Below are 57,671 nucleotides of genomic sequence, written 5' to 3' on the forward strand. Positions count from 1 at the left end.
AGTAATACTGGTTTCTGCCACGTTCGTCGCGAGAACAACCCGCCGGCCGGAATGGGCATTAAACACTCGGTTTTGCTCCGCCAGTCCGAGCCGGGCGTAGAGCGGTAAGACGTCGAGATGGGGAAAATCAGCACGCCGCAGTGCATGTGCGGCCTCTCGGATTTCCCCCTCCCCGGAAAGAAATACTAAAATGTCACCACCGCGAGGGTTCTCGGTCAGTATTTCCTCGACGGTGTCCGTAATTTCACGGAACAGATCCGAATCCGTGTCGACCGGCGGTCGATAGCGCATTTCAACCGGAAAGGTTCGACCGGAAACTTCCACAATCGGTGCATCGTCAAAATGTGCAGAGAAGCGCTCCAGATCAATGGTCGCGGACGTGACGATGACTTTTAAATCGGGCCGTTGGGGCAGAATTCGCTTTAAATACCCAAGCAGAAAATCAATGTTAAGGCTGCGCTCATGAGCCTCATCAATAATCAGGGTATCGTAACGATTCAGATAACGGTCGTGGGCGATTTCAGCCAGCAGGATGCCGTCGGTCATCAACTTTACGAGGGTGTTTTCACCACTCTGATCACTGAAACGCACCTGATAGCCAACCAGATCGCCAAGCGTTGTATGTAGCTCCTCGGCGATACGGCTGGCCACTGTTCGGGCGGCAATTCGGCGCGGCTGTGTATGGCCGATTAAGCCCGTTTGACCACGGCCAATATCCAGGCAGATTTTCGGCAGCTGTGTGGTTTTACCCGATCCGGTTTCACCGGCGAGTATCACCACCTGATTTTCTTGGATCAATTTGGCGATATCGGCTCGCTTGCCAACGATGGGTAACTGCTCAGGATACTCGATCGCGGGACACAGACGAGCGCGGGCACTGACCCGCTCCCTGGATGTGTCGACCCGCTGTTGCAAATGAGCGATATCGTCTTCAGTGATGGTTGAACGTTTTTGCAGTCGCTGAATGGCTTGTTGCAGCGGGTAGCGGTCTCTGGCCATGACGTCTGACAGATTCGCCGCCAGAGCCGTGAGTTGCTGGTGTGACAAAAGTGATCCCGGTATCGTTTACAATAAACCGGAGATTATACGCGATTGCGGCGCAGCACCGAAAAAGAAAGCGCAAAGGCCTAACATCTGGTCGCTATGCCGATTTGTTTTCCTCGTCATCTTCTTCGTCGTCATCAGACAAAAATTCATCCATCGAGAACTCTTCTGCGACCGTCTCTTCGCCACCGCTCGCGTCTGCATCGCCGTCCGTCGAAGCTTCATCAAAGAGTTCGCTGTTGTCGTCCGCGACATCATCCAAAGGCTGATCCAAGGCCTCGCCAACATCGTCATCGAGGTCATCGGCCGCCCCCATATCTGACGTGGCCTGCTCCATTTCGGCCAGAATGTCATCGAAGTCCGAGGATTCTGTGTCAGGTAACGCTTCTTCATCCTCCAAGTCCATACCGTCATCCATGGGAATATCACTGGCATCAAGCTCAATCGGACGAATTTCCTCTTCCAAATCATCATCGACGTCGCTCAGTGGCATATCTTCCACCGCTGCAGGCTCAGGCTCTAGATCGTCGTCTTCGTCGATGGGCGCCATCATCGGTTCTTCGGGCTCTTCAGGTTCAGGCGCTGGCTCGGCTGGCGCTGGCTCTTCTGTGGCACTGGCCTCTTCTTCGAGCTCCTCTTCCTCTTTGGTTTTGCCCATGAGCATTCGATAGGCGAACCATGCCAGAGCAACTAAAAACAGATTGCCGACCGCCAAACCGATATAGAGCGGCATGGACGACGAGCCACTCTCCTCCTCCTCTTCCATCGGCAGCGCATCTTCCTCACCCAGAGCGTCTTCTGCCTCAGCCTGCGGTTCGGGTGCTGGTTGGATTGGAGCGTCTTCAACCGGCGGACTGGATTCCTCCACGGGGCCAAAGGGATTCCCGCCCGAGGGAAAGGTAAATTCCTGCGTGCCCGGATCAAAACTGAAGGGAGCACCACTTCGATCCGTGCCGCTGATGCGTACCCGCACCTGATACTTGCCTTCCTGTTCTGGCTTATACAGCAGCTGCCAATCGTCGGTGGGTGACAGCGGCATAGGTTGAATACTGCTGCGCCCACTAGGATCGCGAATGCGCGCGACCGCTTGGACCTGTGACGGATCGATGGTTGCGCTGAATGATCGAACACTGATCAAAAATTGCTCTGAACCCTCCACATTTTGACTGTTCACATCCACCACAAACGGCTTTCTAACGGTAAGGTGATGAGTGAACTGGCGTCGAAAACTTTTGCCATCCACGTCGACCCGTACCGTGAACTTGCCCTCTTCCGAGAACATGTTGAGTTCCTGAGTGTAAATGCCGTCCGCCGGAGGACCGCCGGCGCTCAATTGATCCGTCCACTCCTGTCCGGAAGTCTCGCTTCCCACCCGCGATTCGATATCGAGCAACCGCAGAAAATCCCGCTGGGTTAACGTCCGCTCCTGTTCCTGAAACAACAGCGAAAGCGTTGCGGTATCATCGATGAACAGATTGGTGGGCAGAGGCTTCACCAGCAATTTTAGATTGCTGACAACGGTCACCCGACTGTCTGGCGCAATATCGGCCACAACCCGCCACTCCCCTTCGAGAGGTTGCTGCAGGGTAATCAGATCATAGTCGTCGGTTTGATGCCATTCGAGATCTTCATCAAAGTTTCCGAAGGCGTACTCTTTACCATCCGGCGCGATCAATCGGGTGGGCTGGGCTCCAGGTTGACGGAAGATCAGCGCTGAAAACTCCTCTATGCTGGAATCAACCAGAAATTCATTGCCCTCCAGCGGCACTTGTTCTGACGGCGCGGCCTGATCAAACACCTTGAGAAAAACACTCATCAAGTCATCGGCGGATTGCGCCATCTCTGACATCCCGCCGGTCGCCAATGCCAGCTTATCCATCAGGGCCGTGTCGGCATTTTCTGACAGCGAAATGGTATGGAGCGTGTAAGGCGCGGAAGCAATATCCGGCAGGAGTTCATCGACAATACGCCGCCACTCAGCCTCGTTGGCTTTAGGATCTTTTGAGATATCGACCATACCATCGGTCAACATAATGACGCTGGTTTGGTAGTTGGTATCGGGCAGATTGAGATCGTAGAGAGTCTTTTCCAGCGCCTGGCCGATGTTTGTGTACATGTCGCGGGAATCAATCTGTTCGGCGCTGGCTGAGGCACGACGCTTCCAGCTGTCCGTTACAGCTTCGTGGGGAACCAGCTCCGAAACGCCTTCACCAAAGGTCCAGATTCCAGCCTTACTGCCATCGGGTAAGAGTTTTACCAAAAGCCCAACCGCGGGTTGACGCAGATTGCCCGGATCATTTTTCTTCATGCTGCCGGAGACATCGATCACCAATCGAATGTCCGCTGGCCGCGGCTGATCAATGCCGGTTCGCCCCCAGGCACCGGCAGCACACACCAGTAGCCAGCCCGACAAGATTACGGCAATCCTTGTTACGCAATACCCACGTTTCACCATGTCCAGATTGTTTCCGCCTTAACTCCGATGCGTTCAACCCGCCTTTGGGCCTGATTACACTTATGAATAATAGGTATCGGCACCGCTGCCAGTTTCTGAAGGTATCAGGTGGCAAAACCACCGGAACAAACGTAAGACAAGAGCCAGTTACCGGGTCTTTTATAGGTATAGCAGTAGACCTGTGCATCGCAATCGAAAGCCGGCAGGTTGATGTCGTTAGTGTGGCGCGTAACTCTTTCCAGATCGTTAAGAAATCACCCCTGTCGGCCTGTGAATCTGCTACTCTCCGTGCGGTGGTGCACACAGCACGTCAGTTTTTATGGATAACAGTGAGTCAGGATGTTCTCTCTTAAGCAATGGCGCTACAGCGCCACATGTCTTCTATTTATCGTCACACTTTCATCAGCCCATGAAAGCACGCTGGCAGAAGAAAACGTTTCTGAGCTAGACGAAAAGGAATTCAGCGCCACACAGCCACTGTCGCGTTTAGCTCAACACCCCCTACGATCTGCATCGGCAACGGCCGTCAGCCTCAATGACGCCCTACTCAGCTCCGAGCTGCAAGCAGTGATACGTGCCATTCCCGTTGGCGTTTCTCAAAGCGTCAGTAAAGGCGAGCTGCTCGTCAGCCTCGACTGCGCCGACTACTCCCTGGCACGCCAGCTCGCGGAAACCCGCGTTGTCGCCGCCCAGGCAAGATTAAAACTAGCGCGCAGTCAGCGCTCCCGCAGTGAGCAGCTGTTGGCGAAACAGCTGACAGCCCAGGAAGCGGCAGAACTCACACAAACGGAAGCAATTGCCAGAGAAGCTGAGCTGCAGGAGGTTCAACTCAATTTGCAGCAGGCAGAATTGAACGTCAGTCGCTGTGAAATCCGAGCCCCCTTCGATGGTATTGTCACCAGTCGGGAAGCGGCCGTCGGCCAACTGGCCGCCATTGGGACTCCCCTACTAACACTTGTGGAGACAGATGCCATTGAGCTGTCTGCCCGTATCGAGCCCGATGATCTGTTGCGACTGCAGGACGCGAACGACATTCAATTCGACAGTGGTCGGCAGCACCCTGTCGAACTTATGCGCCGCGGTGGTGTGGTTGATCCACGCACCCGCAATCTGGAAATTCGACTCAGCTTTACTGAGGGGCGCCCTCTGCCCGGGAGTGCCGGCCGCCTGTTATGGCGCGACCCTCGCGCTTTTATTCCGTCTCAATATCTGGTGCGTCGAAATGGCGAAATCGGCGTATTTATCGAGTCTGCGGGAAAGGCGGAATTTCACGCCATTGCCGATGCCGCACCGGGTAGACCAGCGGCAACCGATTTACCACCGGAGACCAACATCGTGGTTGATCGCCTGGGTAGCCTTAACGATGGCGATACACTCTGATGGGATTTTTACGGACGTTTCTCGGCAATCATGTGCTTGCCAACATCACCTTTGTCTTGATTCTCGTTATGGGTTGGCTGGCATATAGCGGTATGCCACGCTCCCGTGACCCGGATATCAATTTCAACTGGATTAACATCACAACGACCCTGCCTGGTGCGTCTTCCATCGAAATTGAAAAACGGATTACCGATCCGCTCGAAGACACCATCAGCCAGACGGTAAAGGATTTGCGTTTTGTATCCAGCACCAGTCGCGACAATATTTCCTCTATTTTGGTGCGCTTCAATCAATTGAGTGACGAAGATTTTCGCGAGCGTGTTGCGGATTTACGGCGGGAAGTTCAAAACACCTACACAGATCAACTGCCCATCGAAGCCGACGATCCTCGCGTCACGGAAATTACCACCTCATCCGGCTATCCAACGGCCATGCTGGCATTGACTGGCGCCGCCACCGACAACGAATTTCGTCGTTATGCGGTTCTGCTGCAAAAAGAATTGGCACGCCTGCCCGGTGTCGACGAGGCACAACTGCAAGGCGTTGAAGACCCGGAACTGCACATCGCTTTCTATCCCGACCGCTTGGAGGGGCTCGGCGTTAATCCCGATGATCTCGCCGACACCGTGCGCGATTACTTTCGCGATGTGTCCATGGGCGATATCGAAACCGCTGACGGGCGCTGGCTGGTGCGACTTGAAGGTACCGCGGGTAGCCTCGACGAGCTGGAAGCCTTTCCCATTGTCGGAGCCAATGGTGTGGTTGAGCTCGGCAGCCTTGCAGACATTTATCGCGCGGCGGCGGAACCCACCCTGCTGAATCGGTTTCAGGGGCAACCGGCAGCGATGATCAGCATCACCAAACAGGAAGCGGTAAACACCCTCGACCTGCTCGATCAGATCAATGCCTACGTCGCCGACCAAAACAACATCATTGCCGAGCGTGGCTACCAGCTTACGCTGGTGGATGATCAGACCGTCAGCACCCGTGAAGCCATCAATCGTATGCAGCAGAATGCTCTTATTGGGCTGCTGTTGGTGGTCGTGGTCACTTACTTGTTCCTCGGTGGTCGCATCGCCCTGCTGACCACTATAGGCATTCCCTTCACGCTCGCCGGCACCTTCCTCGCCTTGGATGCTTTGGGTATGTCGATCAACAATGTTGTTCTGTTGGGGGTTGTCATCGCCCTGGGCATGCTGGTGGACGATGCCGTCGTCGTCGTGGAAACCATCTACTATCGGCTGCAGAGAGGCGCCGCAGCAATGGATGCCGCGATTGATGCCCTGCGGGAAGTCGCCGCACCGGTGCTGACATCGGTATTGACCACCATCGCGGTGTTTTTCCCTCTCATGCTACTGCCGGGTATTCTCGGTGAGTATATGCGGGTCATTCCGCTGGTGGTCTGCAGTGCGCTGGCGATCAGTCTGGCGGAAGCCTTTTGGATGCTGCCTGCCCATGTATCGGCTCTGGGGGTCGATTTTTCGCGGGAGTCCTGGCGCCAGCGACGGCGGCGACTGGCGACTCAGTCAATCCGGCACCGTTACAGCCTGCTGTTGATCTGGGTACTGCGGCGCCCACGGCGATCCCTTACCGGAGTGTTGATCATGGGGGTTCTGGCCGTTGCGATGCTCGCAGGCGGATTTGTAAAAATCAATTTCTTCGCCGCCGACCCTCTGCGCGTGTTTTACGTCAATGTGGAAATGCCGGCCGGCGCCAACCTGCAACAAACGCTGGAACATACATTAGACGCTGAAGTATTGGTGAAACAGGCACTAAAACCCAACGAAGCCCGTTCTCTTATGGTTTATAGCGGGCAGATGTTCACCGCCACAGAACCACTGTTTGGCGACAACGTGGGCCAAGTTTTTGTCAGCCTGAACCCTCGGGGCGCCGATGATCGATCCACTGAGGATGTCATCGCCGCCGTTGAAAAGGTGGTCGGAAACGCTTTGGGCGATGCCAAGCTCTCGGTGTTTATGCTTGAGGACGGCCCCCCAATGGGCCAGCCGCTCGCAGTGAAAGTTCGCGGATCACACTTTGCCGATATCCAGGAAGTGGTTGACCGTCTGACGAAATATATGCGCGAAGACGGCAATTACAGCAACATCAATGTCGATTTTCATCCCGGTAGCCCTGAATTAAAAGTCTCGCTGAATGGCGACGCCATCAAGCGCGCAGGGCTGACGCCCGTCGAGGTCACCAACGCCTTGCAGAGCTACGTCGACGGTATTTTGATTAATCAATATCAATATTTGGGTGAAGAGGTCGATGTACGGTTGCTGGCCGCCGATGGAGACTCCTTAGACAGCTTACTGTCACGTTCTCTGGTTACCGAAGACGGTCAGCCCATACAGCTGACCGAGTTGGTGAACACCGAATATGGCTACGGCTATCAAAATATTCGCCACTACAACTTTCTGCGCTCAGTCGCCATCGGGGCTGATATCAATGAAGAAGAGTTGGACACCATCAGTGCGAACGCCAACGTAGAAGCCTACTGGCAAACCATTCACAGTGATCACCCCACTGTTAGTCTGGACTTCTCCGGAGAACTCGATGATATTTTGGAGGCTGTGAACGGTATCTTTGTGCTGTTTATAATGGGCCTTGGGCTCGTTTACATGATTTTGGGCACGCAGTTTAAAAGCTACGGGCAACCGCTCATGATTCTGGTCTCGATTCCCCTGGCATTTATCGGTGTGGTCTATGGTTTGGCGCTTACCCGCAACCCGCTCAGCCTAATGACAATGTACGGTGTTGTTGCTCTGGCGGGTATTGCCGTGAACTCGGCCATTGTGTTGATTTCCGCCGCCAACAGCCGTATCGACAGTGGTATGAGCCCTTTGCACGCAACCATTTTTGCCGCGCGGCGCCGGGTGGTGCCGATTTTGATTACCTCCACAACCACCATTGCCGGACTGTTTTCACTGGCAGCAGGCGTCGGCGGTAAATCGCTGCTGTGGGGGCCGGTCGCCACAGCCATTGTCAGCGGGCTGATCTTTTCCACCCTGCTGATTCTGATTGTTATTCCCCTGCTGTTTTACGCATCCCTAACCGTGCACCCCTGGCGGCGGATTCGGAACACCTTGCGTAAAACACCTACGACCGCATAGTCTCAAGGGGCCGCAGGATTTTACGTGGGAAAAACCACCAAAAAGTCGGAGCTTCCCCTAAGAAGCACCGGCCGCCTTTGCTGAACTGGCGGCTTTTTTGGATGTCGTTTTATTGCGCTTTTTTTTGCGAGGGCGAAAGATCAGCTGCAAGATGCCCACCACAATAATGGTCCCGGAGATCGCCATTAACAGACTCGGCGCAACTCGCTCAAGCGCTTCGGGGCCTTCAAAAACACCTTCCATAGACGCCATGAGAAACGCTGGAGCCAACTGGGGATAGCCATCCCCAATATTAAACGGCATCAGCAACACCACCGTGCCTATGGCCCACAGTTGGATTCTTAAAAAACGCCAGGGCAAGAAGGCCAGTAGTCGCCACCAGACGATGACCAGTCCGAGCGCACCGGCCGTGTAGAGCAGCCACATTTTAAGCGTTGTATCCATCATTCAATCCTTTTCGTCACGCTCAAACACCGAAGTGCCTGTCACGTTATATTTTAATCCAGCGAATAATATAGTCCTGAAGCTCGTCTTCTGCGATGCTCTCTTCATTAACCACGCGACCAGCAACGCTAATGCCTGCACGACGAACCGTCATAGGATCACCGGTTATCAACGGATGCCAGTCCGGCAGGTCCTGCCCTCGAGCCAGACGGCGATAGGCACAAGACGTTGGTAACCAGGGCAGTTGCCCAGCGGATTCCGGTGTTAATACGATGCAATCAGGGACTTCCTCACAGCGGTGTTCATAGTCGCGGCAATGACCTGTATCCGTGTCCAATAATCGACACGCGGCGCAGGTGTAATAAAGCTCCCCGGTGTCCTCATCTTCCAATTTGTTGAGGCAACAGCGTCCGCAACCATCACAGAGGGATTCCCACTCCTCTTGAGACATCTGCTGTAGGGTTTTCGTGCGCCAGAACGGCAATTCAGCCACGTTAATTGACTCCGACCCGGCTATTTATTGCCGTGGATTTTGTCATTGCGCTGGTGTATCGACAGCATTTCCGGATCTTTCGTTGCCGGCAATTGCAGGTAGTAGCCCTGCTCTTCAAGCATAGACAGCACCTTGGTGATATCGGCGCGGGCTAATTTTCTTTCCGGCGTGAGTACAAGACTCATACAGTGGATGGGTTTGCCAAACCTGGCAAGCAACGGCTCGGGAAGATGCTCCAAACCGTCTTCTTTCTTTACGTAGAGATACATATCACTGTCGCGAGGACTGCGGAAAATATCACACAGAAGTTTCATGACGCGGGGTTTCCGTTTTTTGAAATACGTTAGCGCTGACCGCGCCAGTCTGCGAGTGCAGCTTCCAATGATTCACCAACAGCAGACTGTCGCCAGCCGTCGAAGCAGGGTTGCTGTTGCTGGCCAACAACAGCCGTCCGGATGATTTGCTCCAAATCAGCCTTGCGCACCAAAAGGCTTTCCGGCATACCGAGCATCTCTGCACGGTTTTCAATGACGGCTTTAAGACGTTTCTGTAACTGTCGCTCCGCTTTCGAAAAAGGTCCGGGCAAACGATGGGGCTGCTCAGCATCCGGTAAATTGCTGGCGTTGTTGATAATCTCCAGCAGAGTCTCGCCATAGCGTCTCTGCATCGCCGATGTTAAATCGCCAATTCTCGCCAACTCTCGCGACGCTTGTGGTAAACGCTGCGCTATATCAAACAGGGCTCGCTCGGGTACGACTTTATTGCGCGGCATGTCACGCAGGCGCGCCTGCCGCTCTCGCCAGAGAGATAAATCCCGCAGCACTGCCAACGACTGACGATTGAGCTTCCAGCCGCCTTTGATTCTCAGCCATTGATCTTCGGGCCCGGCGTCTTTGTATTGCTGCAAGCGCCGCGCACACTCCTCCTCTAACCAGGGCAAGCGCCCTGAATTAACAAGTCGCTCCGTCAGTTGCTCGTAAACAGTCCACAGATAGGTCACGTCCTGAGCGGCATATTCAATTTGGGCGTCACTCAAAGGTCTGGCTAACCAGTCTGAACGGGTCTCGCCTTTTGGCAGACTGACGCTTAACAAGGCTTCGACCAGTGCACTGTAGCCAAGAGAGTGGCCATAACCACAGAATGCGGCCGCAATTTGAGTATCGAACAGCGGATCGGGAATATCACCAAGAAATCGGCTGAAGACTTCGAGATCTTCTGAGCAGGAGTGCAGCACTTTTAAGGTTTGCGGAGCACGTAACAGTGCCCGTAAAGGTTCAACGTCTGAGATTGCCAGCGGATCAATCAACCAGACGCCGTCACCGTCGCCCACCTGAATCAAGGCCGTCTGAGGGTAAAACGTTGTGGTGCGCATGAACTCTGTGTCCAACGCAACCGCAGGTAGCTTTTGCCACAGGGCTGAAAGCTCAGCCAACTGAGCATCACTATCAACCCATATAGGGTCTTTAAAAGAATTGTTCAAAACCGTTGCCGTGAGCTCAGTGCGTGGGCGAGCGTGCCGCCATCAATAAATTCTAATTCTCCGCCGAGGGGAACACCGTGGGCAATACGGCTCACAGGAATGTCAAAGTCCTTGGCAAGATCAGCGATATAGTGGGCAGTGGCCTCCCCCTCTACCGTCGAATTGGTCGCCAGAATCAGCTCCTGAATACGCCCTTCCCCGAGACGGGTTTCCAGCAAATCCAGTCCTAACTCCGCCGGGCCGATACCATCAAGGGGCGACAAATGCCCCATGAGCACAAAATATTTGCCGGTATAAGTACCCGAAGATTCAATCGCCAGCACATCACCCGGCGCTTCGACAATACACAAGAGGCTATCGTCGCGGCGGGGATTGGCGCAGAGACTGCATTCATCCTGCTCGGTCAAAATGCGACAGCGACGACAATTGCCAACACCAGCGACGGCTTTCTCCAGACTTTCGGACAGGCGCTGGCCCCCTTCCCGGTCTCGCTCCAACAGATGCAACGCCATACGCTGGGCGGATTTCTGCCCAACCCCAGGCAGGCAGCGTAAGGCGGCAATCAATTCATCGACTAGGGGACTGAACATGGCATCAATTCTTTGCTAACGGTTCTTCCAATCAATTAAAACGGCATTTTGAAGCCTGGGGGCATTTGGATGCCGGAGGCAAAGCTACCCATTTTTTCTTTGGTTGCAGCCTCAACCCGGCGCACCGCATCATTGACAGCCGCAGTCAACAAATCTTCCAGGATCTGTTTATCTTCCGTCATCAAAGACGCATCGAGATGGACATTGCGAACATCGTGGCGGCCGTTCATCACCACTTGCACCAACCCCGCACCGGACTCACCCGTCACCTCTACATTGGCCATCTCTTCCTGCATTTTTTGCATATCGGCCTGAACTTTCTGGGCCTGTTTCATTAAATCATCAAGACCGTTCATATTTACTGCCTCTCAATCATTGGGTTTACCAACTTGGATGGATTCCGGGTCAAGCTCGCCGGAAAAATTCTGCAACAATCCCTGCACCAATGGATCCTCATCCAGTGCCTGTCGAGCCGCAGCCAGCTGCTCTCGCCGCAACCTGGCCATTCGAGCCGCCGGCGTTTCAGCCTGCACTTCACCCACATCAATCACAACATCAAGTTGCGTATTAAAGTACGCACTCAAGGCGTCGGCAAGTCGCTGCTGCTGCGAGGCATCGTACAAACTGGAATTGTTGGCATCGAGCATCATATGGATACGTTCTGCGGCAGCCGATAGCACAGTACAGCTGGATGCCGTCGCCTGCAAAATACCGCTCAACCCCAACGCTTTATACAGACCATGCCAATTGTCCGCGGTCAACTCACCGGGAGATCCCGGCGGCGGTATCTCCGTTGCCGACGGTTTCGTTTGCCCTGACTCACGAACCGCGTTGGCGTCACTGGCGCCGGGTTTCGGCGTGGGCGACTCGATCTGACGTGCGGAGCGCAACCCCAAGGCAGCCATCTGATCGGGATCCAATCCCGTGCCCTGACCACCGTGATGAAACGCCGGGTCTATCGGATCCGCCGCCAATCCGGTCAAATCGGGGCCTGCGGCAAGCTCGCTCGCTGTGGGTTCCGCGGTCGCTGCCGGCCGCGGATCCGGCTCAGGCTTTTTTACCGGGGGAGGCTCCATCGGGGTATCAGACTCCGCCGCAGCGGCTGACGCATCATCAGACAGGGACTGTGTTGGCACGGAATGGACACCTTGCGGACGGAACGCCAGCATCCTCAGCAGGACCATCTCAAACCCGGATCGGGGATCGAACGCCAACGGCAGATCGCGTCGCCCCAACAAAGCGACTTGATAGAAAAGCTGCAGATCTTCTGCGCTGACTCGCTTGGCCAACGCGATAACGGCATCGCGATCACCACCACTGTTGTCGACGGCATCGGGCAGTACCTGGGCAATGGATGCGCGATGCAAAAAGGAGAGTAACTCACCCAACACCCCAGCGTAATCCGGTCCAAATGCCGCTAACTGGCCAACATTGTTGAGGAGCGCTGACGCGTCGCCGGCGGCCAAATTATCGGCTAATTCGGCGATGAGGCTCTGATCAATACTGCCAAGCATCGCCTGTACGTTTTCACCGCTGAGATCACCTCCACCAAAACCAATGGCCTGATCGGTCAAACTCAGGGCATCACGCATACTGCCGGCCGCAGCTCGCCCCAATTGCCAGAGCGCGGCGTCATCAAAGCCAACGCCCTCTTCCGTCAGCACGTGGCGCAAATGCTCCACCACCCTTTCGGGCTCCATATTTTTTAAATGGAATTGCAGACAGCGGGATAAAATGGTGACCGGCAGCTTTTTAGGATCGGTGGTAGCCAGCAAAAATTTGACGTGCGGCGGCGGCTCTTCCAGAGTTTTCAGCAGCGCATTGAAGCTGTGATTGGACAGCATGTGCACTTCATCGATCAAATAGACTTTGAAGCGGCCCCGGGTTGGCGCGTATTGAACGTTATCGAGCAATTCACGAGTGTCTTCGACTTTTGTACGTGAAGCGGCATCAACTTCAATCAGATCGACAAAGCGACCGTCGGCGATCTCCCGACAACTGCTGCACTCACCACAGGGTTCCGATCCCACCCCCTGCTCACAATTCAGACATTTGGCGAGAATTCGAGCAATCGTCGTTTTCCCGACACCTCGAGTTCCGGTAAAGAGATAAGCATGATGCAGACGATTTTGTTCAAGCGCATTAGCCAGCGCCTGTAACACATGTTGCTGACCGACCAGCTCTTTGAAATTTTTGGGGCGCCACTTGCGGGCAAGTACCTGATAGCTCATCCCGTTGTTCTGTCCAATGTCTCACCAATTAATGAAGTAAGGTGATAGCAATTATAAGCTGTGCAAATTAGTCGACGCGCACTATACCATCTGGTCATACGAATTACGCCTCGATCGATCCAGATCCGATGGCTGGCAACCGCACGATTATAGTCAGTGACAGAGAGACTGACGAGACGCCGATATACGGCCTTAAGCAGAGAGGTGTTGGCGGCGTTTTGCTGAAGGGAGGCAGCTCCAGTCAGCCACACTCCGGCACATGATGTCGCTGCTACCGTTGCTCCCTTCCGGGCCTGGCGGGGTTCACAGTTAATCATTGCGGAGGGACCGAAAGGAGCCACCATTGCAAAGAGCGGGCGATTATTCCGGTTTTGCTGTGGTTTTGCAACCGCGACAAAAAAGAAATCTCATTAAATCAACGCCCTCTGCCAATTTTGAACTTGCGGCCAAGCAGCGCCCTTGGCTAATCTCTACCAAACAGTTGCCCACAATAACAATTTTACAAACAGTGACCCATCGGGTCTCTGACACTCTGACATCCCCGAGCCAGCAACGAATGTTCAAGCCGGTTTCATCTTCGCGAGCTATAACGAATGGGAGCAGCCCCAATGTGCCAATCGCGATGCACTTTCAAAACGACAATCAGGTAGAACCATGAAAATTACCGTGAACGAAACAGAACACCAGTTTGACGGAGACCCGGAAATGCCCGTGTTGTGGTATCTCCGCGACGAACTCAAGTTAACCGGCACCAAGTACGGGTGCGGTAAAGCCCAGTGTGGCGCGTGTACCGTGCACATGGACGGACAACCCATTTTTGCCTGCCTGACCCCCATGGCGGCGTTAGACGGAAAAACTGTCACCACCATTGAAGGCCTGCACCCGGAACAGCAACACCCGGTACAGGTCGCCTGGAAATCCCACAATGTTCCTCAATGTGGCTATTGCCAGAGCGGTCAGATGATGCGAGCCGCCGCACTACTGGCAGACAATCCCGCCCCCAGCGATGAAGACATCAGCAGCGGTATGGCGCCCAATATTTGTCGCTGTGGCACCTATCCGCGAATCCGGGCGGCCATCAAATCAGCGGCGAGGAAAAACACATGAGTGAATCGACACCGAACCTCAAAGGCACAGTCTCAGGCGCGTTCAACCGCCGCCGCTTTCTGAAACTAAGCGGTACTGCAGGAGGCCTGTTGCTGAGCCTGCAGCTGCTGCCAGCGAGTCGCAGCGTCGCGGCCACCAGTGAACGCATTGCCCCCACACTGTTTGTCGCCCTCGATGCGAGTGGCAGAGTGCAACTCACCTGCCACCGTTCTGAAATGGGTCAACAAGTGCGCACCGCGATGATCCAGATAATTGCCGACGAACTCGAAGCCGACTGGAACCAGATTGACATCATTCAGGCGACGGGTGACGTCAAATACGGCGACCAGAACACCGATGGCTCACGCAGCGTAAGAACCAACTTCACACGTCTGCGCCAAAGTGGCGCTGCCGTTCGACAACTGTTGCGCCAGGCAGCGGCCGAACGCTGGGAAGTGGCAGTCGATGACTGTGTTGCCTTTAACCATCAGGTGACTCATCAACCCACCGGACGTACCGCTGGCTACGGTGAGCTGGTTGCTATCGCAGCGAACTTAACCCTGCCAGACCCAGAATCCGTTGCCCTTAAAGATCCACGCGAGTGGCGTTACATCAAACAACCGGTACAAAGCGTCGACATCGACAAGGTGCTGGAGGGGACCACCACCTTCGGTCACGATGTGCAAATGGACAATATGCTGGTGGCGGCCATTGCCCGCCCTCCGGTCGTCTTCGGCCGGCTCAAATCCATGGATGACAGCAAGGCTCGAAAAGTAAGTGGCGTTGTCGACATCATCACGCTCGACAGCCCCGCCCCCCCCGTCATGTTTAAACCCCTGGGCGGTGTCGCTGTGCTGGCGACAAACACTTGGGCAGCCTTCAAAGCTCGCGATCTTTTGGAATTGACGTGGGAAGACGGAGATAACGGCAGCTACAATTCGGCAGAGTTTTTGGAAGACTTGCGCGCGACTGTGCGACAACCCGGTAATGTCGTTCGCCATAACGGCGATGCCACCGCCACGTTAAAATCCGCCAACAAAACACTGACTGCCGAATACACCATTCCCCACCTTGCACACGCTGCCATGGAAACACCGGCCGCAACCGCCGTGGTTTCCGACGATAGCGTCGAGATCTGGGCCTGTACTCAAAATCCCCAAGCGGCCAGATCCAGTGTCGCTGGCGCCATGCAATTACCTGAAGAAAAAGTCACCATCAACGTGACCCTGCTCGGCGGAGGCTTTGGTCGCAAATCCAAACAGGATTTTGCGGTCGAGGCAGCGCTGCTGGCGAAGGCAGCCAAACGCCCAGTTAAAGTGGTATGGAGTCGCGAAGATGATATTCGTCACGGCTACTATCACACCGTCAGCGCACATCATATCGAAGCCGCCATTGACGACTCCGGCATGCCCACCGCCTGGCTACAGCGAGTGGCATTCCCACCGATTTTTTCCACCTTTATACCAGGTCAAACCACCCCCGGTCCGTTTGAAATTGGTCCAGGCTTTATCGATAACCCCTTCGCCATTGACAACATGCAGTTTGAGCATGGCGAAGCCCCAGCCCATGTCCGAATTGGTTGGATGCGCTCGGTCAACAATATTCATCACGCCTTCGCCATTCAGTCTTTCGCCCACGAATTGGCGGTCGCCGCCGAGAAAGACCCGGCTGAGTATCTGCTGGCACTGATCGGCCCGGATCGTACGCTTGATTTAAAGGCATTAAACGTCACTCTGCAGGAACATGGCGCGACGGAAGAGAATTACCCGGCCGACACCGCCCGACTGCGCGCGGTGGTTGATGAAGTCATCAAGCGCTCGGATTGGAAGCGAAAGCGTGCTGCCGGCCGTTTTCTAGGCATCGCGGCACACCGGTCGTTTCTCAGTTACGTTGCCACGGTGGTTGAGGTGGAAATGCAAGCCGGTGGCCTCTGGCGCGTTCCGGAAGTTTACGTCGTCATTGACGCCGGAACCGTAGTGAATCCGGAACATGTCCGCGCTCAATGTGAAGGCGGTAGCATCTTCGGGTTAAGCTGTGCACTCGGAGAAATTTCTGTCGTCGACGGTAAAGTGATGCAGAGCAACTATCATGACTATCCCGTCGCACGCATGAATCAGGCGCCAGAAATCATCGATGTGCTTGTCATGGATAACCTGGAGCCGCCAGCGGGTGTCGGTGAACCACCCACACCACCTTTTGCACCGGCGCTGGCAAATGCGATTTACGAGGCGACCGGTAAACGCTTCCGAGATCTACCTCTACCCTTGACCATCAGTTAGGCGCGCTGATCGCCATCATTGAACGCTCAGGCGCTGTCGCAAAACGTCAAGTGCCTGAGCGGTAAATGGTCCACAATCCACCAGGACACAATCAGCTTGCAAAGCGACGGATATTTCCGCCAGCTCGGCGTGAAATTCTTCTCCGGTGATCGTCATTCTCTTCAACAGCGGCATCCCCCACACCACAGGCAGATGTGCAGTGCGAGACAGGCTGATCAGTTCGCGCTGAACCTCAAACAGGTGGTCGCTAAACATGTCACGGGTGATGCTCTCCCGTACCAACATGATACCGACAGCAGGCAACTGCATCGCCACCAGCAACACCTCGTCGATTTTTCGCACGTCCACTTGAGGATCAATTTTCAGCAGAACGCCTGGAGTCCGTCCCTTCAAGCTCAGCAACTGATCGACCATGTCTTGCATACCGTCTCGATCAATGGGGCAGTTAACGGCCAACAGCTCGATGCGTTCCATTAGCGCATCCAAAACCGGAATTAACCGTGCGTCAATCGCCGGGCGCTTTAGACGACGCGTTGGAAAACTGATGCGCTGGCCTCCTCGCAACTTAGCACCGTCTCTTGGCGTCTGTTGAATGCGAATCTGCAAATTGCCGTTGTTACAGGATTCCACTTTTCCAACCACATGAATTTCATCAAACCAGACTTCATCCCCCACGCCAATCTGGGCGAGTAACTCCGGTTGATTACAACCAATCATCGCCAAGCCATCGGGCTGCTCCTCCGGCGTTACCACCAGTTGTCGATTCGCCGCCAACAACAAACTGTCACCCGCATGCAGGGGAATATTCCCAGGTCTCGCCGGAATGCCTTCCAAGACAAATTCTCCCATCTGAGTCTCGCCCCTGACGACGCGAAATAACGTATCTTCCGAAATATAAGACGTTTTGTATGACTCTAACAGACAGCCTTGCTCGGACTTTTCAACAATATCAAAACGCCGATTGGCAGCACGACAATCTCGGAACAGCAGACTGTCACCGACTTGCAATTGCTCAAACCAGGAGTGAGAAACCTGCAAGGACACGCGCTCACGTTGTGAGGAATGTACTCTTGCCCGCACATCCCCCGCTGACAGCATGACCTTAGCGGGCACCTGCACATAGCCGTACATATCTCGACGAGGCTTGATCTTCACCACCAGCGCGGAGCGGTTAATCTCACCGGTACACAATGGATCAACATCCAAGTCCAAGCAGGTTCTAGGACGTAAAGCGGCATTGGCTGGATTATCCAACCACTCATTCAGGTTGGTTAACGACGCCTCCAAAGTGCCGGCGGTTAACTTCGCCCGCACAAGAGATCCGCTCTCGGTCTTATTGATTGCGATGGGTTCCGAGAGACTTGGCAAAGTTGTCATCAGATAACAACTCAAACGAGCATCCCTGGAGCCAAGCAGATTGTGCAAAAGCGCATTGTCAGAATCCATGACTTCCGGAGTTGAACGAGATTCTTTCGTCACCGTAATCGACTGAGGCAGTCCAAGTAACTGCTCAAGGCTGCCGAGAATGACATCCAACACGGCCAAAATATTGGTTTCCCCTCGCTTGGGGAGAGACAATCCAAAACGCCGCAGAGCATCTGGCAATTCTTTATCGGTGTGCAGATAACGCCTCAATAAAAGATGGCGCTGCAAATTGATTGCTCCGACTCTGTGTTCTGACGATATATCACCATTATCCGCCCCCAACTGGGCCATTTGTTCACGCAGTGAGCGTAAACCCTGATAGACAGGATTTTGGTCAAGTTGTGGGCCATCATTCAGCTGTTTTTCAAAAAACGGCAGGACGAGGGTTTTACGAGTATCGGTCGCCATGGGTGTTATGCCTTACCAGGAGAATTGCGACCCCTGACTATGCCCGATGCCCATGACCCTCTCGTGACAATCCACCTTGATGATCCGGGAATTAACCCATATTTAAGCCTTTTCTGGCAGAGTCCTCATAATCAAACGTTCATGTACCGCAAGCGGTGGCATTAAACGTTTTATGCGCCATTATTTTACAAATCCATCCTTTTGATTGATCCGATAACCAAATAGATTGGGTACAATAGGTGCAGAGTTGAAAGGAATCATCATGTCAGACGTTATTGAAAGAGCTACTACTTACTGCGACCTAAATATTGAGCCAGCTTATGAAGGCGGTGATCTGGTTGGATTCATTGTTCGCGAAATCCCTGACGATTATCCAGACACATACTATAAGGCACTTGCGAAAGCTCGGGATTTTGTAAAAGTACGCCGACTTCGACAAAAAGCCTACTAATCTCGATCTGCCCCCCTTAATTTCCCCCTGCTTTTTCTCTCGCCTGGCTCAAATTACCTTTTCTTTACGAAAAAAAGCCTGGCGCGCCAACGCAATTTCCAGTTTCTTGACTATTATCAAAAAAAGACACGCACGCTTGCTGTCGGTGCCAGTTTTGAGCCTATATCGTTACCCAATTTGAACGACAGTAGTGCCTCTACGCCACAGATATACCCACCAGTTTGTATCCATTAAAGCGCGCGACGAATGTTATGAGACGTTGAGCAACATGGAATAGCGGTTAGATGAGTAAGTCGGTACTCAACATTCTATTGGCAGATCACCACTCCGAAGATCGGGAACGGGTAAAGTCATTACTGACGGAAGACGCCCGTTATCAGTTTGTTATCGAAGAATGCTCCAGTGCCCAGCTCGCTCTGGAAAAAATGCGCTTCAAACCCTACGACTGTGTTCTGATTGATTACGATATGCCAGACCAGAATGGCCTCTGGATCATCTCTGAAATTCGCCTGGAAAATCTGACCCTGCCCGTGGTGATGCTGACCGGTAATGGCAACGAACGTTTAGCGGTCAAAGCCATCAAAGCTGGCGCCCAGGATTACATATCGAAAGTCGATTTGAATCGCCAGGAGCTGCTTGAATCCCTTGAATTCGCCATTCACAAAAAGAAGGAAGAGCTGGAATTTCTGGCTATGGCGACACGGGATCCGCTCACACACCTGCCGACACGGCGCAGCTTCCTGGACACCCTCGACTCAGCAATCGCCCGCACCAACCGCATGGGCCGACAACTGGCCCTTTTGTTTATCGATATCAATGACTTCAAATCCGTCAATCAACTTTACGGCTATCTATCTGGCGATCAGGTATTGATTGACGCGGCTCAACGCATTCAAAGCTGCCTGCGCGACTGTGACATGGTCGCCCGTCTTGGTGGCGATGAGTTCGTGGTGTTACTGGAAGAAGTTGGCAGCAATCTCAATGGCTGTGCCGCAGTTGCCAATCGGATTGTGCGAGCACTCGACCAAACCCCCTATGAGATAAATGCAGAAACCATTCAAATCGAAGCGGCCGTTGGTATCGCCTTATATCCCAGCAGTGCTTCCAGTCGAGAAGAGCTCATCCAGCTTGCCAGTAAAGCATTGAGCGACACAAAGAAGATCGACGGGCAGGACTACGGCTTCGCACAGCTTAGCTTATAAAGCTTCACTAGGCTTACAGCCTTCCCCCGCTTCAAACCTCGTTATTTTACGCGTCAAAACATTGAACGAACGCACACTGTTAAATGCCTGAGCAACAATTATCGTCAATAATAAAATTTTTAAGAATATTGATTTGCTTAGTTATTAAATTTTGAACTAAACTCGAACCTAGATGTCGAGGAGCGCGCCAATCAAGGCAGCGCGAGAGGTAAAAGGACGAAATCACTTATCCTCATACCCTACACCGGGTTCAGACTAAAGCCTGCGCCCCACTCCGCAGTAAAGACACGAACAAGACAGCGGTCGTTGCCACCCCCCTCCTCTGGCTAGCCGACCGTTCACATAACGTGACAGCGCTAAGAGAGACACTTTAATGGTTTACCCCTCTTTGCCCGACAGATAGATTCATGAGCTTTATAGAAACCCGCGACACTACCGTATCACCCAATATTGATGCCACACGCCTGCTGTCCCAGTTACTCGTTGAGAAATCACGACTCTGCCGCAGACTCGGCGACTTGGCAGCCTCCCCCTGGAAGGCGCCGAAAAACAACTACGCCACGAAAGATGCCATTGCACTGCGGCGAATCAATGCGGAAATAGAGCGCATCAAACAGGCCCAGCAGAATAACGATGGGCAGACTGCGCGCAACCAAGCCCTTATTCGCCGAGACAGCAATTGCACCTATGCCGGGTTTTGCCAGCAACTGCCCCAACGTCCCTGCAACGGTTGCTCGCAAAAATAACAGAACACAAAACCGTTACACTTACGCTCCGGGCTTTGCGGCAAATTGGTCGTTGCGTGTCGGGTACCGGACAGCCTCCTGCCGGCGAGACGGCGTGTCATCGAAATGTCACACGACTGCAACACGAGGCCTTGAAAATCGGTTGTGAGCGGCCGGCGTCGTAAGTCATATCACTGCCCCAAACTCAGGTGCACTCCGACTCCTCCCCTATCGAGCCGGAGAAATGGCCTGGCTGCCCATGTACTTACACAAGGCAGTATTTTCCCATGCAGCAACTCCTCAAAGAACTCGAAGCCATACTCGCAGACATGAACGAATATCGCCGGGAGCACGACGCCTGGCTGATAAACATCGCGGAGAATCAACAGGCCGCCGCTGACAATTTGCTGGACTATCTCGCGTTTCGACAGCTCGATCGCCGGGATCTGCAGAGTCGCCTAAACAGCTGTGGACTCAGCTCACTCGCTCGCTCTGAAATGTCTATACGGGAACAGATTTATCGGGTCGCCGCCGTCATCAAAGCGCTGCTGGGACAAGAGCCCACCACAACGGCTCGCTGGGCTGAATTTCTCCACACCAGGGATCAGCGTCTGCTCAGTGCCCGCGCCGAAGAACTGTTCGGGCCATTTGCTCATCGCCGCACCGCACGCATTATGGTGACAATGCCTTCGCAAGCCGCCTGGGACCGCGATCTGATTCAGCGCTTGATCCACTCGGGAATGGATATCGCCAGAATTAATTGCGCTCACGATGGCGCGGTAATCTGGCTGTCGATTGCCAGGAATGTTCGCGAAGTTGCCGCCGCAGAAGGCAAAAACTGTCAGATCCAATTTGATCTGGCTGGCCCCAAACTACGCACAGGCCCAATGCCGCCGGGACCTCACGTTATAAAAGTAAAGCCGGAAAAAAATCTTCGAGGCCAGGTAGAAACCCCTTGCGCCATGACGTTTTACTGCCCTACCGATGAAGATATCCCAACAGATGCCGGCCATATCCCGGTCCAGTGCGACAGTTTCATGGCGTTCGGTCATATAGATCGCCTCAATTGGCGTGACGCTCGCGGTAAAAAAAGGTCGGCTCGGGTCGTGGAGCAGAACGAGCATGAGCTACGGGTTGAACTCGATGCCACAAGTTACTTCGAGTCTGGCATGATCATCGAAGCTTACGGCGAAGTCGGTCGTATTGCCTTTCAGCTTGCCGATCTGCCCGCGATTGAAAACTACTTGGCACTTGCCAAAGATGATCTGCTCAAATTGGTTGCAGATGGGCGCATAGCATCACCCGCTATCGTCGATGAGCAGGAGATCATCATTGAACCGGCAACCTTGTCCTGCGCATCACCCGAGGTTATCTCTCGGCTTCAGGTTGGGGAAACCGTAAAGTTGGATGATGGTAAGTTCAGCGGCCAGATCATCGCAACCGAGACAGATTCGATCCTCTTGCAAATTACTCACGCACCACCAGGTGGCGGAAAGCTTAAGGCGGAAAAAGGTGTCAATTTCCCAAATTCAGACCTAGGGCTTGCGGGGTTTACACAAGAGGATTTCAATGACCTACAAGACGTCGCCGCAGCGGCAGATTTAATCGCCCTGAGCTTCGTCAATCAAGGCAGTGATATTCTTGCTCTACAAAACGCACTGGACGACTTGCACGCCAACCACATCGGGATCATTTTAAAAATTGAAACCCGCCAAGCTTATGATCACCTGGCAGAGCTGCTGTTAACCGCAATGCGCAGTCAAAAAGTCGGTGTGATGATTGCTCGTGGCGATTTAAGTGTTGAACTTGGCTGGCAGGATATTGCCCAGGCCCAAGAGGAGTTGCTGCGTCTCTGTGCAGCGGCTCATCTTCCCGTGATATGGGCAACCCAGGTACTTGAGACACTGGCCAAATCAGGCAACCCCACTCGCAGTGAAATCACCGATGCCGCGATGGCGCAACGGTCCGAATGCATCATGCTCAACAAAGGCCCCTTTATTGAAGATGCGGTCACGATGTTAAACGCGATCACCAAAGGTATGGATCATCGGCAGACAAAGTGGCAACCATTGTTGCCGCCACTTGCGCTCTCCCCCCTGCCTGCAACAGCACCACAGATAACATCGGACGGATAACGCCCGAAGTTAATGAACGATATCGTTGTCTTTGCCACAGGCAGCCTGGTTTTCAAGACAGATTCCCGCCAGACAGGTTGCAGAGGAGACCTGCCGTTCTACGGCTTTTTCCAGGCGTTTAAGCTCGGGCAGTAAAATCATCAGCAGCGCATCGGACAACTGCTTCAACCAGCCCGCCAGCTCTTTCACTGGCGCTGCCAGTGTTGCAACCCGGTGCGTTTGTGCCTTGCCCTGAGCGGCTTTTTGAGCGAGATTGACGACGGTCGCCGATGGCGAGATATCGCCACTTGACCCGGGTCGCAAATCCCAACCGTCGATACTGTAGAGTATGTCTTCACGCTGTTTCAGCAATTTGCGATGCGTGCACAGCAGCGCATTGGGAATCAGAGCTTCGGACAACTGACATTCCCGCTGGCACCCCTGCAGCTCGGCACTGGAAAATGCCCGCCCGTAAGACACAATAGCATCGCGCAATAAGGGCGCTCGCAACAGCGGATCACACTGACTGCTGAGCACATAGCCGGCACAAAATCGGACCTGTTGCAGACCTTTACAGGTCATTGCCTTAACTTCAAATAATTCCTTGGCGCGATTACCTTCGCGTACCTGATTTTCCCTGACCATATGCCGCCACACCCCATTGAGCCCACTTCGACAAATAGGCTTAAACCTTAAACCCCAACTGTTTACGAAGAGACGAACACTGCCCCCAGCCCCTCAAGGAAATTGTCGGACTTTACGAAAAAAATGTAAACGTTAACATTTTGGATTATCGGCGGTGAACCGGCCAATGTGACCGGCGGATTTGACGGTCATTTTTTAATCAATCGTGGAAAATCCCGCAGGGACGAAGGTCTGGAAACTTATTCGCATAGTTATCCACAGAATCTGTGGGTAACCGAGAATGCCTTTCCTGAAAAATCGATGGGTTGCTTGTAAAGCAGGGGCCTTAGCCACACCAGTGACACAGTGTATAGACGACTTTGTCAATATCCAGAGGCTTGCTGATCAACTGATTCATGCCGACCGCCCTCGCCTTACGCAAATCCCGGGTAGACTCCATCGCTGTTAACCCAATGATTGGAATCGATGCAATCGCCGCCGGCCCCTTGCGAATACGTCGGGTGGTTTCGAACCCATCCAGAATCGGCATATAGATGTCCATCAAAATAGCATCGACGTCCGAGGCTTTTTTGAGCAAACTCAATGCTTCAGTACCATTTCTCGCCACGCGAATTTCGGCACCCCGCTCGGTGAGAATACTAGCGACCATTTCAATATTGAGATCGAGATCGTCCACGATCAGAACATTTTTACCCGCCAAACTGGACGTATCGCTACCGGGTTCAGGCACATCATTTACGATAGCCGTCACCTCATTCAATCTGTGTTCTAACGTTTGCGGCCCCTCCATACGGCGCCACAGCAACAACAGACGCCTGCCACGATGTTTACCGGCGACCAACAATCGTCCCTGACAACTGAACAGGATCATTTCCCCCGCTGAATCATGAAACCACAGCATGCTGGAGAACACGGCGCCAGGATTGGATTCCTCCGCGAGAAGGTAATCATCAAGAGCGTGTTGAAACGCGGCAAAGTCCGCTTCGGAAACCTGGTTACGCCAGCCATTCCCGCGAAAGTCATCGGCAGTAAATCCCAAAGGAGTACGGAAACTGTCGCTTATCCAAACATGCTCAGGATAGTCAACATCCCAGAACCAGAGTCCCTCCAGGCTCGATTCCAATAGCCCCACCACACCTTCGGCACCCTCGCCCAACAATCGGATCAGTTCTTTTTGCAAACGATGAGGTTCAGCGGTGGTCGCGGTTTTATTGGGCGGCGCAGACATGAGTGGTTACTCGCAGAGTCTTGGCAAAATGTCAAAATGAACGTCTTCTTAGACCATAGTACAGAAAAGCCTGAACAGGCTGGTCTTTAGCCTCAAGAAAACACGCTAACCCGTTGATCAAATTTGCGTTTATGCCGTGGACTGCTAATTTTATTGTTGACCGGTAAGCAAACGCTTGGCCATGTTTCCTACATAGATGCTGGCACGGGGATTACCCCCATGTCGCGCGAACCATCAGCTGCTGAAGCACAGTGTTATGGCGGAAACAGAACCCAATGAACCGCAGCGCCGGCATCCAGTGGCATTCACGCTACAGGTGACAAGGAAAGGTCACTCATTGCAAAGCAATTGGGTCGACTCTGCAGAGGTTTAGGAGAAGTGAACACGTGAAGCCAAATATCTTCGCCCGAGGCGATCTGAAAATGGTGGTGTTATGACAATCCCCTCCTGTCTTAATGAAGCGGTTCTGCAGCAGCAGGTGGAGGGAAACGACGAATTAATGCGCGCCATTCTGCGCTCATTCTGCACCGGTTACGAAAACTTCCACAACGAATTCAGTGCCGTCATTGCCGAACAAAACACCCTTGTCGCCACACGCATGGCGCATCAACTGCGGGGTGCAGCCCTGAATATTGCCGCACTGAGCCTTGCCGAGAAAGCCACCGCCGTTGAAAAATCGGTAGGTCACGGGAATTTTAGTGGCTGTGAACAAATGCTGGAGTCACTGCAAACTCACCTGCAAGAACTGCAAGAATACAATCAGCTGGCGGCTTTGGAATCGGCTCAGAACTTGTCGTTCGATAACGAAAACTACGGCGATTTAAAGAAAACAATGTTGCGACGCCTTGACGAGCGTCGTTTCATTTCAAGAGATCTGCGCAATGAACTGATGGCCTGCCTACAGGGGCTTGGTCTTTATACAGACGCCGATAATTTAACGAAGGCATTGGACACCTTCGATTACGCCCGTGCCAAAGTTATTCTTACCGAATTGAAGGACTAAGTTGTGGACCACATCGATCCCGCAAGAGTGTTGGTTGTAGAAGACGATCCGGTATGTCTGCACCTTATCAGCGAGCTTCTCGATACAGAGGGTTATGACGTCACCATTGCGATGAACGGCGCCGATGGTATGGCTCTGGCGAAAATGTCGTTTGATCTCATTCTACTGGATGTATCACTGCCCGACTTCTCTGGTGTCGCTGTCTTACGAGCCATCAAAGAACTTCACAACAAACAGCATGTACCTGTGGTTGCCCTCACCAGCTCAGATCATCCTGAAGACATCAACGGCATGTTTCATGCTGGCGCCATCGATTACGTACTCAAACCGTTTAACGAACTGGTGATGAAAGCGAAAATTCGCACCTTCATCGACCTCAAACAAAAAACTGAAAAACTGAACCAAATGGCGGTTCAGGACCCGCTAACGGGCACCTACAACCGCCATGTGTTTACCGAACGCCTCACCATCGAGTGGCGCCGCATGGCGCGCTACCACAAACCACTCGCGCTGCTGATGATCGATCTCGACGATTTTAAACAGATCAACGATACCCACGGACACCCTGCGGGCGATGCCTGCCTGTCACGGGTTGCAGAGACACTGATGGGCTACGCTAGACGCGCTGGCGACATGGTCGTGCGCTTCGGTGGTGACGAATTTCTGATGCTGTTACCAGAGGTCGACCTGGACCATGCGATCGGCCTTGCGGAGATTATTCTGAAGACCGTGAATCGACACGGAACCAACCCGGATCCCAATCTTCCCAGCACCCCCATCGGCCTGTCGATTGGCTGCGCCAGCGTGATTCCGTCACTGGATATTGAACCGGAATCGCTACTGGCCGATGCGGACGAACAACTCTATAAAAGCAAAACCCTGGGCGGCAAAAATTGCGTCAGCCCCGGCTGGGAAAACAGCAACGCCACACCAGCAGCGGAGTAACTCTCAGCGGCCGCGTCTGTCAGCCGCGTCCATCGTCCAAATCATCGGTATCGACTTGCCCCGTCATTCGCCGACGGATAAAGGACCAGGACATCCCCAGTGCCAGAATCAATGAAATCAGCAAAAGCACTACCCAGGACATGGCATTGGCGGAATCCAGGCGCAGCCACCCGATATCGACAAACAACCAGATAATGCAAGCAAACAATGCCGACCCGAGTATGATGCCCAGCCAACCGAGAGACATAAATGTCGCTCGCACAAAGATGATCCAACCGATCAACAGCAAAATACCGACGATCGCCGCGACTGGTCCGAAGTTTCCCGCCCCCAAAACCCAACCGATAAATGAAAAATGCGTCGGGTTATAGGTTCCAAACACCAAGAGAATAGAGAATAGCCAGCGCAGCCCAAAGCTGCCGGACGAGAATGTTCCTGCCATGAAAAAGCTCCTTGTACTCAGGCTGCAAGGATAATAGTGGTGCCGCGCGAGAACAAGCGCTTCCAACCGCCAAGTCGACGACCTGTTCCGAGGTTATGTCATACCCAATCCGAATAATGCCGCTGCGCTAAAACCCTTTTGTTCTATAGGGAATTGACAATATAAATGCAGCTAGACTCACAGTAGACCCGACAATTTTTGGTAAAGCCACCCAATCGATCCTCTAGATTTTGCGGCAAAAACGACAAGCACCGACTCTTGTCGCACTTCCCTCCTCACGCTAGTGGCCTCCTACCGCCACGAGGAACACGAATGATAAAGGCCGATTTCTCAGACAAACTGCTGGAGATGCTGTCTGAAGACAGCGTCAACCTCGCGCAAAGAGAAGCCATCCGACTGTTCGATAAACTGATCTACATTGCCGAATTCAGCGTCGAAGGAACACTGCGGGACTGCAACCGTAACTTCGCCAGCTGGCTTAAAGTCTTGCCTGAAGATGGCATTCAGTTTGAAGATCTGGTGCAGGATTCCATCGCTCTGGATTTTACGGAAATTGTGTCCGAGGAGCTTACAGCGTTTTCATTTGTGCTGGGAGACACCCAGGATCAATTCATCTACTTACAGGCGCGCTCCTCTACCGTCAGAGACAAAAACGGCAAACCCACCGGCGTGGTGGTGGTCTGCCACGACGTGACATCTTCCGTATTTTTACAGGTGGAATTGCAGGAAAAGTACGGTGCAATTCTGAGTTCACAGTTGGTTGCCGAGTACAATCCCGATGGAACATTACTCAACGCCAACTCCCAGTTTCTGCAGCTGATGGGTTACCCGGAAGAACTGTTAATCGGCAAACATCACGCCATTTTGGTCGACCAAGACGATGCGGATTCCCCCGCCTATCGAAAGTTTTGGGAAAACCTCAACAACGATATGCCGGAATCCGGCGCATTTTTACGCTTTGATCGCAAAGGCAACAAGCGCTGGCTTCAGTCGACCTACACACCCATTAAGAATTTTTCAGGCAAGGTGCAAAAGATCGTTGAATTCTCAACGGACATCACCGAACGATTTCTTGAACAACTGGAAAATCGCAGCAAGATCGTTGCCATCGATGCAACCCAGTGCGTCGTCGAATTCTCGCCTGATGGAACCATTACCGGTGCCAATCCCGCCTTCTTAAACATCATGGGATATACCGCAAGCGATGTGATTGGCAAACAACATCAGATTTTGTGCTTGGCCGAAGACGTCGACAGCAAAGAATACCGGCGTTTTTGGACGCAACTGAGCGAGGGCAAATCCTTTCAGGGCGAATTTAGACGTCGCGACGCCAGTGGCAAAATACTTTGGCTATTTGCCACCTATACGCCGGTTAAGGATGAAAAGGGTCAAGTGGTGCAGATTATTAAACTTGCCACCGACATCACTGAGGACAAGCGCCGCCGCCACGAAATCGACGCTATTCTAACGGCAATCGACAGCAGTCAGGCCTTATTGGAAGTCGATGTCTCAGGCAAGATTCTCAATGCCAACGACAGTTTTGTGCAGGACATGGGTTATACCCTGCAGGAATTGCGCAGCCTCTATCATACTGCCTTGGTTGATCGCCGCACGGCCAACAGTCAAGAATTTATGGATATCTGGGAAACCGTGAAAAACGGTGACCATGTCACCCAAGAAGTCCGCTTGAAAGATAAAGACGGTAACGCTGTCTGGTTTCAGGGCACCTTTAGCCCGGTTTTCAGCGTGGCCGGGAAAGTCGATAAATTCATTTTCCTTTGCAAGAACATTACCGATGTTAAACGCACAGCCCAGGAACGAGAGCAGGCATTAAAAGCCATATCTGCATGCAATTGCATTATTGAAATTAGCGCTGACCACCAGATTAACAGCATCAACAATGTTGCCGAGAAGGTGCTCAGCATTACCGATGATGAAATTGCGGGTAAGGACGAGAGTCTGATTTTATTTGAAGATGAGATTTCCGAGTCGGAACACCAAAAGCTGTGGCGAAGAGTCAAACAAGGTGAACAGGTCATTACTGATCTGCACATGAAAGATGCCTATGGCCACGAAAAATGGATCAGGTCGACACTCTCACCCAACTATGACCTCAACGGGCGTTTTCTACAGGTGTTAATCGTCGGAAGCGATATTACCGAACAAAAAAATATGCAAATGGAAACCGGCGCCAAGCTGCAGGCTATTGAGCGCTCCCAGGCAACCATTGAATTTGATATTAAAGGCAATATCCTCGATGCCAATGCCAATTTTCTGGATCTTCTGGGTTACAAATTGGAAGAAATTGTCGGTAGCCATCATCGATTGTTTGTCTCAGAAAAGGATGCCAACGAGTCAGAGTACCTAATGTTTTGGGACCGCCTCGGTAGAGGCGAATTTCACAGCGGCGAATATAAGCGGGTGGGCAAAGGCGGCAAGGAAGTTTGGATTCAAGCTACCTACAACCCCGTTTTCGACGCCCGCGGTAAACCCGTCAAAGTCGTTAAATTTGCCTCAGATATCACGCAACAAAAACTCCACAACGCCGAATTTGAATCCAAGGTCGTTGCAATTAATCTCGGCCTGGCGGTCATTGAATTCGATCTCGACGGCAATGTCATCACCGCAAACCGAAACTTCCTCGCCACCATGGGCTATACCGAGAATGAAATCATTGGCGGACACCACAGCATGTTCTGTACCAATGAGCATGTTAAAAGCGAGGAATATCGGGATTTCTGGATTCGCTTAAATGAAGGTGAGTTTATCTCCGGCCGTTTTAACCGAGTCGGGAAATTTGGACGAGAGGTCTGGATTCAAGCCACCTACAACCCCATTCGAGACCTTAATGGCAGAGTGACAAAAATTGTTAAATTCGCTCAGGATATTACCAAGGAAGTGCAACTGGAGCAGCGTATTATCAACCGCAGCCAGTCAATGCAAGATGACTTGTTCAGCTTACTGAAATCAATCAAACAGGTTGGAACACTGTCAACTCAGGCGCTGGATGTCGCCAGTACCTCGTCACAATCTGCGACTCAAGGGCAGGATTCTGTCGCCAATATGCACGCCTCGATCAAAGCGATCTCCGGCACGAACAACCGCATATTTACCGTACTGGGAAAAATTACTGAAATTGCCAACCAGACCAATCTGCTGGCATTCAACGCTGCGGTAGAGGCCGCCCGGGCGGGAGAACAAGGCATCGGCTTTTCTGTTGTCGCATCAGAAGTTCGCAAGCTTGCAGAGAGATCCGCGCAATCGGTCGATGAGATAAACACATTGATCAACGAAATGCAGCAAAGTGTTGAAGACGGCTTGCAGCTGTCGCAGACAGCGTCATCGAGCTTTTCTTTGATCACCGAGTCAATCAATTCAAATTTGGCCATGATCCGCGAAGTGGTCGAAGTCGCCCGCGACCAGGAAGTCCGGGCAACGCAATTGGAGACGGTAGTCGCAGAACTCAAGTCGGCCGTTGACCACTCGTGAACGCCGCAACTCACACCACGCAGTTGGGTGTATTAAAGCGTAGAGAGCGCCTGTTTGCGGTGCACTATCGCCAAGTTAAAGAAGCGATTCCCGCCGGCGACATTCAATTTATCTGGAATGCAAACCCGGCCGTATTGGGTGGAATCAACTTGCGCGGACTTATCGTTCCCGTTATTGATCTGCTGCCCGGCAAGGAAGCACCCGATACCCAAGGCGACGCGGCCGTGTTGGTTATTGAGCAGGATGGCAAAATCCTGGGTATCTATGTAGAAAAAGTCGTTGGACTGTTTACGGCCGACGCCGAAACCATCACCGAATTCACACACCAGCAATCCGACAACATCGATAAGCTCCTTTCTGGCGGCGTTTGGCTGCAAGAACTCAATCAAATTATTTCCGTACTGGACCTGTCTATTTTGCTGGCCTGTGATCAACTCCCCCACGTCAGCAGCCTGCAAAGTGACGCACAACGTCGAGACATCGACGGAGGCGGACTGAGTTATCTGATTATCGGCATTGGCAAATATCTGCTCGCCATTGATGTGGATATGATCAATGGTATTGTGATTGACCCGGAACTGGAGACTGGCTATCGCTCCGGTGACTACTACCTTGGCGACATTCTTTACGAAGGTAATAAAATTCCCGCGGTAAATTTCGCCATATTCTCCGGACTCGCAGAGTCGGGAGGTGAGCCCCCGAAAAACGCCCTACTGGTTGCGTTTGAGGAGCGCCTTGTCGCCCTATATGTTCACACAGTGATCGACATCCAACTATTGCACGCCGAGGAAAAGCTGCCTCTACCGGCCCAGTCATTTCGACGGCCTGAACTGTTTAGCGGTATTCTTGGCAAGCAACCCAGCGTACAGTTTCAGGCCGCACACAGCTTGGACATTGCCAATAACGCGGTGTTATTTATTGACGGGCCGGCGCTGCTGCAAGACCCACAGCTGGCTGGCATATCAAAAATGTACCGCAAACAAGCTGAAACTTCGGCAATCGAATCAAATACGGAATCCGAGTCAGCAAATGAAGCGTCTAAAGTGGGCGAAACCGCCCTATTAATTCAAGCGGGGGGGCCGCTACTAATCCCCATCAATATGGTCGACGAAATTGTCAGCGATGTTCATCCGTTTATTCGCAGTTATCCGGGTGCTGGCTCCAGCGGTCTGATGCTACTCAAATCCGGGCCTCTGGGCCTCTTCGATTTATGTGATCTGGTAAACTCCGAGCCACTGTTTCAATCTGAACAGACCGCGATCATTGTCTGCCATTTTGAAAATTGCCGACTTGGCTTCATGATTGAAGAGCTGGTGGATGTTGTAAAATACTTCCCAGTCAGTAAAGAACAGGCGGCTGATCTCCAGTCACGCCCCACCTTCGCACCAATACTGAACATGCTGTCACTCTGTAAATATCAAGAGGCGGAACGCCGAAAGATTATCTATCGCCTGGATCTGTTTGAATTGACTCGGCAGTTGGTGTGTACCGATCGACCGTCTCTGGAAGATGAATTGGCCGCCACCCAGCAAATCGATACCCAGGTCAGCCACCGCGACTCTGATACGGCACTATAACGCCAATATCCTGCCTTTTTTCTGCTTATCGTCCATAATTGACGGAAAGAACGCCTCTTTTTGGCGTCAGCGACCGTATAAAGGCCCACCTCTTGATCGTGTGCTCTTTCCGCCGAAGCTTGCACTCACTCAGAGGACTCTCAACCATCAAAAAAATGAACCAGGGATACTAAGTGACAGCCGAAACCTTCCTGACTGCCTTAAACCACTGGCGTGATCAAGTTCTCGACTCTCTGACACGACCGGAAACCTATGCCGAAATTGGCCTGATACTTGTTATCTACGTTGTCGCCTATGTCTTAACCGGGCGAGTGCGACAGTTGTTGCCGTTTTTACGAAAACCACCGGCCAACCCAGCGGGTTATCCCGTCATAAACTTCTTGTATCGCTGTGGCAAACTGCTCTTCCCTCTGTTTGCCATTATGCTGTTGCGTTTCGCTATTGAATTCAGCCAGTGGGCCATGGATGACGACTGGGTGATTAAAACCGCTTTTGCGGTCGCCATTTTGCTGCTGTTTCACAATTTTGTGAAACTGGCCATCACCAATCGATTGGTCGCCAATTGGTTTCACTGGATCGGTACGCCACTGCTGTTTTTACATTTGATCGGCCTTCTCGACAACGTGATTGCCGTGTTGGACTCCATGGCGATTCAGATTGGCAACATTCGCCTGTCGGGGTATGGCATCACCCGCCTCATCATCTTTGGTTCACTGCTGTTCTGGCTCGGACGCGTCTCCAACTCAACCGGCCAAACCATTATTCGACGCCAGGAATCCCTGGATTTACGCACACGTGAAGTGCTCGCCAAACTTTTCGAGATTGGTATTTTTGTCCTGATCGGTCTCTTGATGCTGCAGGTGTTGGGGATCAACCTTACAGCGCTGGCGGTATTTGGCGGCGCCGTGGGGGTTGGACTCGGCTTCGGCCTACAGGCCATTGCCTCGAATTTTATCTCCGGCATTATTATTTTGCTGGATCGGTCTGTTGCGGTTGGGGATTATGTCGAACTCGACGATGGTCGCACGGGCATCGTCACCCAACTCAATATGCGTTCAACAACTCTGGAAACTTTCGACGGGAAAGACATCGTCGTTCCAAACGAAAAATTCATCAGTGAAACCTTCACCAATTGGACCCACAAAAACAAAAAACAGCGTTACCGGGTCGATTTTTCTGTCGCCTATAAAACCAACGTTCGAGAAATGGTCGAACTGGTGAAAGCCGCGGTGGCGGCTCATCCGCAGGTGTTAAGTGGCGAAACGGTTCCCGTCGAGGAGAGACCCGATTGCGAGATTGACAGCTTTGGCGATTCCGGCATCAATATGTTTGTGGAATTCTGGATGGAAGGCATCGACGACGGTAAAAATCGTGTCGGAGGCGACCTGCTGCTGATTATTCTCGAAACCCTGCAGGACAATGGTATCGAGATCCCCTTCCCCCAGCGGGAAGTCAGGATGTTGTCCGAAGAGGATGTCCCCCAGGAAGCCAAAATATAAGACAGGCAGCGCAAATGTAGGATTCGGGTATGACAGAGGCAGGATTAAACGCTCGCCATACCCGCGATCTCGAACAACGGCTCACTGGCCGATTAAAATCAACTTGCCGGTTTCCGGATCCCGATAAACCTGCCCGACTGGCTCGTATCCCTGTCCATTCTGCAACTGGCTTTGCAAGCTGTCAGGAACGCTCGGCAACTCTTTGCCGGAAGAGACCTCCTGGGGAGCTTGCGAAAAATGGCTTTGCAAATCGGAACTGAAAGCCACCAAAGCCGCAATTAGACCACAGGCAAACACCAACACCAGATCGACCAGATTCGCCAGTGGCCCCAACGGCTCTTCATCACTCTCGAGAAATTCACTGCGACGCCAACGATCCATCAACGCGTCTCCTCGTTCGGCAACGCATCAATCGCCGCATCGTACCAACGCCGTCGCAAGCGGCCGATAACAAATCCCACCATACCAGCCAACAATCCCACCACGGTGGTATCAAAGGCGACTGTCATCGCGGTGGTCAATATCTGCAACTCTCCCTGACCTAAAGCAGCCAATCCTGGCCCCAAGGGAATCAACGTTCCCATCAAACCAAACATAGGCGCAAGTCGGGTAATAAAGTCTGCCCGCTCAATACGTTGCTTGCCCACCGCCATCAAACGTTGACGATTTTGCAAACGTTGAATGCCTCCCCACCGCTCTCCGCAGGCAACACCAATTTCCCATACAGCCAGAATCAACAGCCCCACCAAAACCCAAATCACCGGCTCCAGCAGCACACTGGTAATCCGATGCAGCAGATCCGCAGAATAACTACTGAGCAGCATAGATTACCCTCTTATTCCTTACATGCGTTTTCATTGCTTCTCCATCATTCGCCCCGGCAGATCGTCAAGTGGCTCGGCGCCCACGCCAAAATCCGAAGGCCAATAACGCCACCAAAACACAGCCCAAAAACCAGAGCATCGGCTGGGAATCCGCGGCCGAGTTATCGTCTGAATTTTCTTCCGAACGGGTGTTTTTTTCCTCTGATGGCTCTGCAACAGACGTCTCTTGGGCTGAAGGCTCTTTTCCGGATGCCCCTTGCGCTGAAGGCTCTTTACCAGATACCGCTTCCGCTGATGGCTCTTTACCAGATACACCTTGAGCTGAAGGCTCTGCGGTCAAATCTGCCGGTTGGCTCTCGGGTTTTACGGCCTCTGCGTTGAGCTCCTGAATATGGCTTGGCGCATCGTCAACGGGAGACTCCGGCAAGCGCGCTTGAGCCAATACAGCCGCCAGTGCTGTTGCCGTCTCCGCATCCACATTGGCTTTGACCAATTCGTACATTGGATGATCCGCGTGGGTGTGGCCACTGCCCGGGATACCGGCCGTCAGTATGTTGTCCGCAAACTGTTGAGATAACTGCTGAACAGTTTCCTCGTCGGCGTCCCAGAACCCCTTGTCAATGGCAACCAACATAATCGCCAGCATATTGGTTTGTACCTGCTGCTGGTAATCCTCGCTCAGGAATTCATCCAGTCCAAGATCCAAAGAATCATCAACGTAGACCGACTTCACTTCTTCCCAGACGCGATCATTGATGATGTGCGGACTGGTCACCTGCCAGCCCCACAGGTACTCCATAAATTCGCTGCCCATGGTTCGTGCACCGGCATAACCCTCTTCCATCAGCGGTTTGATCCACTGGGGATTGAGGTAGCGACTGCGCAGTTCACGCAACAAGGCATCCGGTAATTGATCGATACGAAGATTGGCATTATCGGCGTGATTAATCACTGAGCTTTGAGGCTGCTTACCGGACACAGATTCGACGGCCATATTTAAGCCACCCAAATAATCAAAGGCGTCGTTGTTATCCATAAGACCATAGAGGTGGCTTGCACGGCCCAAGTAGGTATCCGTTACACCCGCGAGCTGTTCGCGAAATAACGCCTGACTCGGTTCACCCGACAGGCCACTGCCGAAGACATGTCCCATACGTTGAATAAACACATCGGACAGTTCGTCGCGCTGATCCCAACTGCTGGAGCGTTCTGCCATGCGATTTATACCCGCGCCGTAGCTGCCCGGAGCTATCCCGAATACCCGCAGACTGGACTCACGCCCCAGTTCTTCGGCATTCATTTCTGGCTGTTCGGCGAGACGTCGGCTGGCCTCTGCCACCCAGTTGGCAGCGACCCGGTTACTGTCCAAGGATTCCTCGCCTCCGAGACGCTCACCGTCTAAAGGTCGCAGAGCGGCTTCCAGTGGAACAAATAGCGCGGGATAATCGCGTTTGATGACATCCGCACTGGCGTCCAGTGCCAGTAAGCTGGCCTTATCCAGCAACACCAAATGAGAGCCGTAGAGATCGCGAAACAGGCCCGAGGTGTTAAAGAGCACGTCCAATCGCCGAGGTTGCGTGTCGTCCAGGGGCAGGCGCTCTAAACCCTTGATAATGCCACGGCTATTCCAGACCGGACGCACCCCCAACAGCCGCATGCCAAAGGCGATCATCGCGCCTTCGTCCCTAACCGCATCGGAAGCCCACAAAATCACCGCCTGTTTACCCCCATCCGTTTCTGTCTCAATATGTTTTTCAAGAACAGCTTCCGCCAGTTGACTGCCAATGTCGTAACCCACTCGCGTAGGCAGCAAGCTGCCATCCAGAGAATGAAAGTTGCGCCCGGTGGGCAGGGCTTCCGGCGTACGGATCGGATCGTTACCTTTGCCGGGGGCAACGAAGCGACCCTCCAGGCCAGCCAGCAAGGCCGTCATTTCCTGGGATGGCGACTGTGCCAGATGAGTTCGCCACAGGGCCAATTCATCCGCATCTGGATCACTGCCCTGGGCCATTGACGCCAGCATGGTCTGCAGCGCGGCCTCATCCCAATCGCGACCAAAGGTGTGTAGCCCCAACGGCATAAAGCTCTCTTGCAATTTAGTGAGATAGTGGCCGGTTTCATGGAGAAGAAATTCGTCATCAATGGCATCGAAGCCGACGCCGCGTACGGTCAGCTCCTCATCCATACTGGCCACCAGCTCATCGCGCAAATCCAGATCGTCAATGGCACGCCGCAGGGATTCGATGGCTCGCTCCCGCGTTGATGGATCGGTTGCTGCCTCAGCGCTTTCGATCAGCTGCCGCAGTTGCAGCAGGTTGTCGTAGATTTCCGTGGCGGCAAGCGGCGGCGTTAGGTGATCAACCATCACCGCCAAACCACGACGTTTGGCTGCGGTCCCCTCACCCACACCGTCGACGATGTAGGGATAAACCCCCGGAAGATCTCCCGCGACAATGCTCGGATAGTCTTCTTCGGAAAGGCCAACACTGCGCTTGGGAAGGAATTCGTAGGTGGAGTGTCGTCCCAGATGAACCACCGCATCGGCTTTGAAAATCGACTGAATATATTGATAGAAGGCCAGATACTGGTGCGGCGGCGGAAATGACAGGTTTGCGTGCAACAGCTCTTCGTTAATTTCCCAGCCACGAGGCGGTTGAGGACCGATAAACACGTTGCCGAACGTCAGCCCGGGAATCAGCAGTTTGTTATCCCAGACCATTACCCGCCCTGGAGGCGCGCCCCAGCCGCGAATACCTTCGATCTGCATCGCCAACAGCGCATCACTTAACGCCCGGGCGTGAGACCAATCTGCGGTCTCTCCCAATGCAACCTTGTGCAGCTCTTCTGTGTAACTGTGTTCCAACTGATCGAGAAGATCGAGCGCTCGCTCGCGTCCCTCATGGCGCAGGCCATCGACAGCGTGATGTAAATCCGCGATGGTATTTTCTGAAAAGTGTTGCAGATGTTCGACGCGGCTTTGGCGATCCTGCACCGACGTTACATCCGTCAATGAAGCCACCGCTGCCTCCAGCTTGACTTCGAGCGCACCGAGCGGCCCGTTTTCCATTTCCGCCTGAACGGCAGCGGGCAATTCGTCAAACCAAGCTTGATAGTCCGCGGCAGCAATACCGGTGCCTGACTCAGCCATATCTGCCAGTGCGGTCGAATCTTCCGGGAGATTTACGCCTTTTGCCTGCAAAAGTTCGAGCAACTCTGCAGACGTTTTCGGCAGCTCTCCTGTTTTATAGCCCGCTTTCTGCATCGCCTGTAAAATTTCCAGCAGGCTGTCGGGAACATTCAGATTATCGGCACCGATGTTGTGTCTACCGGGAGGATGATTGTAATAAACAATGGCGACCCGCTTGTCGGCATTGTCTTTCTTCTGCAGCGCTAGCCAGCGCTCGATACGCTTAACTTGACGTTGCACTTCTGCCGTTTGCGGCGTGCTGACATGCAATGCGGCTCCAGTTTCACGATCTATCTCATCTTCCGAACTGAGCGCCACCACTTGCGGTTGGCTGACGCCCTGCAATTCGGGCATGGCAACCCGGTAATGCACACTGTCTTTCGGCATGCCCTCCGTCGATAACTGATAGTCTGCCAGACTCCATTTATCCAAACGAATGCCCTTGATGATCGGAACGCCCAACTCTTCAAATTGCCCTTTCACCGCTTCGCGGCCGTCGCCACCACCGATGACAAAGTCCTGCAATGCAACCACCGCCGTCGGTCGCTCCTGCAATGTCGGCTCGCTCATAATTGACAGAATGCTGTCAATCGCTTTAACGCTCGGCGCCCCCCAGTCGGCCATGACGGAGACACAGGCACCGCTTAACTGTTGGCAGTAAGCTCGGTGCAGCGCCCATTCCCCACCGAGATCGCCGGTGTTGTGATCGACAATCCAGACAATCGACTCGGCGTCCTGTAACTCATTGAGCAAATCCGATTGAGAGAGCCAGGTTTCCTGACCATTGCTATGCAGCGCAAATCGCAATGGCGCCACGTCTTCCGGTGGTGCGACATTCTCTACGCCCGATAATACAGACAGCATGCGCTCGACATTGGCGACATTGCGGTTAAGCCAATAGGCGCGCAACCGCAGCCAATCGCGGTATTCCGGCCATTCAGCTACCACCGCAGCGAGTCTGTCTGGATTCCCGACATCGGAGGACTCACTGATGAGAGCTTCTGGCAAGCCATTCGGATACGACTTGCCTTGCGAATCCGTCGAGAGCCGATCCAATCGGTGATCGCTGTGCAAAACGACACGGTACTGTTTTTCGGGATAACGCATCTGCAGCAAACGCTCGATGGGCTCACCGAAGACGCCGAAAAACGCGACTGTGTCACTGGTATCCAGCAACTGCTGAAATTCACTCTGTGCCATCAGCTGCAACTGAGTCACACTGCGAATTTGAAACTGTATATCCGCTGAGCCATCTATGACGCGATGCGCACCGGCGACGATCGGAGCCAAAGACCGATCAGACACCACAACCAGCGTCTGGCGCGCGTCGGCAAAATGAGAAAAACATACGATAAAAGCGATGACTAGCCAGCGGCAGGCAGACGAAGGCCGAGCGCGACTGGCCCGGAGCAAATCAGGCAGCATGAGAGAAACTCTGTAAGTCTATGGGTCGTGCGCAGTTAACTGCACCTTAGAAAAAACCTGACACCCCGTCGGGTAATTTCATCAATGACAGGCCGGTCTCCGGGCTGACAGCGAGCTGTAAGAAATCCAAAATCGCTGACAACAGCAAGCGTTGGGGATAGTTACCGCATTTTTCTCTCGACCTTCCCATGCCATTTTTTGACACAGTGGTTGCGACCATCAGGGCGATAGCGCGTGAGAGACACTGATTTACCGTTGCGGGGGCAGCGCAGGAATCATCACATTAAGCGAAATCACCTGCTTCCCGTTTCATCTGCAAAACGTGAGGTCATGCAGACACCTGAAGCGCACGATAATACCCGCCAGATTGCCTGAGTCAAATACGCCAGCACTATTTGGCGCAAACAACCCATTTACAATGCTAATGATAATTCTTATCATTAGCATTGTCATACCCACAGACAGCCAAGCTCAGAGAGATGACCATACCAAATCAGCACCAGGCTACGTCGTTAAACGTACTAAGAACCATGGTTCGCAACGCCGAGGAACCGGACAACCCGCACCTGCTGGGAAAGTGGCTCTCAACGGAAAACGAGCGTGTTCGTAAAGCTGATCCTACCACCCGTCGGCAATCCCACATCCACCAATTTCAACTCATGCTGGATGTGGTTGCCGACGAATTATTGCCTTCCCAATGGCGCTGCCTTTGTCTGGACAACATACACAGGCCCTTATGTGCACTGCGACGCGCCACCGAAGGGGCTGACGCCGATTCACTGATACGAGAGCTTTTGCATGAACTTGCCGTGACCTGTAGCTATACCGGCCACAGCCTCAGGCAATAGAAACATCGACAGTGAGCGACTGATACGAACCTATTCCCCCAACAGACTCAGGCCGCAAGCGCCTTCTAGGAGTAAAACATGAGTGACATCCGCATCGAAAAAGACAGCATGGGCGAACTCGAAGTCCCGGCCGATGCTCTCTACGCTGCTCAGACACAACGCGCCATCAACAATTTTCCCATCAGCGGTGAGGCGATGCCCGCAGCCTTCCTGCGTGCACTGCTGCTGGCAAAACGTGCCGCCGCTACCGCGAATGCGCGCCTGGATATGATTCCCGGAGACATGGCGAGCGCCATCTGCAACGCCGTAGACACGCTTTTAGAGGGAGACTTTCGTCAGCATTTTCCCGTCGATGTGTACCAGACAGGCTCGGGCACCAGCACCAATATGAACGCCAACGAAGTGCTGGCAACGTTAGCGAGCCGCCAATACGACAGCCCTGTTGGCGCCAATGACCATGTCAACTGCGGCCAGAGCAGTAACGACATTATCCCATCGACAATTCACATCAGTGCCGCCCTGGAAATTCACGAACGATTGCTGCCAGCTCTGGAAACGCTGGAGAGTACGATTCGCACCAAGGCACACAGCGTGCAGGATCATATTAAGACCGGGCGTACCCATCTCATGGATGCCATGCCCGTGCGCATGAGTCAGAGCTTGAATGCGTGGGCTGATCAACTCGCGCAAAACGTCCGCACCCTACGACAGCAACTACCGGCACTGCAGTCACTCGCACAGGGTGGCACGGCAGTAGGCACAGGAATCAACGCCCACCCGGAGTTTGCCTATGAATTTTGTCGCGCACTCAGTGATGCCACCCACATTCAGTTCGTGCCAGCGGCAAACTTTTTTACCCATATTGGCTCCCAGGATATCGCAGTTTCTGTCTCCGGACAGCTGAAAACCACGGCGGTTTCCATCATGAAAATCGCCAACGATTTACGCTGGATGAACTCCGGGCCGCTGACGGGCCTTGGAGAAATCGAATTGCAGGCGCTGCAACCAGGCTCGTCCATCATGCCGGGGAAAGTGAATCCTGTTATTCCCGAAGCTGCGGCCATGGTCGCGGCACAAGTAATTGGTAACGACACCGCCATCACGGTTGCGGGCCAATCCGGCAATTTTGAGCTGAATGTCATGCTGCCACTGGTTGCCAAAAATCTGCTGAGCAGCATTGAACTGCTCACTAATATCTGCCCGCTGCTGGGCGAGAAAGCCATTGCCAGCTTTACCGTGAAAGAAGAAAAACTCCAGGAAGGACTGGCTCGCAATCCCATCCTGGTGACGGCGCTCAATCCCATTATTGGTTATTTGAAAGCGGCGGCAATTGCCAAGTCTGCCTATCAACAAGGACGCCCCATTATCGATGTCGCAGAGGAAGAAACCGACCTCAGCCGCGAAGAACTCGAACGCTTGCTGGATCCTAAAAAGCTGACGGAAGGCGGACTGCAAGGGTAATTCTCATTGGCTAACATTTGGGCCGACAACGCCCTTTAAGCAACACTACTGGTGGCCAATTGTCTTTCGGCTCTAGCCGACTGGCCACCAGATATTCTCTTCAGCGATAAACTAGCGTACCTATTCGACGTAGCGTTGATATGGCGCAAATAAATGCACATGATAATAATTTTTATTTGCGCATAACGGTTTGTTATCGGTATAGTAAGCCGTCTTAGGTCGGCGAAGCTTGGCGTAAAAATCATTATTAATGGTTAGCATGCCACTCGATATGCCGTATACGACCTTCTGACATTTTAACCCTGGCCAAGACGACACGCCTGTTAGAGCTTCGCCAGAGAAACCTATCCGCATGGACTGTGGTATCCGTTGTGCCTCTACTCGTCATCGATTGTATTGCGTCATTGCTTGCGCTCGTGAGCAGCGTTGTCTTTTATCTGGGCTGCCCCAATCAGCAGTGGCTACCGAAACGCCCTCTGCCATTTGCTCCCGCTGCGATAGTAAGCCTGATCATAGCCGCACTTAGTGGCTGGCTGTTTTCCTTTCACTTGTCGGCAATTTCCTCCGTGTTCGCCGTCATCACGTTGATAATGCTGTTACTTGGCCTGCTCCCCTTCGTCAGCCCACTGTCACAACCGGCCAACAACATCGCCAAAAAAAGTGGACTGGTAAAATCGGAGTCAGCAGGACGCTACCGTCCCCGCTGGTGGTTGCGCACCCTGGGCGCAGCACTGCTTACCTACCCGCTAGCGGTAGGACTCAGCGGACTGCTCGGGTGGTGGCTACCCGGCCCCATGACCGACGATGTGAAATCGCAATTTGTCATGTGGTTGATAACACCTCTTTGGCTGCTGCCAATCAGTCTTGCGTTTCTGACACCGAGAGTGATCTCTTTACTCACCAGCCTCGCAGCCCTAAATGGCGTGGTCTACGGGCTACTGTGGATGACCACCAGCGGAGCCTAAACCATGCGCATCGAGTACTACAAAACCTACAATCAAATCCATACCTGGACGGGCATTCTGTCGGGGCTTTTGCTGTACATTTGTTTTGTGACGGGCGCACTGACCATGCTCAAGGTCCCTCTCAATCAATGGGCGCTGCAGGAATCTGCCAGCCTGCCAGCCATCGCCGAGCAAGATTACGACCGCTTGATTCAAGAGGTATTGACCAACTACCCGGAATCTCACCACGAATTAACCGTCAACCTGCCAGGCTCCTGGCCACAAAGCGCGCCGGTAACCTGGATCGTTGAAGACCATGACACCCACGCCGCCACCGTGTGGCAGGCCAGTTTCGACGCCAGCGGTGATTTGATCGCCGAGCCAGCCTCGGTGTCAGCGATCGGGGAGTTTTTTGACCACCTTCACAGAACTGCAGGTATTCCAGGCGGCTCGGGTCACGACGCGATAGGCACCTACGTCATGGGCGTGGTCGCAGCACTTTATTTTATTGCCATGGTGTCTGGACTCATCATCTTTTTACCCACTTGGTTCAAAGATTTTTTGACCTTGCGACGCGGCAAGAATCGCAAACGATTCTGGCTGGACTTTCACAATATTCTCGGCATTTCAGCGCTACCGTTTCACATCGTCATCGCGATTACCACCGTCGCGTTTGCTTACCATGATATCTTTTATGACACGCTCGGCAATTGGGTCTATAAAGACACGCCGATGTTTGATCGCCCGGCTGCGACGGCGGAAGCCCGCCCCTTGAGCGACCTCGCCAGCATTGCTCAACTCGAACAGGGAATCCGAGACCGAGAGCCCGCGTTCGATCTCGCCCAGCTGCGTTACAGCAATCTCGATACACCGCGAGCCATGGTCATTTTTGGCGGCAATATGGACGGCCAATGGTCTCGTGCCGCCAACTACACCTACGCGGTTGGCGATCCCTACTCCGGCCAGCCCGGCTACACCGCCATGCTACCAAGCCAGCCCAGTGTGCTCGGCAAAATCGTCAATGGTTTTTTCGCCCTGCATTTTGGCGGCTTTGGTGGCGACACGGTACGCTGGATTTATGTTGGCCTGGGCATTACCGGTGCCCTCCTCTTTCTGACCGGCAACATACTCTGGCTCGAAACACGCCGCAAAAAGCAAAAGGCTGGCGGTGAACCCGTGACTCAAAAACGTTCCAGCCGAATTATGGCTCGCCTAACCACCGGAGTCGCGACCGGAACCTTGGCAGGCGTTGTACTGTCCCTGCTTGCGGTTAAGTGGCTGCCTCACGCGCAACTGGATATCAGTGTATGGCAGCAGTGGGCTTACTATTTCGGGTTTCTCGCCTGTATCGTCTGGGCATTTCTGCAACCACCACTCAAAGCCGCCAAACAACAACTGATCCTGGTCTGCATTGGATTGGTCAGCTTGGTGCTGTCGACCTTTTTGCGGGCAAACGATTACACACCAGAGTTGGTCAATGGCAGTTTTGCACTCATCAGTATTTTGGCCATGTTTGGGTTGATCGCCACCCTGAGACGACTGACCCGCAGCGGCCCAACACCTGCAGACAGCGTCTGGAGTTAACAACAATGTGCCTCTGTCGCACCCATTAAAACCGCTTTAGCCAATATTTTTTGATTTCAGCAACGGGAGTTTTTCGCATGAAATCTGTTCGTACACTTTCCGAGCGACGCCTCGCCGGGAAACGTTTTGCCATCAGCCTGCTGGCAGCAGCCATCACACCGATGGCTGCAAACGCTCAGGAACTGGCTCTAAATGACCGCAGCCAAGAAAATATTCTTGAAACGATTATTGTCGTCGGTGAAAAGGCGGACCGCTCACTCAAAGACAGCACCTCGTCTATCGCCGTCATCCCGGAAGAAGCCTTGGAAAACATGCAGTACGATTCGTTTACCAATGCCGTTTCAGACATTCCCAACGTCATTTCACTTTCCGGGGCTGTGCCAGATATTCGAGGGGTCACCGGGAATGGTTCCGCCGGTGGGTTTAACTCCATAAGCGGTGGCGCAAAAGCGCGCGTATCCATGTTAATTGATGGCGTCGCAGAACCCTTTGTTGCCGATCTCGGCGGAGATACCGGACTCTGGGACCTCGAACAAATCGAAGTCTACCGCGGTCCTCAATCCACCACCAATGGTCGTAACAGCATCGGTGGTGCCATCTATATGAAAACCAAGGATCCTACGGATACCTGGGAAGGTGCTGCACGAATAGGCTATCGCAACGAAGAAAGATACATCGATACGGCTTTTGCGGTTTCCGGCCCCCTCATTGACAACCTGCTGTCTTTTCGACTGAGTGCAGAAAACATCGATGGTCAGACCATTACCGACGACAATGGTTACGCAACCAATCCGCCAAACTATGATCCGAATAAACTCGATACAGAGCGATATCGCGGTAAACTAAAGTGGACCCCCACTGACAAGCTCACCGCATTGCTAACCTACTCATCTAACGATGAACAGGGAGATTCAGGCCGCATTTATTACGCCGCCACCAATCTCGACGACCACGACCGCATCTTCTACCGAGATACCCGAACCGAATCGGACACCGTCAGCGTAAAAGTCGATTATGCGTTTAGCGATAAAATCAACCTGGAAACCTTAGTTGCACACATGGACTATCAGTGGGGATTTGACACCTACGACCCCACACCTGAAGAGCATCAGAAGCTGGCGTTTGACGAAACCAACATCACCGTGGACTCAAAATTATCGATCGGCGACGACTCTGACACCTTTTATGGCTTTATCGGCCTCGCCTACTTTGAGCGTGACCATGATCTGCTCAGCACCGACTCCATTGAATACAGCGGCGATGACTCCAGTGATTCGGTCGCGACTTATGGTGAAGCCACCCTTCGTCTGAACCAACAATTTAATCTGATTCTCGGTGGCCGCTATGAACGCGAAACTCAGAACAGACACTTTATCTACGGCGCGATTGACTCGACTCTCGAAGAAGAACATTCGGAATTCTTACCCAAAATTGCCTTGCAATACGAGATGTCTCCGGAAACAACCCTGGCCCTAAGCTATCGCCAGGGCTATAACGCGCCTGGGGGCGCTCTGAACTCAACAGCCGGTGAATACTACTATTTCGATGAAGAATCCGTAGATACTTTCGAATTCAGCAGCCGCAGCAACCTCCTTGGTGACAAGCTGTACTTGTCCGCCAACGTCTTCTTCAACCAGTACGATGGATACCAGGCCGTGAGCTCCTCCCGATCCATTGTGAATATGGACGAGGTAGAAACCTACGGTCTGGAAATGGAACTCACGGCAAATCTCACCGAAGATTTACAAGTTAACGGCGGCCTGGGTCTCCTGCACACCGAAATCACCAATCCCGGCTCAGGCTACGCGGAAGTTGAAGGTAACGAGCTTAACTCCGCACCTGAGCTGTCTCTCAATCTGGGTGTGAAATATTGGTTTACCGATGGTTTGAATGTCGGTGTGTCAGCCAACTATGTCGATGACTACTATGGTGACTTTGAGAATACCGATGCCCGTACAGCAGGCGACTACACGCTGGTGAGATTGACCGCAAATTATGAAGTGGGTCATGTGTTGATTTCAGGGTTCGTCAACAATCTGCTGGACGAAGAAGCCCTTTTGTCAAATGAGCCGGTCAGCGCTCGCTATCCCAGCGGCTACGTCGCCATCACAGATCCTCGTAACATCGGGATCTCAGCGACCTACAACTTCTGATAACAACCTTGGGGCTCTTCTAAAAATACGCCTTTATTTTCCGGAGACGCCCTTAGAATTTTCTTCGCCTTGCGCCTGCTACCACCCCGGTAACAGGCGCGCGTGCTTTACCGGGGTAATGTTCGTACTAGGATTTAGCTTTTATCAGCAGAGGTGTTAACAGTCCCGGACGACTGGCAAGAACAATGGCTACAAACACACTGGAAAACGCCAGCGCCAATACCCACACTAAAATGGCCATCGACGGTCTATCGGCGAGAAAACAAAATATCATCGAGACCAACAAACCGAGACTCCCCGCCAAAGTCAGTCTACCAGACGCCTGACGCTCTAACGGCAGTGCTGTGACCTGCCGCCAGTGTGCTGGCTTAGCCAGAGCAAGCCAGCCCATACCGACTATAGCACTCACGAAAGCGATAACGAGTTGCACATTTTCAACCACGGGCGCCCTCCAGCTTAGGTCCGGTTTCGCGCCGCTTGATCACAGCGTCAACAAAGGTTCCCCGTTTTAGCAGTAGCGCCGATTTCGCGGCGATAGCGGCAGCCACCAACAGACTTAGATCCAAGCCTGCAACAGGCCAGTATCCGTCGATCAGCGTCTTTAATAAATGGTCACCAGTGGTCACCCAATTTAACAGCACAGCCGCCACTGCCAGCGTGGCAAATGCCCAGCACTGTTCTCGCCAAGCCGGCGAGATTCTACCGTCGAGTACCGCGCGGCTTCGCCAGAAGGCATGAGCCATCGCCAACAACCAACTCCACCAGAAGATGCGCTCTTCCCATTGGCCCCGCGCTGGTAGATCTATAGGCAGGAGTCGATTTGCGACCAAAATCGCGACGCTCGCCAGCAGCATGCCGGTAACGGTTGTGACCGCCAGCGCGTCGACAATACGAGCCCCCTGGCTTCCCTGTGTGGCATGCTGGCGTTTGCGTTTTTCGACAAAGAAAATAAAGCCCGTCGCCACACAGACACATCCTGCCAAACCACCAAAGACATACAACCAGCGCAACAACCAGTGTTTGAAATGCTGTAGATGCAAACCGGTCATAAACTCGTTGATGCTCGAAACCGCCGTCGGAGCAGGCTCCTCAAGTATGACCTCACCGGTTGTGCCGCTGAAATGCACCGCCTGACCAACGAGGGCCACCTGATCGTTGCCAGCGCGATAGATACTGACGTACGCATTCTGGTCACCAATGTGTTCGATGGTGAGAAAGCCGACTTCACCCGGCATATCCCGCGCCGCCCAGCGTCGCTTGGCTTCGGCAACCATCGCGTCGACAGACGCCATTTCCGCCGGGATGCCAGACTCTTCGTGCGGCAAACCCTTGGCTTCAGATTCCATCACTTCATGTTGGTCGTGAAGAGGTTTTAATTGAGTGGACGATACCGGGAAATAAATGCCGGCAAAAATGATCAACCCCGTCAGAGCAAAAAAGAAATGAAACGGCAAGGCAACCACACCCGTCAAATTATGCAGATCCAGAGCGGTACGCTGCCCGCGTTTTTGCGGCCGTAGAGTAAAGAATTCTTTAAAGATTTTGCGGTGTATGATCACGCCACTGACCAGGGCAACCAGCATAACCAGGGCTGACAGACCAACGATCCAGATGCCCAGATTTTTCCAGTGCAAATGCAGGCCGAAGTGCATGGGATAAAAAAAGTCGGTTCCTATACCCAACCGATCCTGGGGCAGCTCTTCGCCTGTCAGCGGGTTCACGGTTTCCCAACCGTGGACATGCATATGGTCGTCGGAGGCATCAATTGGCTTATTCGGAATCGCGAATTCACCACCAATGGCTAATACTGGGTCGCGGTGTGTGGTGTAGGCGTAGAGCGAGACCAGCGGCAAGGTATCCGGGTCGGGGATTTCGCCATGAACACGCCTCGCCGTTGCCACCATATCATCCGGATGCGGCCGCAGACGCTCAAATACCGGCGCCAGTACTTTGTCGAAGGATGGCATTGGCTGAGGCTCAAAGCGCGTTTCGGGAATCGCCCATCGATCAATTTCACGATCAAACACAGACAGTGCGCCAAAGAAGAACGCGACCATCAAGACAAACCCCAACACCAGACCAAACCACGTGTGAATCCAGGCCATGGCCTGACGAACATTGGTAAACATCAGACACCTACCATTGTCGATTGAAGGTAAGAAGATACGCTGATTGCTGCGGCGCCACCCAATAACAGAACTGCCCAGATAGCGACCAGGTTACGCCCGAGAAAAGACCAGAAAAATAAGCCGACAAACACCAGGAACACCGTGAGCTTTACCGCCATCAGCGCCTCCTCGAATTCAACACCGGCAGCAACCAATAACACGACACCGAGAGACACGAACCCCCAGCAAAAAATATAACTGCCCACCAACGCGGCGGCTGTACGTGCCAGCGCCTCCTGACGTCGACTTAGGGTCATGAGTACCTCATTTAAATAGATAGAGCGACCGGTGGCAATCGCCACGGTCTTCAACTGAATAGGCGCGACCCATTCAGAGTCGTCGGCAATGACAGCAATTCAACCCAGCCGATCAACCGACGCTCCTCCCCCGGAGCCCCGATCACATCAACCACACTTGGCTGAAAAACAGCGCACAACAGTCACAGAATTCAGCGTCAGTAAAGGCTGTCAGCATATTGTTAACGGGAACTAATGCTAATGAGAATGTATCTCTATTACAATCACTTTTACTGGAAAGGCGGGCACTGGAGACACTTCAAATAATTTGAATAGATTCTTCGCACCAAACACGTTCCCGACTTCCAACTTCGCCCGTATATTGTCTACAACAAATTTCGCCAGGCAAATGCGTCATTTGCCTGCGGCATTCATGGACTTTTTTTGACATTTACTTTTAAAAGGAAATACCAAGTGAAAAAAACGATTAGTGCAGTTATTTTGACCGGTTTGTTCAGTGTTCCCGCATTGGCCGCACCACAGGAATACACCATCGACCCGACTCACACCAATGTCATTGCCTCCTGGACCCACTTTGGCTTCTCCCACCCCAAAGCAGCCATTAATGGCGCCGAAGGCACCATCACGTTTGATCCTGCAGCGCCTCAAAACAGCAGCATCGAGATCTCTTTTGCGATAGATACCATTGATTCCTTCGTTCCAAAACTGACTGAAGAATTTGTTGGCGCGGATTATTTCAATGCCGCTAAATTTCCCGTCGCCACCTTTAAAAGCACCAAAATCGTTGCGGATGACGATGATGAATTTGAAGTAACCGGTGACCTGACCATCAAAGGCGTCACGAAAACCGTGACCTTCGATGCCGACCTGAACGCCATTGGTAAACACCCAATGACACAAAAAGAAGCCATTGGCTTCGATGCCGACCTGGAAATCAAGCGCTCTGATTTCGGTGTAGACATGTATGTACCGAATGTCAGTGACGAAGTGGACCTGGAGATCACCGTCGAAGCACAAGCCAAATAATCTTCGGCTTTATTAACTCGCGTTTCCCAAGCAGGCAGCCATTGCCGCTTGTTTGGGGAGCATAAGTCGACACCCTCGCAGCCTTAATCCGCGCAGCCCCCACTGTCATCCACTACGATAGTTTTGCCAAGTGGCGCAAATTTACAAGAACCCTGCCACCGACTCTCCCATACTGTATGCAGATCGATCAACTTGTGAGCCACCTATCTGCAATCGGTATAGAGAGAACCCAATGAATACCCAAGTAAATCTGCCCGCGCTGATCAACACCTGTGCCTGCCTGTGCTTTTTAATTGGGAGCCTATTGTGGCTGCCCCCCTTTGCAGACTATGCGGTATTGGGCGTTTGGTGTTTTGTTGCCGGCTCTGGTCTCATGTTGACCACCTGCCTGCATGATCTTCTGAACCCAAAAACACCAAGCCAAGAGTCACGTTGACGTAATCAGCGCGATTTAAAGCACCCACCTTGTCATCACATCCCTGTGTAGGCGAACCTAAAAGTCGTAAGTGAAGGTCACGGAACCGTTCAATGGCTCACCATAAATCGCCCCATAAGCGAGCCCCTTAACGTATTTCTCGTTAAAAATATTGTTGACGTTCACGCGTACGCTAGCTGCGTCGGTGAGGTCATAGGCCACGAAGATATCCGTCAGGAAATACGAATCCTGCACGGCCCAGCTACCCTCTGTATCGGACTGCCAGCGCGTGTTCATACCCAGCTTCAATTGCGGCAACATTGGCAAGCGGGTATCGAGTCGTAATTTCGCCGTCTCGCGAGGAATCCAGATATACGTATCGTTGTCAGCCTCGTCGGTCAATTCCAAATCCGTGTAACTGAACGCCACGTTCGTTGAATCAGATACAGCACCGACCACTTCCAACTCGTAACCTTCAGATTCGACATCCTGTGGTGCGTACCAATACTGACCCGATGCATTCAGCCCTGCATAGGTCGCCAAACCTTCCTGCTCAGCACTGAACCAGGCCAACGTCGCCAGCACTCGGTCATCCAGGAATTCCGCTTTAACACCAACTTCCTGGTTAACGCCTTTCATTGGGTCAAGGTAAACGCCAAAAAAGTCCGTTTGGTCCTGATTCTGGAAGATCTCGGAATAAGAAACATAACCGGTGAGGTCGTCGTTAATGTCGTAAGTTACGCCAAAGTACGGACTGGTTTCCTCCGTATCCGGGTACTCGGTTTGAGTGACCGTAGCACCGTAACGAGAACTGCCCGAACGCTCCAGTTTCACGGCATTTACCCCGGCAATAAACTTCAGACTGTCCGTTACACTGAAACGACCGGCCGCATAGGCGCGAGTCAAAGTCTGCTCGCCGCCACTGTTTGGCTCCCGAGAACCCCACTCTGGCTCAGGATACACATCGCTTCCATAGGGGAATGCCGGTAAAGCTTGAAGCAAGTAAATATCATCAAACCCGTAAACGTCTGTATCGAGCTCTTGCTCAGAACGACTCACCCCCAGGATCAGCTCATGGTTCTGGCCGAGAGCATCGAAAGAACCGCTCAGATTCGCATCCAAGAGTTCGTTATCCTGTTTCGAGTGACTGGCATAGGGCCAGCCAACCAAACCGGTATTGTCATCGTTGAGCACACCCGTCACGTTTGAATAGGCGTATAACAATCGCGTGTCTTCTTCCGAGCGACGAATGTTATAGGTGATTTTCGCCTCCCAATCTGCGTTAAGTTGATGGGCGTATTCGATAAAAGCTGACTGCGACTGAGTGTTCCAATAGGTCCACTCCTGGGATGTCGAAGATGACGAGTTGAATTCTGCGGAACGGCCATCCCCGTAGAGCAGCGTCAATGATCCCCACATTGGCGAATCCTGTGCGTCATCTCTGACGGTGAGCCCCATCGTAAGCACTCCGTTATCCCCGATTTGACCATCGATAACGCCGTAAACGGTACTGTCGCGATTTTCCAGATCGCGTAAGTAGGATTCTTCGTCTTTGTATGCCGCCACAAAGCGGCCTGCCCAGCTGCCGTCTTCAGTAAATACTTTGTTGTAGTCAACTGCGGCTCGATAAAAGTTGTCGGTTCCCAAACCGAAGACCACTTCACCGCTGTCTTCGTTCAGAGGACGCTTGCGTACATAATTAATGGTTCCAGAAGCATTTCCCACCCCGGTGAGGAGGCCGTTAGCGCCACGGATCAACTCTATTTTTTCGAACAAATAGGTATCTAGCTCACCAACCACAGTGCCATAATCATTGGTCATTCCAAGACCGTCGATTTGTGTCAGCTGAATTTCAAATCCACGGGAATTAAAAGTCGCGCGATTGGTTTCGTACTGATCAACGTTGATGCCGGTCGCCAGACTCAAGGCCTCGTTACTGCCAGTCAAATTGAAGTCGGCCAAACTTTCTTGGCTGAGTACGGTGATAGACTGAGGCGTTTCTTTGATGTCCAGTGGCAACTTGGTCGCTCCAGACGAGACCCGGTTGGCGCGCATACCAACGACGGTAACTGTTTCGATAGCGTCGTCGGTGGTATTCGAAGTTGTATCCTGGGCGGACACCCCTGCCGACCAGATCGCAGCACATATTGCACTGGCCAAAACCGTTTTAAAGGAAGCCTTTCCTACTGACAATGATGAGACACCACCCTTTGCCGCAACAATATTGTAAGGAAAACTTTTCATAGAATGAGAACCATAAGCATTAACGTTAAAATTTGGCGCGATTCTACGCGGTAACGGTTCTCATGTGAATCACATTGACTATAACAAAATGGCATGTCACGGCATCGTGAACATGCCAAAAAAGAAGGACGAAGGCAGCCGTCTTATCGACGACACTCAGACATTTCCACCTGCTGCTATGGCGCCATCCGGCGGCGTATCAGGTGTCTCATTGGGGGATGCTTTTTCCCGGCCAAACAAGCGCCGCAGGTCTTCCAACATGAGGTAAAGACATGGGACCAACAGCAGCGTTATGACCGTAGCGAAAAGGACCGAACAACCTAGAGACACTGCCATGGGAATCACAAATCCCGCCTGCAGACTTTTTTCCAGCATGATGGGCATAACGCCAGCAAAGGTTGTGATGGAGGTCAGGGTTATCGGACGGAAACGTGCGCAGCCGGCATCGACGACCGATCTCAACGTGCTGATGCCCAGCCGCCGCAACTGATTGATATAGTCTGTCATCACCAGGCTGTCATTAATGACGACACCTGCCGCCGCGATAATCCCAAAGGTCGACATCATGCTGAGATCCATTCCAAAAATAAAATGCCCCCAGATGGCTCCGGTTAAACTGAATGGGATTACCGACATGATGATGATCGGTTGAGCGTAACTTTTCAGCGGTACGGCCAGCAAAATATAAATCATCAACAAACCAGCCACGAAGAACATAATCTGCTCATTGGTTTGTTCGTTCTGCTCTTCCAGATCTTTACCCAAACTGCTGCTAATGCTGGGAAAATCTTTTTGCAATTCCGGCAGAAGTTCTTCACTCGCGATCCGCTCAACTTCCGAGGGCTCGACTATCTGCTCATCAATTGCGCCGTACACGTAAACACTTAACATACCGTCTTCGCGCCGAATGTAACTGACACCCGGTTTTTCGACAAGATTGGCGACGTCACCCAGTTTTACATCCTGACCACTGGGGGTTTTTATCAGCGTGTACTTTAAGGAGGTCACCGTCTTTCGGGTCAGCTCCGGGTAACGCACCATGACCTTGAGCTCTTCACCGTTGCGAATGACGCGCTGAGCTTCACCACCGTAAAAACTAAATCCCACCTGCGTGGCAATATCCGCCAAGGTCAAACCCAGATCGTAGGCAACCGGCAAGAGTTGCAGTTGAATTTCCTTACCGACGGGATCAATGGTCGAGCTGATCTCGTAAAGCCCAGACTGCTGCTTCAGCATATCCATAAATCGACGCCCGGCAGCATTTAATGTTTGCTGGTCGTGTCCAAGCAACAGAAAACCGAAATCGCCCTCTCCCTCTGGATCGGTATTCACGTCATCGACAATGACGATGGATTTCAAACCCGGAATTTCCGGCATACGTTCACGCCAGATTCGCGCCATATCAAACGCGTTAACATAGCGAAGATCTTCGTTGACCAGGGCCAGTAAAACTGTACCTTTGTCGCGGCCATCATTAAAGACCAGACGGTCACGAATCATCCCATGACCGTGCTCTTCGATCATCTCGGCCTCAACCTGCATCACCATATCTTCAATGTCTTTCAAGGCATCAACCACTGCCGTATCAGGCACATTTTCATTCATTGAGATACGAATTGAGGGGTAGTCGTGAGGCACAGACGGCATCGGCAGAAACCGCACCAGGTTCGCGGCCAGCAGAGCAAAAGTAACAATCAGCAAGCCTGTAAATATCGAAAAGACCAACCAGCGCTGTCTTAAACAGGCTTCCAAAAAATTACGATAGTGGAAATTAACAAAGTGAGAATAGCGGGCATTAAAGCGTGCACGCCATCCGTCAGGGCTCTCTTTGGGAAAGCGCGCCTTGGCCAAATGGGCGGGCAAAATCAGTTTGGATTCGACCAAACTGAACGCCAGACACAACATCACGACCACCGCGATTCCAACGAAAAACGGCGCATCCGGGCCGCTCGACATCGCAAAGGGTGCAAATACGGCAATGGTGGTGAGTACGCCAAAGGTGGCTGGCGTTGCCACCCGTTTCGCACCGATGACGACACTGTGGGGGCCATCCCCGTGCTTTTCGACCTCTGAAAACGCGCTTTCACCGATCACAATGGCATCGTCAACCACGATGCCCAACACCATAATAAAACCAAACAGAGAAACAATATTAATGGTGATATTAAAAAACGGCATTAACATCACCGCCCCGAGAAAACATACGGGCAAACCCACCATGACCCAAAACGCCAACTTGAATCGCAAAAACAGTGACAGCATCAATGCCACTAACAAGGCGCCGATGAAGAGGTTCTTCTTCATCATATCCAGGCGGCCATTCAAGTAGTAAGTCGTATCGACCAGCACGTTGATTTGTACCGCCTGAGGCAGGGTTTTATTGCGTGCTTCGATCCAGTTGTTCACCTGATCGGCGACTTTAATCAGATTCTGTTCTTTGGTGGCGTTGACCGAAAAATAAATCGCATTTTTTCCGGAATACTTAAAGTAGTGCTCTCCCTCCACGAAATCATCGCGTATGGTGGCGATATCCCCCAGCAGCAACTTGGCACCATCTCGACCCAGTTTTACCGGAATACGATTGAATTCCTCCCCACTGTAATACTGGTTTTGAACCCGTACAGAAATAATGCCGGATTCCGAACGCACCTGGCCTGCAGAAAGGTTCGCCGAGTAAGCCGCTACCGCGGCAGAGACTTCCGCTAGCGTGAGGTCGTACTGTCGCAGGACATCCGGGTCCACTTCGATGCTGATTTCATTTTCGGGATAATAGACCTCCACCAGGGCGATATCCGGCAGTTGTAAAAGTTCGTCTTCCAACTGCTGCGCCAGAGGCTTGAGTTGCTGGGTGGGCATGTCGCCAACCAGCGCCATTTCGACAGCCTCCTGCTGAAACTCCACTTCATAAACGGTGAGCGGCTCCATCTCTGCCGGAAAGGTCGCAATGCCATCGAGCCGTAATTTGACCTTATCCATTGTCGCGGGCAGATCCGCGTGGATATCAACATCCAGAGTGACACTACCGCCATCCCGAAAACCCCTCGACACCATTCGATCAATTTCAGAGACATCTTTTAATGCCTCTTCAATCTTAATCAGAATGCCCTCTTCTATTTCCTGGGGTGAGGCACCGGAATACACAGCTTCAATGCGGATTTTATTCAGCTCGATATTGGGAAACATCTGCCGCTGAATCGTGAAATACGCCACCAACCCGAGAATTAAAACAAACCACATCAATAGATTGGCAGCCACAGGGTTATAGGCAAAGTAGCCGATAATGCCGGAGCGTGGATTGGTTCCGGTTATGTTTTCTTCCGGAATCTCGATCGGTAAGGTATCGTCATTGGGGTTATTGTCAGCCATGGTGACACTACTCCCCGGATGACAGGCCAGCGTTCAACGCACGGCCCTCTTTCGGAGAAGATTCTGCCACACGCACCGCCATGCCATCCTGCGGATATTCCGGCAAGGTCGTGACAATTTTATCATCTTCAGACAGACCGCTTTGAATCAAAAAGCTGGTGCCCTCTTCCCGCAAGACTTCGACTTTCCTTGATTCCAATTTGGATTCACCGTTCACAATCCACACTTTGTGATTGTTTACCAAGTCCGCAGGAATGCGTATTACGTTATCGAACGACCGGCCCGGAAATGACACTTTGACATAGCTGCCGAACTTTAACGGCGCCACACCGTTCTCTGAATCGTAGGGATTGTCGATGCGAACCAACAGATGCGTCATGCGCGTCGCCTCATCGATCACACCGATATCGTGAGAGATATACCCGGAATGGGTCTTGCCCGATGGGCCTTGATCAGAAATTCGTACCGCCATGCCGTCCATATCAGCAGGTAAAAAGCGGCTGTCAAAACCGGGAATGGGCAGCTGTATTTTTGCGGACTCAATATTGTACAGCGTTGCAACGGATGTCCCGGCATTGAGAAACTGCCCCAGGCCGATATCAGAGCTCACTACCAGAGCGTCATAGGGAGCGAACACATCGCAATTGCTGAGATCACGGGATGCTATTTTTAAGGCGGCTTCCGCCGACTTAACACTGGCCTCCGCACTCATGACCTGAGGCTTGCGCAAAAACAAATCCGTGTACTGACGACCGGGTGTGCGGCTGGCTTCGTTAGCAGCCACTTGCGCCTGTGCTTTCTGCTCAATGAGTTCTGACTGAGCCTGATTCAGATTTGCCTCGGCTTGAAGATACGCCGCTTCATAGGCATCTTTTTCGATAGAAAAGAGCAGCTCACCACGATTGACGCGACCGCCTTCCAACAAGTTGGGATTCCAGCTCACCACTTCGCCGGCAACTTGTGCCGCGATAGGTGTTCTCTCGACGGGCTCAACAGAGGCGTACTCTGTTAGCAAAACTTGATGTCGCCGTGGCTCGGCTGACTGGATGGTTACCAAGGGTCGAGTGTCGACATCGACCGGATCAATGTGCTGCTTACCCAGCACATTGATCGCAAAAAAAATGACCCCACTGAAGACCAACACCGCAATGGGTAAGAATACTTTTACCGCCAACTTCATAACGTTATGCCTAACAACCTTGTTCTCTGGCTTGATGATCGATTAACTTTTGGAGATTAGACGTCAGTGCCCCAAAGCCGATTCCCTAAACAGTCGCCCCGTTTCGCCGCAAGTTTAAATGTTATTGTTTCACCCTTCCCGTAACGACGAATACGCAATAGATTACCTCAACAGAGCTTCAGAAAATATAACCTTTACGCCGCGTTAACGAGCGGCGCGCCAGCTTGCTGTTCCAAAAAAGAACAATTGTTATCGAGCATGCCAACTTGCTGATAACCCTCAGAACGCCACTGAAACAGTCTGTTCCACCCCCAACGTTATTGTCTATCGAGTTAACTACCGCTAACGTACCTCACGCAAAATTACGAATAACGTGGCGCCGATTTATTCGCAAGCACATCATTTTTTACACTAAAACCAGTGGTCAAATCCCATGGCAAAAGACAATAAAATCACACTGTTTGACCTGCAGCTGGAATCCGGCTGCACCATCAGCCCCTTTGTATGGCGAACGAAATATGCCCTGGCACACAAAGGCTTTGACATCGACATTGTTCCCGGCGGGTTTACCGGCATCAAAGAGCGTACCGGGGGGCGTTCCGAAAGATGCCCGGTAATCGTTGACGATGATAAATGGATTTTGGATAGCTGGGTCATCGCGGAATATCTGGATGAAACCTATCCCGACCGCCCCACGCTCTTCGAGGGCCCTACCCAGAAAAACCTGATGCAATTTCTCGATGACTGGCTCTGGAAAACCGCCATCGGTCCCTGGTTTCGCTGCTATATCCTCGACTACCATAATTTATCCCTGCCGCAAGACCGAGACTATGTGCGCTGG

At 52.6% G+C, this 57,671-nt stretch carries 43 protein-coding genes, 1 other RNA gene and 1 riboswitch (2 of these 45 cut by a window edge); of the genes, 21 read left to right on the forward strand and 23 right to left on the reverse strand.

Translation table 11 applies throughout. The features are described from left to right. A protein-coding gene (hrpA, locus tag ACXAFR_RS11765) for an ATP-dependent RNA helicase HrpA (RefSeq protein ID WP_475176997.1) crosses the window boundary here: on the reverse strand, positions 1 to 1,047 show its 5' end (the start). Its footprint begins 2,826 nt before the window's first position; only the first 1,047 of its 3,873 coding nucleotides appear in the window; its start codon is at positions 1,045 to 1,047; the stop codon falls past the left edge of the window. A gap of 94 nt (positions 1,048 to 1,141) precedes the next feature. Further along, a complete protein-coding gene (locus ACXAFR_RS11770; protein ID WP_475176998.1) occupies positions 1,142 to 3,457 on the reverse strand; it encodes a VWA domain-containing protein in 2,316 nt (771 codons plus the stop codon). 381 nt (positions 3,458 to 3,838) lie between these two features. On the opposite strand from ACXAFR_RS11770, the gene ACXAFR_RS11775 reads away from it, so the two are divergent. Beyond that, a complete protein-coding gene (locus tag ACXAFR_RS11775; RefSeq protein WP_475176999.1) occupies positions 3,839 to 4,879 on the forward strand; it encodes an efflux RND transporter periplasmic adaptor subunit in 1,041 nt (346 codons plus the stop codon). Next, complete coding sequence (locus ACXAFR_RS11780) at positions 4,879 to 7,992, forward strand: efflux RND transporter permease subunit (protein ID WP_475177000.1); 3,114 nt, start codon at positions 4,879 to 4,881, stop codon at positions 7,990 to 7,992. Before ACXAFR_RS11775 ends, ACXAFR_RS11780 begins: the two co-directional genes overlap by 1 nt. Before the next feature lie 57 nt (positions 7,993 to 8,049). On the opposite strand, the gene ACXAFR_RS11785 is transcribed toward ACXAFR_RS11780, so the two are convergent. The 8 genes from ACXAFR_RS11785 to ffs all read right to left on the reverse strand — a co-directional run bounded on the left by ACXAFR_RS11785 (position 8,050) and on the right by ffs (position 13,563). After that, complete coding sequence (locus tag ACXAFR_RS11785; protein ID WP_475177002.1) at positions 8,050 to 8,439, reverse strand: hypothetical protein; 390 nt, start codon at positions 8,437 to 8,439, stop codon at positions 8,050 to 8,052. 43 nt (positions 8,440 to 8,482) lie between these two features. Further along, entirely contained in the window at positions 8,483 to 8,929 is a 447-nt protein-coding gene (locus ACXAFR_RS11790) for a YcgN family cysteine cluster protein (protein ID WP_475177004.1), read from the reverse strand. 20 nt (positions 8,930 to 8,949) lie between these two features. Next, a complete protein-coding gene (locus ACXAFR_RS11795) occupies positions 8,950 to 9,243 on the reverse strand; it encodes a YcgL domain-containing protein (protein ID WP_475177008.1) in 294 nt (97 codons plus the stop codon). Positions 9,244 to 9,272: 29 nt separating this feature from the next. Then, on the reverse strand, positions 9,273 to 10,409 hold the full coding sequence (gene rnd, locus ACXAFR_RS11800) for a ribonuclease D (RefSeq protein ID WP_475177013.1): 1,137 nt from the start codon (positions 10,407 to 10,409) through the stop codon (positions 9,273 to 9,275). Beyond that, the gene (recR, locus tag ACXAFR_RS11805; protein WP_475177014.1) at positions 10,406 to 10,999 is read right to left on the reverse strand and encodes a recombination mediator RecR; all 594 of its coding nucleotides are present in this window, start codon (positions 10,997 to 10,999) and stop codon (positions 10,406 to 10,408) included. Before recR ends, rnd begins: the two co-directional genes overlap by 4 nt. A gap of 35 nt (positions 11,000 to 11,034) precedes the next feature. After that, positions 11,035 to 11,355 carry a YbaB/EbfC family nucleoid-associated protein gene (locus ACXAFR_RS11810; RefSeq protein ID WP_475177015.1) on the reverse strand — a complete coding sequence of 107 codons (321 nt, stop codon included), beginning with the start codon at positions 11,353 to 11,355 and terminating at the stop codon, positions 11,035 to 11,037. Positions 11,356 to 11,367: 12 nt separating this feature from the next. Further along, a complete protein-coding gene (dnaX, locus tag ACXAFR_RS11815) occupies positions 11,368 to 13,230 on the reverse strand; it encodes a DNA polymerase III subunit gamma/tau (protein WP_475177017.1) in 1,863 nt (620 codons plus the stop codon). Between the two features lie 236 nt (positions 13,231 to 13,466). After that, positions 13,467 to 13,563, reverse strand: an RNA gene (gene ffs, locus ACXAFR_RS11820) — signal recognition particle sRNA small type. A gap of 321 nt (positions 13,564 to 13,884) precedes the next feature. Here ffs and ACXAFR_RS11825 point away from each other — a divergent pair. Beyond that, a complete protein-coding gene (locus ACXAFR_RS11825) occupies positions 13,885 to 14,337 on the forward strand; it encodes a (2Fe-2S)-binding protein (protein ID WP_475177021.1) in 453 nt (150 codons plus the stop codon). After that, a complete protein-coding gene (locus ACXAFR_RS11830; RefSeq protein ID WP_475177023.1) occupies positions 14,334 to 16,595 on the forward strand; it encodes a xanthine dehydrogenase family protein molybdopterin-binding subunit in 2,262 nt (753 codons plus the stop codon). The genes ACXAFR_RS11825 and ACXAFR_RS11830 overlap by 4 nt, the downstream gene beginning before the upstream one ends. Positions 16,596 to 16,610: 15 nt before the next feature. Here ACXAFR_RS11830 and ACXAFR_RS11835 read toward each other — a convergent pair whose 3' ends face one another. Further along, entirely contained in the window at positions 16,611 to 18,428 is a 1,818-nt protein-coding gene (locus ACXAFR_RS11835; RefSeq protein WP_475177027.1) for a pyruvate kinase, read from the reverse strand. A 262-nt stretch (positions 18,429 to 18,690) separates the two neighbouring features. Between ACXAFR_RS11835 and ACXAFR_RS11840 the strand changes: the two genes are divergently transcribed. The 4 genes from ACXAFR_RS11840 (at position 18,691) to ACXAFR_RS11855 (ending at position 22,941) form a co-directional block, all read left to right on the forward strand. Beyond that, a complete protein-coding gene (locus ACXAFR_RS11840) occupies positions 18,691 to 18,879 on the forward strand; it encodes a hypothetical protein (protein ID WP_475177030.1) in 189 nt (62 codons plus the stop codon). Between the two features lie 284 nt (positions 18,880 to 19,163). Continuing rightward, positions 19,164 to 20,081 (forward strand): diguanylate cyclase domain-containing protein, encoded by a 918-nt coding sequence (locus tag ACXAFR_RS11845; RefSeq protein ID WP_475177032.1) that lies wholly within the window; start codon positions 19,164 to 19,166, stop codon positions 20,079 to 20,081. A 407-nt stretch (positions 20,082 to 20,488) separates the two neighbouring features. Further along, the gene (locus ACXAFR_RS11850) at positions 20,489 to 20,827 is read left to right on the forward strand and encodes a hypothetical protein (RefSeq protein WP_475177034.1); all 339 of its coding nucleotides are present in this window, start codon (positions 20,489 to 20,491) and stop codon (positions 20,825 to 20,827) included. A 266-nt stretch (positions 20,828 to 21,093) separates the two neighbouring features. After that, positions 21,094 to 22,941: a pyruvate kinase gene (locus ACXAFR_RS11855; RefSeq protein WP_475177037.1), complete on the forward strand. Its 1,848-nt coding sequence runs from the start codon at positions 21,094 to 21,096 to the stop codon at positions 22,939 to 22,941. A gap of 9 nt (positions 22,942 to 22,950) precedes the next feature. On the opposite strand, the gene ACXAFR_RS11860 is transcribed toward ACXAFR_RS11855, so the two are convergent. Together ACXAFR_RS11860 and ACXAFR_RS11865 are read right to left on the reverse strand one after the other, a co-directional pair. Further along, entirely contained in the window at positions 22,951 to 23,565 is a 615-nt protein-coding gene (locus tag ACXAFR_RS11860; RefSeq protein ID WP_475177039.1) for a hypothetical protein, read from the reverse strand. 325 nt (positions 23,566 to 23,890) lie between these two features. Then, entirely contained in the window at positions 23,891 to 24,793 is a 903-nt protein-coding gene (locus ACXAFR_RS11865; protein WP_475177041.1) for a response regulator, read from the reverse strand. A gap of 433 nt (positions 24,794 to 25,226) precedes the next feature. On the opposite strand from ACXAFR_RS11865, the gene ACXAFR_RS11870 reads away from it, so the two are divergent. Then, positions 25,227 to 25,796 (forward strand): Hpt domain-containing protein, encoded by a 570-nt coding sequence (locus tag ACXAFR_RS11870; RefSeq protein ID WP_475177044.1) that lies wholly within the window; start codon positions 25,227 to 25,229, stop codon positions 25,794 to 25,796. A gap of 3 nt (positions 25,797 to 25,799) precedes the next feature. After that, the gene (locus tag ACXAFR_RS11875) at positions 25,800 to 26,741 is read left to right on the forward strand and encodes a GGDEF domain-containing protein (RefSeq protein WP_475177046.1); all 942 of its coding nucleotides are present in this window, start codon (positions 25,800 to 25,802) and stop codon (positions 26,739 to 26,741) included. A gap of 19 nt (positions 26,742 to 26,760) precedes the next feature. Here the strand turns inward: ACXAFR_RS11875 and ACXAFR_RS11880 are convergent, their stop codons facing one another. Then, entirely contained in the window at positions 26,761 to 27,183 is a 423-nt protein-coding gene (locus tag ACXAFR_RS11880; protein WP_475177049.1) for a DUF6524 family protein, read from the reverse strand. A gap of 312 nt (positions 27,184 to 27,495) precedes the next feature. Here ACXAFR_RS11880 and ACXAFR_RS11885 point away from each other — a divergent pair, with 312 nt between their 5' ends. From ACXAFR_RS11885 to ACXAFR_RS11895, 3 genes are all read left to right on the forward strand, one after another. Next, on the forward strand, positions 27,496 to 30,672 hold the full coding sequence (locus ACXAFR_RS11885) for a PAS domain S-box protein (protein ID WP_475177051.1): 3,177 nt from the start codon (positions 27,496 to 27,498) through the stop codon (positions 30,670 to 30,672). Then, entirely contained in the window at positions 30,669 to 32,249 is a 1,581-nt protein-coding gene (locus ACXAFR_RS11890) for a chemotaxis protein CheW (RefSeq protein ID WP_475177054.1), read from the forward strand. Before ACXAFR_RS11885 ends, ACXAFR_RS11890 begins: the two co-directional genes overlap by 4 nt. Before the next feature lie 173 nt (positions 32,250 to 32,422). Then, positions 32,423 to 33,748 carry a mechanosensitive ion channel family protein gene (locus tag ACXAFR_RS11895; RefSeq protein WP_475177056.1) on the forward strand — a complete coding sequence of 442 codons (1,326 nt, stop codon included), beginning with the start codon at positions 32,423 to 32,425 and terminating at the stop codon, positions 33,746 to 33,748. Positions 33,749 to 33,829: 81 nt separating this feature from the next. On the opposite strand, the gene ACXAFR_RS11900 is transcribed toward ACXAFR_RS11895, so the two are convergent. From ACXAFR_RS11900 to ACXAFR_RS11910, 3 genes are all read right to left on the reverse strand, one after another. Further along, positions 33,830 to 34,129 (reverse strand): DUF2149 domain-containing protein, encoded by a 300-nt coding sequence (locus ACXAFR_RS11900; protein ID WP_475177059.1) that lies wholly within the window; start codon positions 34,127 to 34,129, stop codon positions 33,830 to 33,832. Then, the gene (locus ACXAFR_RS11905) at positions 34,129 to 34,572 is read right to left on the reverse strand and encodes a MotA/TolQ/ExbB proton channel family protein (protein WP_475177061.1); all 444 of its coding nucleotides are present in this window, start codon (positions 34,570 to 34,572) and stop codon (positions 34,129 to 34,131) included. Before ACXAFR_RS11905 ends, ACXAFR_RS11900 begins: the two co-directional genes overlap by 1 nt. Positions 34,573 to 34,636: 64 nt before the next feature. After that, positions 34,637 to 39,184, reverse strand: coding sequence for a cobaltochelatase subunit CobN (locus tag ACXAFR_RS11910; RefSeq protein WP_475177063.1), 4,548 nt, complete (start codon positions 39,182 to 39,184; stop codon positions 34,637 to 34,639). A 73-nt stretch (positions 39,185 to 39,257) separates the two neighbouring features. Beyond that, positions 39,258 to 39,543: riboswitch (cobalamin riboswitch) on the reverse strand. Positions 39,544 to 39,663: 120 nt separating this feature from the next. On the opposite strand from ACXAFR_RS11910, the gene ACXAFR_RS11915 reads away from it, so the two are divergent. The 5 genes from ACXAFR_RS11915 to ACXAFR_RS11935 all read left to right on the forward strand — a co-directional run bounded on the left by ACXAFR_RS11915 (position 39,664) and on the right by ACXAFR_RS11935 (position 46,174). Next, complete coding sequence (locus tag ACXAFR_RS11915; RefSeq protein ID WP_475177066.1) at positions 39,664 to 40,032, forward strand: hypothetical protein; 369 nt, start codon at positions 39,664 to 39,666, stop codon at positions 40,030 to 40,032. A gap of 78 nt (positions 40,033 to 40,110) precedes the next feature. Continuing rightward, positions 40,111 to 41,493 (forward strand): class II fumarate hydratase, encoded by a 1,383-nt coding sequence (locus ACXAFR_RS11920; RefSeq protein WP_475177068.1) that lies wholly within the window; start codon positions 40,111 to 40,113, stop codon positions 41,491 to 41,493. 371 nt (positions 41,494 to 41,864) lie between these two features. Further along, a complete protein-coding gene (locus ACXAFR_RS11925; RefSeq protein WP_475177070.1) occupies positions 41,865 to 42,458 on the forward strand; it encodes a hypothetical protein in 594 nt (197 codons plus the stop codon). A 3-nt stretch (positions 42,459 to 42,461) separates the two neighbouring features. Continuing rightward, positions 42,462 to 44,021, forward strand: a complete 1,560-nt coding sequence (locus ACXAFR_RS11930; RefSeq protein ID WP_475177075.1) for a PepSY-associated TM helix domain-containing protein — start codon at positions 42,462 to 42,464, stop codon at positions 44,019 to 44,021. A gap of 77 nt (positions 44,022 to 44,098) precedes the next feature. Continuing rightward, a complete protein-coding gene (locus ACXAFR_RS11935) occupies positions 44,099 to 46,174 on the forward strand; it encodes a TonB-dependent receptor (RefSeq protein ID WP_475177077.1) in 2,076 nt (691 codons plus the stop codon). 127 nt (positions 46,175 to 46,301) lie between these two features. Here ACXAFR_RS11935 and ACXAFR_RS11940 read toward each other — a convergent pair whose 3' ends face one another. The 3 genes from ACXAFR_RS11940 to ACXAFR_RS11950 are packed head-to-tail and all read right to left on the reverse strand — an operon-like array spanning position 46,302 to position 48,599. Then, positions 46,302 to 46,616: a DUF3325 domain-containing protein gene (locus tag ACXAFR_RS11940; RefSeq protein ID WP_475177083.1), complete on the reverse strand. Its 315-nt coding sequence runs from the start codon at positions 46,614 to 46,616 to the stop codon at positions 46,302 to 46,304. After that, entirely contained in the window at positions 46,609 to 48,303 is a 1,695-nt protein-coding gene (locus ACXAFR_RS11945) for a PepSY-associated TM helix domain-containing protein (RefSeq protein ID WP_475177087.1), read from the reverse strand. The genes ACXAFR_RS11940 and ACXAFR_RS11945 overlap by 8 nt, the downstream gene beginning before the upstream one ends. Further along, the gene (locus tag ACXAFR_RS11950; RefSeq protein ID WP_475177089.1) at positions 48,303 to 48,599 is read right to left on the reverse strand and encodes an iron uptake protein; all 297 of its coding nucleotides are present in this window, start codon (positions 48,597 to 48,599) and stop codon (positions 48,303 to 48,305) included. Before ACXAFR_RS11950 ends, ACXAFR_RS11945 begins: the two co-directional genes overlap by 1 nt. A gap of 453 nt (positions 48,600 to 49,052) precedes the next feature. On the opposite strand from ACXAFR_RS11950, the gene ACXAFR_RS11955 reads away from it, so the two are divergent. Continuing rightward, complete coding sequence (locus ACXAFR_RS11955; RefSeq protein WP_475177092.1) at positions 49,053 to 49,625, forward strand: YceI family protein; 573 nt, start codon at positions 49,053 to 49,055, stop codon at positions 49,623 to 49,625. A 232-nt stretch (positions 49,626 to 49,857) separates the two neighbouring features. Beyond that, positions 49,858 to 50,061, forward strand: coding sequence for a YrhK family protein (locus ACXAFR_RS11960; protein WP_475177093.1), 204 nt, complete (start codon positions 49,858 to 49,860; stop codon positions 50,059 to 50,061). 57 nt (positions 50,062 to 50,118) lie between these two features. On the opposite strand, the gene ACXAFR_RS11965 is transcribed toward ACXAFR_RS11960, so the two are convergent. From ACXAFR_RS11965 to ACXAFR_RS11975, 3 genes are all read right to left on the reverse strand, one after another. Then, positions 50,119 to 52,284: a TonB-dependent siderophore receptor gene (locus ACXAFR_RS11965; RefSeq protein ID WP_475177097.1), complete on the reverse strand. Its 2,166-nt coding sequence runs from the start codon at positions 52,282 to 52,284 to the stop codon at positions 50,119 to 50,121. A gap of 156 nt (positions 52,285 to 52,440) precedes the next feature. Further along, a complete protein-coding gene (locus ACXAFR_RS11970; protein WP_475177099.1) occupies positions 52,441 to 55,650 on the reverse strand; it encodes an efflux RND transporter permease subunit in 3,210 nt (1,069 codons plus the stop codon). 7 nt (positions 55,651 to 55,657) lie between these two features. Then, entirely contained in the window at positions 55,658 to 56,830 is a 1,173-nt protein-coding gene (locus ACXAFR_RS11975; protein ID WP_475177101.1) for an efflux RND transporter periplasmic adaptor subunit, read from the reverse strand. A gap of 433 nt (positions 56,831 to 57,263) precedes the next feature. Here ACXAFR_RS11975 and ACXAFR_RS11980 point away from each other — a divergent pair, with 433 nt between their 5' ends. Then, positions 57,264 to 57,671: the beginning of a beta-etherase gene (locus ACXAFR_RS11980; RefSeq protein WP_475177104.1), read on the forward strand. The gene runs 426 nt beyond the window's last position; 408 of the gene's 834 nt are visible here — the first part of the coding sequence; the start codon lies at positions 57,264 to 57,266; its stop codon lies off the right edge, out of view.

The sequence above is a fragment of the Pseudomaricurvus sp. ABR4_320 genome, assembly GCF_056159445.1.

Bases quoted from the DNA above. Each gene is read 5' to 3' on its own strand.
- ACXAFR_RS11775 (WP_475176999.1), top strand. From the start codon at position 3,839: ATGTTCTCTCTTAAGCAATGGCGCTACAGCGCCACATGTCTTCTATTT.
- ACXAFR_RS11780 (WP_475177000.1), top strand. From the start codon at position 4,879: ATGGGATTTTTACGGACGTTTCTCGGCAATCATGTGCTTGCCAACATC.
- ACXAFR_RS11785 (WP_475177002.1), bottom strand. From the start codon at position 8,439: ATGATGGATACAACGCTTAAAATGTGGCTGCTCTACACGGCCGGTGCG.
- ACXAFR_RS11795 (WP_475177008.1), bottom strand. From the start codon at position 9,243: ATGAAACTTCTGTGTGATATTTTCCGCAGTCCTCGCGACAGTGATATG.
- recR (WP_475177014.1), bottom strand. From the start codon at position 10,999: ATGTTCAGTCCCCTAGTCGATGAATTGATTGCCGCCTTACGCTGCCTG.
- ACXAFR_RS11810 (WP_475177015.1), bottom strand. From the start codon at position 11,355: ATGAACGGTCTTGATGATTTAATGAAACAGGCCCAGAAAGTTCAGGCC.
- dnaX (WP_475177017.1), bottom strand. From the start codon at position 13,230: ATGAGCTATCAGGTACTTGCCCGCAAGTGGCGCCCCAAAAATTTCAAA.
- ACXAFR_RS11825 (WP_475177021.1), top strand. From the start codon at position 13,885: ATGAAAATTACCGTGAACGAAACAGAACACCAGTTTGACGGAGACCCG.
- ACXAFR_RS11830 (WP_475177023.1), top strand. From the start codon at position 14,334: ATGAGTGAATCGACACCGAACCTCAAAGGCACAGTCTCAGGCGCGTTC.
- ACXAFR_RS11835 (WP_475177027.1), bottom strand. From the start codon at position 18,428: ATGGCGACCGATACTCGTAAAACCCTCGTCCTGCCGTTTTTTGAAAAA.
- ACXAFR_RS11840 (WP_475177030.1), top strand. From the start codon at position 18,691: ATGTCAGACGTTATTGAAAGAGCTACTACTTACTGCGACCTAAATATT.
- ACXAFR_RS11845 (WP_475177032.1), top strand. From the start codon at position 19,164: ATGAGTAAGTCGGTACTCAACATTCTATTGGCAGATCACCACTCCGAA.
- ACXAFR_RS11850 (WP_475177034.1), top strand. From the start codon at position 20,489: ATGAGCTTTATAGAAACCCGCGACACTACCGTATCACCCAATATTGAT.
- ACXAFR_RS11855 (WP_475177037.1), top strand. From the start codon at position 21,094: ATGCAGCAACTCCTCAAAGAACTCGAAGCCATACTCGCAGACATGAAC.
- ACXAFR_RS11860 (WP_475177039.1), bottom strand. From the start codon at position 23,565: ATGGTCAGGGAAAATCAGGTACGCGAAGGTAATCGCGCCAAGGAATTA.
- ACXAFR_RS11865 (WP_475177041.1), bottom strand. From the start codon at position 24,793: ATGTCTGCGCCGCCCAATAAAACCGCGACCACCGCTGAACCTCATCGT.
- ACXAFR_RS11870 (WP_475177044.1), top strand. From the start codon at position 25,227: ATGACAATCCCCTCCTGTCTTAATGAAGCGGTTCTGCAGCAGCAGGTG.
- ACXAFR_RS11880 (WP_475177049.1), bottom strand. From the start codon at position 27,183: ATGGCAGGAACATTCTCGTCCGGCAGCTTTGGGCTGCGCTGGCTATTC.
- ACXAFR_RS11885 (WP_475177051.1), top strand. From the start codon at position 27,496: ATGATAAAGGCCGATTTCTCAGACAAACTGCTGGAGATGCTGTCTGAA.
- ACXAFR_RS11900 (WP_475177059.1), bottom strand. From the start codon at position 34,129: ATGGATCGTTGGCGTCGCAGTGAATTTCTCGAGAGTGATGAAGAGCCG.
- ACXAFR_RS11905 (WP_475177061.1), bottom strand. From the start codon at position 34,572: ATGCTGCTCAGTAGTTATTCTGCGGATCTGCTGCATCGGATTACCAGT.
- ACXAFR_RS11910 (WP_475177063.1), bottom strand. From the start codon at position 39,184: ATGCTGCCTGATTTGCTCCGGGCCAGTCGCGCTCGGCCTTCGTCTGCC.
- ACXAFR_RS11915 (WP_475177066.1), top strand. From the start codon at position 39,664: ATGACCATACCAAATCAGCACCAGGCTACGTCGTTAAACGTACTAAGA.
- ACXAFR_RS11920 (WP_475177068.1), top strand. From the start codon at position 40,111: ATGAGTGACATCCGCATCGAAAAAGACAGCATGGGCGAACTCGAAGTC.
- ACXAFR_RS11930 (WP_475177075.1), top strand. From the start codon at position 42,462: ATGCGCATCGAGTACTACAAAACCTACAATCAAATCCATACCTGGACG.
- ACXAFR_RS11935 (WP_475177077.1), top strand. From the start codon at position 44,099: ATGAAATCTGTTCGTACACTTTCCGAGCGACGCCTCGCCGGGAAACGT.
- ACXAFR_RS11945 (WP_475177087.1), bottom strand. From the start codon at position 48,303: ATGTTTACCAATGTTCGTCAGGCCATGGCCTGGATTCACACGTGGTTT.
- ACXAFR_RS11950 (WP_475177089.1), bottom strand. From the start codon at position 48,599: ATGACCCTAAGTCGACGTCAGGAGGCGCTGGCACGTACAGCCGCCGCG.
- ACXAFR_RS11960 (WP_475177093.1), top strand. From the start codon at position 49,858: ATGAATACCCAAGTAAATCTGCCCGCGCTGATCAACACCTGTGCCTGC.
- ACXAFR_RS11965 (WP_475177097.1), bottom strand. From the start codon at position 52,284: ATGAAAAGTTTTCCTTACAATATTGTTGCGGCAAAGGGTGGTGTCTCA.
- ACXAFR_RS11970 (WP_475177099.1), bottom strand. From the start codon at position 55,650: ATGGCTGACAATAACCCCAATGACGATACCTTACCGATCGAGATTCCG.
- ACXAFR_RS11975 (WP_475177101.1), bottom strand. From the start codon at position 56,830: ATGAAGTTGGCGGTAAAAGTATTCTTACCCATTGCGGTGTTGGTCTTC.